Origin of the sequence: Kosmotoga sp. DU53 (assembly GCF_001639905.1) — a bacterium.
GTDB lineage: Bacteria > Thermotogota > Thermotogae > Petrotogales > Kosmotogaceae > Kosmotoga > Kosmotoga olearia.
In genome coordinates this window covers 1-51,599 of sequence record NZ_JGCK01000024.1, presented here as the reverse complement: position 1 = coordinate 51,599, position 51,599 = coordinate 1, and the positions used below count along the sequence as shown (strand labels likewise).

Here is a 51,599-nt window from a genome sequence, read left to right as displayed (position 1 = left end):
ACCCCTCATTTAAGGCTCTGTCCAACGCTTTCAACCATTCTTCCGTCCTACACCTGAGACTTATTTCCGATCCAAGGATTTCTCTTGTGTACCAATCTATCACTGCTATGTAATATGCCCAACCAGCATCTCTTGTGAATACTTTTGTCATGTCGATCCCAAGCACCTCTCTGGGCCTGGTTGGCTTTATCTTTTTTTGAATGGTTCTACAAGCTTTTTTGTGCTCAACTTTGAACAGCAATCCATTCTCTTTCATTATCCGGTATACTCTCTTTCGGTTGAGCTTGTTGCCCTTTTTCCTCAACATCGCCCAGATTCGACGATATCCCCAGTAAGGGTGTTCTCGTTTGAGTTCTTCTATTTCTTTGAGTATTTCTTCATCATTCGTTCTTCGACTGTATTCCCTGGGCTTGTAGTAATACGTGCTCCGGCTGATTTTCAAATACCTCAGAGCTTCTGAAACGCTAAATCCCTCTTCAAGGAGCAATGTCACTATTTCCCGTTGCCTGGATGTACTACTGTTTTTTTTAAGGTCTCAATGACGATGGTCTGTTTCCCAATTACCTTCTGGAGTTCTTCGATTTTTTCTTCGAGCTGCTTTACCCTGGATTTCTTCCCATTTTCCAAGCCTTCTTTGGCTCCTTCGAGAAACCTGTCACGCCATTTGTAATACTGAGCTTGTGAAATTCCATGTTCTCTGCAGATTTGAGAAACGCTCTTTTCTCGACGAAGCCCTTCCAGAATTATTGCCATCTTTTCTTCTGTCGAAAGTTTCTTTGCCATTAACTGCACCCCCTTGCCTTTATTTTATCTCTCTACTTTTTACCTGTCCAATTCTTCAAGGGAGCAGTATACTCCCCCCTACAGATGACCTAAAAACCGGTAGAGTGTCAATAGTAGTGGTATCACGGTGTACGCTTCTAGCCCTTATAGGTAACCTAAAAACAAACCTGATCGACAACAAGATTATTGCCATTTTTAGTTTCAATTCCTCATAGGTATTCTATAAACCGTCGATATTGATGGTGCCTGGGAATGGATAGGGAAATTTCAATTCCTCATAGGTATTCTATAAACATCCCCTTCGCTCCACATCTCGTTGGCTTTTTGCTGTTTCAATTCCTCATAGGTATTCTATAAACCCAATACTTCCAGCTCCTATAACGCCTTATAGGAGTCTTGTTTCAATTCCTCATAGGTATTCTATAAACAGTCTCTCGCAAGCGCTTTATATGACCTCATTCTGGTTTCAATTCCTCATAGGTATTCTATAAACTTAATTTTTCCGGTAGGTCATTTTAGTGGTTGGTAGTTTCAATTCCTCATAGGTATTCTATAAACTCGAACTCGATGGAGCTACATCTGAATATATTAGTTTCAATTCCTCATAGGTAATCTATAAACGCTCCGGAAAGAGATTGTATCTAAATCTACAGGGAATCATTCAGATTTCTCCATCTTCCATTCATAGTATTTATTCAAGTCACCTTTCCAGTTTTTAAATTTGTATTCAGGGAGTTCTTTCACTCTGCATCTGGGCTTGGCGATTATTTCTTTAACCTCAAAGTTCTTAAAGAAGTTCATACTATACGCCGTTTTTACAACCAGCGCCGTATCCAAACCTTTGTATGTACCTGCACAGGATATGATTTCTTCGCCTTCATCCACTTCTCCAGCATCTGTGGCCATAAGAGCCACTTCAATAGCTATTTTTGTACCTGCGCCGAAAATTTCAAGGATCTTATCTATAATACCTTCAGGTGTTGGATATTCCCAGTTAATATGTCTGGATGGAGGGGAAAAAGGTCTTGTGCCCTGGATAATTTTGACACCTTTTTCTAGCAATTTCTCCCGTATTTTAGAGTATTCTTTTCTCATAAGTCCGATAGGGATGTCACCTTTCGGTCCCCATGTACTCGCAGGGTAGTGAGTAACAACAATCATTTCTATATTCATCCCATGAAAGATTTCGAGAGCTTTGAGTGCGCTTCTACCCGTTTCTGAGGCAACAACCACTTTCTTAATTCCTAGTTTTCCGCATCTCTCTCTAGCAAGGGACAAAACTTTTTCGGTGTTTATTTCACCACAATATTCAAAGTAGGTTATTTCTCTTGTTATGTCACCCATTCTTCATTCACCTCCAGAGATATAGGAGCCCGCAATTTCGGACAACGGTGCGGGTTTCAATTCCTCATAGGTATTCTATAAACTGAATTTACCAGAATACACAGCTATTGTGTACGAAAGTTTCAATTCCTCATAGGTATTCTATAAACCGTGCGTGTGAGCTTTTGAATGGTAACCCTGTGCCTGTTTCAATTCCTCATAGGTATTCTATAAACGAAAGGTAACGGTGCTGCCGCCGGTTTTGTACTCGTATCCAGGTTTCAATTCCTCATAGGTATTCTATAAACTCACCGGCCGCCACTATCAGGCCACCGATTGCACGTTTCAATTCCTCATAGGTATTCTATAAACTTTTCCGTTTAATGCTCTTAATGCAGCTATTTATGTTTCAATTCCTCATAGGTATTCTATAAACGGAGACTTGATAGTCGACTGGGCGCTGAAGTACAAGTTTCAATTCCTCATAGGTATTCTATAAACAAAAACTACGCGGAAATCCTTCACAACTCGAAGTAGTTTCAATTCCTCATAGGTATTCTATAAACTTTTCCGTTTAATGCTCTTAATGCAGCTATTTATGTTTCAATTCCTCATAGGTATTCTATAAACTTAGCCTTGATCGTGAAGGTTCTATACTTGAATACTGTTTCAATTCCTCATAGGTATTCTATAAACCCGCAGGCGAGCAACCTTTTGGACGTTCTGAAAGGAGTTTCAATTCCTCATAGGTATTCTATAAACGATTTTCTAATGCTCTGGCTAATCTCTCTCCTGAAAGGTTTCAATTCCTCATAGGTATTCTATAAACGAAAATGTTGGTCAGTTTATCGGCTTAGAAGCGTTTCAATTCCTCATAGGTATTCTATAAACATTAGACGTTCAGAAGGGAGGAGAGAGAATGAAACTGTTTCAATTCCTCATAGGTATTCTATAAACTAGAAGCGTTAGTGCTGGTGGTTACCGATGGCGAGTTTCAATTCCTCATAGGTATTCTATAAACGCTTCAGAAGATAAAAGAAAGAACTGAAAAAGCTAGTTTCAATTCCTCATAGGTATTCTATAAACGATTATGATTTTCATACTCCCTCCTCCTATTCTCTTGTTTCAATTCCTCATAGGTATTCTATAAACTCTATTTCCGGTGCCAGTGTTGTTATGTCCATATGTTTCAATTCCTCATAGGTATTCTATAAACTGGCTAGCACTTATTCGAATTATATTGAAGAAGTACAGTTTCAATTCCTCATAGGTATTCTATAAACTGAAAAGGAGTGCGAATATTGGCAAGAAGAAAACGTTTCAATTCCTCATAGGTATTCTATAAACTCGGGCGGTAGTGAAGATGTTTGGCTGGTATGGAAGTTTCAATTCCTCATAGGTATTCTATAAACCGGAAACAAAAAGGAAGTCAAGGAAAAATTCACTGTTTCAATTCCTCATAGGTATTCTATAAACATCGACTTCGATTTTTTTATTAAGAAGCTTACTGAAGTTTCAATTCCTCATAGGTATTCTATAAACTAGGTTGAGTTTTTCTCATAATATCGACTGTTAGCCGTGTTTCAATTCCTCATAGGTATTCTATAAACGGTAACGACTTTCACGATAGCCATAGATAGAAACTAGTTTCAATTCCTCATAGGTATTCTATAAACAGGAACACTTGAAGAATTAAAAGGCTGGGACATGTTTCAATTCCTCATAGGTATTCTATAAACGGTCATAGGTTCGAGTTTCACAAATTGGGATGAGTTGTTTCAATTCCTCATAGGTATTCTATAAACTATTCTTTTCTCGGCTCTTAGCGTCAAATTTTTCAAGTTTCAATTCCTCATAGGTATTCTATAAACGAAAAATTCCCTGAGAGGAAGCACCACAAAGGCGGTGTTTCAATTCCTCATAGGTATTCTATAAACTCAGAAGTCACGGATAGTTAATGTTGCAGAGAAATAGTTTCAATTCCTCATAGGTATTCTATAAACGAAATCTATGACGATTACAGGGAGTAAACGATTGGGTTTCAATTCCTCATAGGTATTCTATAAACACGAAGGATACAGAGGACTGCACGCAGTGCCCGAAGTTTCAATTCCTCATAGGTATTCTATAAACACGACCGTTACGAATAGCAACGGTCAAGACAGCGAAGTTTCAATTCCTCATAGGTATTCTATAAACCATATAGGATATAAGGCATTACAAAACTCTTTTCTCGTTTCAATTCCTCATAGGTATTCTATAAACTAAAGATATAGAAAGATATGAAGAAAAAATAAAAGTTTCAATTCCTCATAGGTATTCTATAAACTATCCGCATGTATGGCTGACATACGCGAGTTTTTGCCCGGGTTTCAATTCCTCATAGGTATTCTATAAACACGCCTCCTCTTCTTCATAAAGAAGTTTATAATGTCGTTTCAATTCCTCATAGGTATTCTATAAACTGATTCGGCGTTGCACTACCGTTTAGCCACGTTGCGTTTCAATTCCTCATAGGTATTCTATAAACTTCAAGTTCCAGCACTCCTCCAGGAAGAAAATTAAGTTTCAATTCCTCATAGGTATTCTATAAACACGAGAGAATCTGGGTTGTCTGCTGATTTTCCGAGTTTCAATTCCTCATAGGTATTCTATAAACTTAACGCTCGTTGCTAAAGACGGAGAACTCGTGGAAATGTTTCAATTCCTCATAGGTATTCTATAAACTCAGACAGCTTGGAAAAGCGCTTGGGATCCATTGGAGTTTCAATTCCTCATAGGTATTCTATAAACGAGAACAGGACATAACGTTGATAGAAAACTTACTGTTTCAATTCCTCATAGGTATTCTATAAACTTGTGGGCACCATGAAAGGGAACACGTATGTAAGGGTTTCAATTCCTCATAGGTATTCTATAAACTATAACGTTCATAAAAGAGAAGTGGAGCGAATACGCTTGTTTCAATTCCTCATAGGTATTCTATAAACTTTTAAGTTTATTTGTTAAAACGCTTGACAAAAACGTTTCAATTCCTCATAGGTATTCTATAAACAAAAATGCTTGAAACACTTCAAGATATTTATACTGGGTTTCAATTCCTCATAGGTATTCTATAAACTTGAAGAGTAACCACGCTCTTTGATTTGATTAAAGTTTCAATTCCTCATAGGTATTCTATAAACGTTCTGGCTATGTCGCAAACCCACGGTTGGCCGTCCCAGTTTCAATTCCTCATAGGTATTCTATAAACATTCGGGCAGGAAGCTGGTTCAGCTATCGGAATTTTGATTAAGTTTCAATTCCTCATAGGTATTCTATAAACTTTGCGGTCGCCGCAGCGTGCCACCGAAGCAACGAGTTTCAATTCCTCATAGGTATTCTATAAACACAAAGTTGCTGCAACTAATTTAAAACCAGGTTCAAGTTTCAATTCCTCATAGGTATTCTATAAACGCTTGGACAAAATCAAAAGTTTTTGGCAATTCCTCGTTTCAATTCCTCATAGGTATTCTATAAACCACGCCAATGAACAGCCTGAAGGAATTCTCAACGGCAGTTTCAATTCCTCATAGGTATTCTATAAACTCGGAGGTAATGTCCCGTGTCTTCGTCTTTTGCTAGGTTTCAATTCCTCATAGGTATTCTATAAACTTAAATTTACCGTCATGGTTTGCTTTGATCTATAAGTTTCAATTCCTCATAGGTATTCTATAAACCAATTACTATATAGATTATATAACCTTTTGTGGTTTTTTCAAAAAAATCAATTTTGAAGGAATTTTTCACCCTTTATTTTAGCTTTTCACCCAATAATGACGCTTGCGCTAGTTCACAAGTTTCTGTCGATCTCCTAGGAATTTCTGCTTATTAGACATCGACATGTTCTTATATGTGGCAGCAGATTGAAAAAAATAACATAATGCTAAATATTTGCATTCAACACAATTAATATGTTAGTATTTAATTGAGTTACTTCATAAAATAAGCATACTTGCGTAAAGAAATGCCCTTGTAAAAACTTAAGGTGTGTTTTTGGTTTCTGTGTCTTGACGGTAAAAATAGGAGGAAATAAGTGAAAATCGTTTTGGCTTTTGAGAGTAATAAAAGTATTGATCTTCCTATAAGTTATAATCATATGCTTCAGTCATTAATTTTCAAAATTGTCTCGAAGAAACTTCCGGATTTTCATGAAAGCGGTCCCCTCTATAACAGCAGGCAATTTCGCCCTTTTGTTTTTTCGAGAATAAAAGGTAAGCACACTTTATATAATGGCAGAATAAGTTTTCAATCCCCAATTTCATTTAGTATTGCTTCTCCGTTTGATGAAATCATACAAGCTATCGGTAATCAATTTTTAAAGAGTGAAGAATTGGATATTATTGGTCAAAAATTAAAGCTTGTTCAATTAGATGTTTCTGATCAAAAAGTTAAAGAGTCTCCTATAAAGGTGATAACTTTATCACCAATTACGGTTCGTTCTACTTTGGTAACTCCAGAAGGCAAAAAGAAAAGCTATTACTATAACCCGTTTGAGAAGGATTTTGGAATCCAAATCAGAGAAAACTTATTAAGAAAAGCAAAAGCGATAGGATTAGAACTTTCAAATGATGAATTTTCAATAAAACCAATAAGTAAAATGAAGCAAAGGATTATAAAGTACAAAGGATTCACAATAATAGCCTGGGATGGGAAGTTCGAACTATCTGGCAATACTGAATTAATTAAACTGGCTTTTAACTGGGGTCTTGGCTCTAGAAACGCGCAGGGATTTGGAATGGTTGAATTGATGCGAAAGAGGTGATGACTTTTGATTAAAGCGTTATATGAAATCGGTAAAATACACGAAAAGAACTATGATGAAACTCAACAACTTACAGAAGATCTGGGAACGAAATATACAGCAACAATTACAATAAACGTGGAAACAAAAAATGGTTCTTTAATCTATACTGGCTGTTCTATGGAGAAAAAAAAGGATGTAAACTATCTTTACAGAAAAACTCCATCTGCAAGGTTTGACCCTTATTCTCTTACACTTAAACCAGCCAAACATGGACCTGAAAGAATAATAGATAGATTTATTAAATACTGTGAGGTTCATAAAGGAAAATTGATCTCTGATATAGAGAAAGTTTTAAAAGAAAATAGAGAAGTCATAATTAGGGATATTGAAGTTGCAGCTAAAAATTGTGACAAAAATGAACGCTATTTTGTTACTGTGGTAATAAGTGGACGTTATGTGGGTGAGATAGAAGAATTTCGAAAGATTTTCTTGGGAGAAGTTCAGAAATTACCAAAGTCGAGAGCAGGAACGTGTTTTATCTGTGGAAAGGAAACCGAAGTAGGTGCCAAAGTTAGTGATATCCTAAAATTCGCTACCATAGATCAACCAGGTTTTGCATATAGAATGAACAAAAAAAGTCACGATATCACAATGCCACTTTGTTCAGAATGTTTTGCAAAATTAGCTCTTGGTAAAAAGATAGCTGATGAAAAACTAACACTAAACTTTTATGGTTCTTGTGATTCTTATGATTCACGGGTTTATGTCTTACCTAGATTTTTTGGAGAAAGGATAGAAAAACATCACAGGTTTGCTCAAAATACTTTAGCTGCTTTTGACAGCCTGACAAATACTTTTAAGGGAGAAAATGGGAGATACGAAAAGTTTGAAAGAAAGATAGTTGCAAAGCTTGGAAAAGAAGAAACCTATTCAACGCTAAATTTTGTTTTTTTCATGAAAGCTAGGAAAAAGGACGAAGTTAAGTTATACCTGAACATTCAAGACGTTCCCCCTTCTCGTTTGAAAATGATCAATTTTGCTGCAACCAGTATTGAAAATGAACTTAAATCACTGGGATCTCCGTATATAAAGTTTGAAACTCTTTGGAAGGTTTTCAAAGGTTATTCTCAGCTCCAGAAAAAAGCAACGGACAAAAATCCAGTTCCTCCTTCTGATTTCTTAAAGTGTATGCAGGCAATGTTTAAAGGTTTTAGGATAAATCTTGATCCATACAAAAAGGCAGCGTTGAGATATATACATTCATTTAAAATGAATGCTGATGAAAAAGAAAGAAAAAATCTCTTTTTTGAAAGAGGCAACATAGTGGCAATGGGATACTTTTTGAACAGACTGAACAATCTTCATGAAGGGGGGAGATTAGATTTGAGTAAATCGAAGTCTGAGATTTTAAAAGATTTTTTTGAGTTATACCCGGATTTCTTCAAGAATGACGAATTAAAACTTACCTTTATTATTGGGATGATTCATTCAATATTCGTGGATATCCAAGAATCACAGGGTTATACTGGAACAGCGGATCAAAGAATAAAGGGCTACAGGATGAAGCCAGATGATTTTAAGGAGCATCTATCTTATATGAAAAGTAAGTTCAAGTATTACTTGACAAAAATCAAAGATGCCTCTCATGTGGAATTTATGAAGAGACTTTTTGAAATTGCGGGAGAATATCAATTAAAAGCTGGAATGAAATGGAAATCTTCTATTACTGACTTAAATTATGCTTTTCTCTGTGGAGAAGCTTCGAAAAGGTTGTTGATGAGTTCAAATGAGAATAAAAAAGAAATTGAGGATAGGGAGGTATAGATATGGAATTTATAAAAAACAGACATGAGATTGTGTTCGTTTATGATGTGAAAGATGGAAATCCAAATGGAGATCCATTGGATGAAAACAAGCCAAGGATGGATGAAGTAACGGGGGTAAATATAGTTTCCGATGTAAGACTAAAAAAGACATGTCGCGAATACATGATTTCAGCTAATAAAGAAAAAGATGAGTACGAATTTGAAGTTTTTATAAATGGTGACCCCATCACCTCAGAACAGAGGGCAAAACAATTGATACCCGACATAACCAGCAAAGAATATGACAGAAAAACTGCTGCAGAGGCACTCCTTAAAAAATGTATAGATTTAAGACTCTTTGGGGGAACAGTTCCGATTTCTAAGTTAAATATGTCTATGATTGGACCTGTTCAGTTTAGATTTGGACGTTCTCTACACAAAGTAGATCCAGTTTTTATTCAAGGGACAGCTGCATTTGCTTCTAAGGAAGATAGAGAAGGAAGAAGTTTCAGTGAAAAATGGCAACTCCCTTATTCTTGCATAGCATTTTATGGTGTAATAAATCAAAATACAGCTAAGGAAACTCTTCTTCGTGAAGTCGACATCGATTTCTTCTTCGAAGCCTTGTGGAATGGAACCAGGGACCTTATAACTCGTTCGAAGATGGAACAGCTTCCCAGGTTGCTTATAGATGTTGTATATAACGATAATGAAAATTTCCATATAGGAGAGCTCGATAAAGCAATTAAGCTGGTATCCGATCTTCTGGATGAGAAAATAAGAGGGATTTCCGATTTTGTTTTAGAGGTTTCAGAGCTGAAAGGACTACTTGAAAGATATAACGATAAGATCAAAGAAATTAGATATAGGATAGATCCAAGACTCAAGCTAACCTTAAATGGTGAACCTTTCAAAATTGAGAATTTGATTGATGGTAAGATGAAACCGCTGGCAAAGTGAGGTGAGGGCTTATGAAAGTCCTCGTCTTAGATATCTCTAGTGATTATGCTCATTTCAGAAAACCATATACAACTACTTCTGCTCTAACGTACTCCATCCCGCCACGTACAGCAGTTCTTGGAATAATTGGTAGTATTCTTGGGATTTCAAGTGGAGGATTTGGAAAAAGTGAACATTCTAAGTTTTTTGAAACCAACAATGTAAAAACAGGGGTGCGATTGTTAACCTCCATAAAAAAGACGACTTTCAATCTTAAATATCTACACACAAAAAATGGTGGTAGCATCTTGGTTCCTGTTGAATGTGTCGTTTCCCCGATTTACAGGATTTATGTATCTGGAAACGAAGATTTTTTAGCAAAGCTAGAAAGTGTGGTTAAAAACAAAGAATGTTATTACACTCCATATCTTGGAATTTCGGAGTTCTTAGCCTCAGTGAGCTATGTTGGTTTTTTTGAAGGAAAACATGTTGATGAAATCCCGACGCTTGTGGATTCGGTAATTTATCTCTTTGATAAAGGTGAAATCAAATTCGAGAGTGGTTTGAATCTTTTCCATGAAACCCATGCTGTGAGGATGGATTGTGAGAGAAAAGTTCAGGAATACTCGGAAATAGTATATGAAGAGAATGGTAAAAAGATACAACTGTTGAGAAAATCAGAGAAAACAAGTGTTATTTCTCTTGTCATCGGTGAGCAAAAAGAGGTGATAATGCTTGTCTGAGGTTTATTCACACCCTCCAATGGGAAATGAACCTGGAAGATTATTGATCGATCATCTCAAAGGCGTATATTACCTGATGAAGTCTGAAATAGAAACTGCTAAGAAATACATGAATTTTGAAAGGTTTCTTGGAGTTGAGTATTCAACCTTGAAACTTCTCGTAGAAGCGATAGCATATTTGCATGATCTGGGTAAAGCAACACCGGAGTTTCAGAAAAAGATCCGGAAGTTAAAATATGATAAAGAAAAATCTCTGCATGCTGTTCTGGGAGCATTTGCTGTTGGGAAATATTTGAAAGCAAATCTACCTGAAGAGAAACATTATTTGATTCCTCTTATAGTAACTCTCGTAAGAAGACATCACGGAAAAGCAGAATATCCTGAATTTGGTTGTGATCTAAATGATGAAGTCGATTTGTTGGAATGGCAGGTAGCCAATCTCGATTCTAAGTTTCTAAATGAACTTGCTTATAAAATCCAGATACCTAAGTTGGATCCTTTGGAACTTGAAGATAATGTAGATGAATGGCAGGATGAATTCCAGGATCATTTCTACGAAGTTAATGACATTCAGTCTTTCATTCTTTACATGTATCTTTCATCCCTGCTTGATTGGGCAGACAAAACAGATGCAGCGTTCAGGGATAGACCACTACCAAAAAGGGATCCAATTCCCAAAGACCTTGTTGAAGAGTATAGAAAAGTCTTGGGTTTTGACAATCCTGGAAGAGATCCGATGAACCAGCTTAGAAACAAATTCTATCATGAAGCTACTAATGATACCGACTTCTCCATAGGAATATTAAAAGGGAGAACAGGTATAGGTAAAACTTTGACTTTGTTTTCACTTGGGCTAAAACTCAGAGAAAAACTTACGAATAGTGATTATGTACCAAGAATAATCTATTGCCTTCCCTTTCTGAGCATAATAGATCAAACATATGAAGTAGCCGTAGAACTTTTCGAAAAAACTGGTAGATCATTTCCAACTGAGAATCAGGTTTTACAGCAACATCACCTATCTGATATAGAATACTCCACTAAAGAAGGCGAAGGCTATGAGAAATATCTCGCCGATCTTCTTATAAATTCCTGGAATAGTGAGATAATTATAACTACTTTTGTCAGTTTCTTTCATTCTATTTTCACAAATAAACGAAACATGAAATTTTTTAGGATACCTGGGTCAATAGTCTTGTTAGATGAAATTCAAGCTATACCTCCGAAGTATTGGGAACTGACAGGAAAAATAATGAAGCTTCTTGCTGATTATGGTGGAACTAAATTCGTGTTCTCGACTGCTACTATGCCAAAGTGTTTTGGTATTTCTGGAAAACATCTCTATACTGGGGAAATTCCTCTGGATAGATTTGATCTTCATTATATTGGAGAAGTAACTTTCGAAAAATTCAAAGAAATATTTCTTAGAGAGGTCGTAGAAAAAGCCAGAGATGAGAGCAAAGGACTTATGGTGGTTTTAAATACAATTAGCTGTGCGAAAGCTGTACTGGAAGAAATATCGGAATTCGTAGATAAAAAATATCTATATTATCTATCTAGCGAAGTTCCCCCGATAGTAAGAAAAAACCGAATTGAGAAGTTAAAAAATCTTAAAGATTTTCGTGTATTAGTCACGACTCAACTTGTAGAAGCTGGTGTGGATCTGGATTTTGATTATTGTATTCGTGATATTGGTCCTCTTGATAGTGTTGTTCAGGTTGCAGGAAGGGTGAACAGATCGAACAGGAAAAAGAAAGGACAGGTAATTCTTGTAGATATAAAAGAATTCATGGGTAAAAGAGATCCAAGTAAAATATACGATTCGGTTTTGTTGTTTGCTTCTAGAAAAGTACTTTCTAATAATGATAACTACAGTGAATCCATGCTTTATAACCTTGTTGAAAATTATCTTGCAGAAATCGAAACCAAGGGATTCGAAGAAGAATCGCGAATGATACTCAAAAACATTTATAAGCTGGAATTTTCAAAAATTAATGAATTTAAGCTCATAGAAGAAAGACCAACGAACCCTGTTTTTATAGAACTCGACGAAAATGCAAAAAATGCCTGGAAAAATTATCAGGAAATACTTTCAAAAGACATAAGCACACAGGACAAATTTGAGCTTCTAGCTGAAAAAAGGGATGCTATTAGGAAACTTGCTCCTTACATAGTTAATTACCGATTGAAATGGAATGAGTCAGAAAATGCTTTGCCACCTGTTGTTAATGGTTTCCACTATGTTTCTAACGACGAAAGGGAACTTCAAAGATACTATGACAGCGTAACTGGTTTTCATTCTGCAGGAAGTGATATTTATTGATAGACGTAAACGGTTATCTTATACTTTCATATTCAAACTGCCATCGCGAAGCATGGCTTGTAGCTCACAGAATTTTCCCTGAAAATGATAATACTAATCTTGCCCTTGGAAGACTTCTTCACGAAACTTCGTACGAAAACAAAGGGGAAAAGGATGTTGTCATAGATAACATAAAACTGGATCTTGTTCAAGAAAAAAAGGGCAAAACAATTGTAGGCGAGATTAAGAAATCGAAGTATTCCCTTGATGGAGCACGCGATCAATTGCTCTTTTATTTAATAAGGCTCAAAGAAATGGGAGTTGAAGCTGAAGGTTTGCTTCTTGTTCCAAAGGAAAGAAAACGGATACCTGTTATTCTTACCGCGGAAGAAGAAAAACGTATCCGAGAAATGAGCGACGAGATCCAAAAATTGGTTGATGGTCCAATTCCTCCAATAGAAAGATCACAAAATCGTTGTAAGAATTGCGCTTATTACACTTATTGTTGGGTGTGATGTATGTATGAAGAGAGTGTTATATCTATTCACTTCGGGGAAATTACTGAGAATGAATAATACGCTTGTTTTTGAAAAAGAAGATGGGAAGAAGGTTCATCTACCCGTGGAGCAAACAGATTCTATATGTGTCTTTGGAGAGCTTGAGCTGAACAAAAGGGTACTTGATTTTCTTACAAAACAGCAGATTCCAATTCACTTTTTCAATCGTTATGATTACTACTCTGGAACGTATTATCCACGCGAACACTTGAATTCTGGCTTTCTGGTCTTAGAACAGGCAAATTTCTATAATGATGGGGCTAAGCGAATTAATTTGGCAAGAATCTTTGTGAAAGGTTCAATGGGTAATATGATAAGTGTTCTGGCTTATTACAACAGACGTGGGAAGGATTTGGAAGAGGATATAGAAAAGCTTAAAAAACTTATGAACCGTCTTGAAGAAATGGCATCAGTAGATGAAATAATGGCGATTGAGGGTAATTTCAGAGATCTTTACTATAAATGCTTCGATAAAATTATTGACAATAAAAGCTTTGAATTTGTGAATAGATCAAGGCAACCTCCGTTGAACAGAATCAATGCGCTTATCAGTTTTGGTAATACAATGCTTTATACAACGGTTCTTGGAGAAATATACAGAACGCACCTTGATCCCCGTATAGGATTCCTTCATACAACTAACTTTAGAAGTTTCTCATTAAATCTTGACGTTGCGGAGATATTCAAGCCCATTATTGTAGATAGGCTCATATTTTCTCTCATAAACAAAAAACAGATACAGGCAAAACACTTTGCAAAACATCTTGAGGGGATATATATGAATGATAAAGGTAAGGAGATTTTTGTAAGAGCCTACGATGAAAAGCTAAAATCCACATTTAAACACCCACAGTTAAAAAGAAATGTCTCATACAGATATCTCATAAGGCTTGAGCTCTATAAAATTGAAAAGCACATCACCGGTGAAAGAGTATACGCTCCCTGGAAAGGATAAGAAATTATATTCTGATTGTTTATGATGTTAAGGAAAAACGTGTAAACAAGATATTGAAGATTTGCAGGCAATTTCTTGATTGGGTTCAAAATTCAGTGCATGCAGGAGAATTAACAAAAGCTGTTTTCGAAAAACTCAAAGTGAAACTTACCAAGGTTACTAACAAGGAGGAAGATTCAATCAGAATCTCCAAAATTCGAACGGGAAAAATGTTGAGGCTTGAGATATTAGGAATACACAAAAAACAAGTGTTAGACAATGGAATAATATAAAAAACCAGAGGTGATCGAGAGTGAGGAATGAGCCAATCACATTCAAAATCAAAACATTGACCCCGTTATGGACAGGCGGAGCAGATGAAAAGATGGACAGAATACACGAAACAGGAATCATAGGAAGCATCCGGTGGTGGTATGAAGCCATTGTAAGGGGACTTGGATATTATGTTTGTGATCCTACAGATTTGAATATAAGGTGTCCAGGTGAAGTTAACAAGAAGCAAAGGAAAGAATATTGTTTAGCGTGTCTTCTATTCGGATCAACAGGTTTCAAGAGAAGATTCAGGGTTTCATTATATCATCCTGAGTTTGAGTCTGATAAATCCGCTAGTTTCAAAGTATTATCAGGTAGAGAACATAAGGGGAAAAAAGGCGGATGGTTCATTAACTCCGGATATTCAAATGATTATATTCTTAGTGTTACGCCACTAGATGAGGACTTTAATAGCATTTTAATTCAACTTCCGCTAAAACTGGCTGCAAATTGTGGAGCTTTAGGAGCAAAACCGCAACTCGGATATGGGGTTTTTAATTTTGAGGAGAAAACAGAACTTTCAACTGCCCGTTTCATAGAATCTATTTCCAAAATATCTTCAGATGAGAAATTGAAGAAATCGGATATACGCTTGCGCAATAAAACGATTGATTCATTCAACTATCCAAACATAAAGGAAATGTTCTTTGCGAAGATTCGTTTTAGAACTACTGAAAAGGGATGGTGGAAAGGAATAAATGGTCTTAAACAGTTCAGTAGTTTGGCGCTTAAGAACTGGATTGATAATTGTTCAGCACCCATTTCTCCAACAATCAAGAATTGGCTTAGATATAATAATGGATCGGCCTTTTGGAAGTTGCAAAAGTGCAAGACTGGAGAATTAGCAAAGTGGCTATTTGGGGTTATTAGCAAAGATGGAAATATCGCTTCAAAGATAAACATATCTGGTGCTTATAAACCAATAAAAGATGAAAAAGACCTGTGGGAATTTCGAATCTGGGGATGGGTTCCACCGCAGTATGAAAAGTGTAGTAATTTCAATCGTGAAGAAGTTCTCAATGGACTAAAGGAGCTTTTATTAAATGCAGAAGTTAAAGACTGGCAAAATTTATTTGGAAAGTCTACAAGGTCATTCAAGCTCAATTCTTGGAGAGAATTCAATTCTGATAGAGACACTAAAAGCCGCTTAAGCAATATAAATGATTACATTAATAGTCTTGTTAGAGATGGTTCAAAGGGGGTAAAGAAATGAGCCTGGAGTTCTTTGCAGATATGAAAGACGTTAAAGAGAAAATTAGTGAATTATTAAAAGTTAAAAGAACCAAAGAAGCTAAAGAAAAGGTTCAGCAATTCGCTAAATTCTTAAAGGATAATTACTATGAAGAAAAAGCATCGGTCGATGATCTAATCATTTTCTCATATATGTATTTGAAAAACCTGAATCCAAATACACCTTGCCTGGAAGAACTCAAAAACGAACACAAAAAAAACAGAAATTATAGCAAAAATAGAAGTCTTATAAATTCCTTATGCTTTAGTTACGATACTAAATGTTTAAACCTAATGCCATTATACTCATTCATTATTGAATTTGAGTTCAGCCTCGTAAAGCCATACATCTCTAAAGACGATGAGAATTTCACAATTATCGAAAACTCAATTAGGCGGGAAAAGGTACTTGGTTGTCCTTACATTCCCGGATCTACCTGGAAGGGTTGCTTCCGTTCAGCTTTGTGGCAGGAAGGAAAGAAAGAAAACGATGAGCAGATTAATCGCATGTTTGGAAATGAAAGGCAGGAAAAAAAGCAGGACAAATTTCGTCAGGGTAGACTTCACTTTTTCCCAACTTTCTTTAGCAAATCCAGTTTTGAAGTAATCAATCCTCATGATAGGAAAACCCGTGCCGGAACGAAACCAATCTTCATTGAATGCATTCCCGCCGGTGAAAAAGGAAAGTTTTCACTTCTGTATGTTCCTTTCGATCTTATTGGAAAAGAACAAGATGAAATGAAGAAACAGATGCTTGAAGATCTGAGATTGATAATCGAAGGCCTTGAAGCAATGTTTACAAAATATGGATTCGGTGCAAAAACATCAAGCGGGTATGGAATTGCAAAAATAAACGAGGGGTTAATTAAAGTCAATGCACAACAAGATAAAGAACAAATCAAAAAATCACTTCCAAAGTCTTTCAAGTTTCACGAGACTAAAGGTTTAAAAGAAAAAGTTGCAAATCTCATGAATGAGAATGATGAAAGCAGCTTAATGGAACAGCACTTTGATAGTTTTGAATCATTAAAAAAAGCATCGATAAAATTATTGAGGTGATAACATGAGCAAAGACCTAAAAATACTTAAGGATAATAAAGATAACCTACTGAAAATAGAGCTTGCTGGTTGGCTTCATGACATGTACAAATGTAGTGATGAATTCGTTGATAAACAATCATCCTCACCAACGCTTTCCATAGATGCTGATAAAGATTTTTTCTTTAATTCTATCAAGAATTTTGATATTTGCTTTCAAGGTGCTTTTAAAGAGAAAACGAATCTTTTTGAATTGATAGAGGAAGGTAGACCTGGAAACATTGCTAAAAATGAAAACTTTCCTTTGCTCGTTAAATATTTGGGAAGATCGCATGGTGCAGCACATATAGAAAAAGAAGAATCTAGGACTTCTACTGAGCTTACTGAGTTAAAAAGAAAGCAAAAGAGTCTTCATAACCAACGAGACCGTGTGCAAAATAATTTGAATAATTACCAGAAAAATGCAAGAAAGGCTTTAGAAAAAAAAGGCTTTATTCCTCCAAAATTGGAATCACTGTTAAATAGAAATGAGACAGAAATCAAACAAATAAATAAAGAGCTATCAGATATTCAAGAAAGAATTAATTCGCTGCTTGAAGAGCAAAAATACCAAGTAAAACAAAATAGTAGTTCAACTTTTATAAGCTCAGTTTTTGGGTATGAGTATAACAAGACCAGTAATCTCACAGCAAAGGTCGAAAAATTTCTTAAGAAAAAGCAAGTTTTTGAATCTGAAGATATAAATATTATACGTAGCCTTTTTTCCAAAGCTCTTGGCGATACACGTCGCCCTATTAATGAAATTACTCTTGAAGATTGGTCCTTTCTTGTTGCGACCTTGTTCAAATCAGCAGTCGCGGGAGCAATTCTTAGGGCTGAAAATGGAGATGAACCAGTTACAGCAAATAATCTAAAATGGAGATTTTTGTCGATCAGAATAGATAGCGAACAAGTTTTTAGTAACTCAGTTTCTATTTCAGATTTGCTAGCAAGGAAAAAATGGATCACTGAAGGATTGGATAGAATCAAGAAATTAATAGAAGAAGAATATCCAATGGGTAACGAAGTTTATCGAGACGACGATGGCAGCATTTTTGTAGTACCAGATATTAATGACATTTTGAAGTACAAAATATCAGATGTAAAGTCAGCATTTGGGCCCAATTCTGGGGTTACTTTTGAAGACGTCATTAGAGCAAACATTGGTTATGAAGGAGAGATAACTCCTGAAATCAAACTTTCCGAAAGCTGGTTTGGACAAAAACCTCCTGGTGAATCAGATCTAAAAGATGAGCTTCCACCAATAGGCAAAATAATAGGTAAAAAGCCAGTTTCCCCAGCAGATCCTATAAAGATTGCTTACTATTGGTCGAAAAATCAAAATAAACAAGTATGTAGAATATCATGGCTTAGGCCAGAGGATGATAGTATCAGGCATGTTTCAAAATTCTGGACAGATAAAATAAAAGGTAGAGCAAGAACATGGTTAAAAGAAAAGAACACAACCATATGGATAGATGAAATTGCTGATGCCACATCAAAAGTTGCTCTAATTTCTGCAAAGTTTGATATTGCAAACTGGATAAGTGAAACAGAGGATAAATTGAGTTTCATAAGAACTCTAAATTATGAAACTCCACCAACTTCAAAACACTACCAAGAATGCGCCAAAAACCCTTCATTTGCCCGGATACGGAGAGTTTGGGAGACAACAAGTAAGTTCTGGGATGAGACACTTGCTGAGATAAAAGAAGTCGTTGGGACGATAGATGCAAGGCTTATTGTCAAAGGCAAATTAAATAATCTTAATCATCTTAATGAAAATTCCGCTTATGAAGCCGAAGTTGATGGCACTAAGTTCACTGTATTCTTAACAAAGACTGTCCAAAGCGAAATCGAAGTTGCAAAACTCATAGTTATTGAGAATCTTAAGTTGCTTGCGCAAAAGATGCAATTAGGCGAAAAGCAAAACAATTATGATTTGATGGATAAAGTCTGGGGAAAAATCCATGATAAATGTATTAAACTTTATGATGCCGATGATCCTTTAAAAATATTAGCTAAGTTAAAAATCTGTGATCATGAAATTGATTCTTGTTCTTTTTCACCAGTGATAGAGATATCAAAAGCTCCAGAAAGATTCATGGTGCTTGTTCCGGCAAATAAGGCGCTGGAAGTTGCCAAAATGATAAAGAAAAAATACGAGAAAGAAATGGGCAAAGTTAGAAATCGGCTACCTATGAATCTTGGGATAGTGTATGCAAGATATCATACAGCACTTCCAGCAATTATAGATGCCGGACGCCGATTTATGCGATTAAATAATAAACAGGAAACTTGGAGGTTAGCAAAGCAACCGGATGAATTTCCTGATCATTTCAAATTGTCATTTGAAAATGGGCAGATTTGGAAAATCCCTTCAAAGATGGGGGATGGTTCAAAAGATATATGGTATCCGTATTTTTATGTTGTAAATAATGAAAAAGCTGAACTTGAAAATAGGTCTCTTTCTTTCAAAGGGCCATCTGGAGAGTGGTTGATTCATGTGTCAGAACTCATGATGGGTGATGAAATTCTCGTCATACCATCATATTTTGATTTTGAATACCTTTCTTCGGCTTCCCAGAGGTTTGAGATAAGCTATAACGATAAAAACAACAAAGTCCAAAGGCGTTCGGATAACAGAAAGCAGCGGCCATATTATCTCGACGATCTGGACGATATCGAAATGGTATGGGCAACACTTTCAACAAAACTCTCAAACAGCCAGATAAAGAAATTGAACAGCCTTGTAGAAAAAAAGCGAAGGGATTGGGCTAGCTCTTTGGAGGATAATGATGAAGTCTTCAAAGCTTATGTTGAGTATGTTGTTGACAATCTTAAATGGAAACCATCGCTCAGCAACGATGAAAGAAAGAAAATCATTGATTTCTGCGTGAATGGGAAGCTCTCTGATGTGCTGGAAATTCACATGAGCATATTAAAGGATAAAACGGGGGTGATAGAATGAACAATGAACTTTATAAAAAGAAGAAATTCATTTTCATGACACTTGACCCGATACATATAGGAACAGGTGGAACAAATTTGGGGATAGTTGATAACACAATAGTGAGAGAAGCTGGTTCAAATTTACCAATAATCCCAGGAACAAGCCTTTCAGGGGCTGCAAAAATGTACGCTGCGATGCTTATTGGCAACCTAGATGTTGCTGGACAAGCAGTAAAGAATAGCAATCCAAATAATCCAGTATCATATACCTTTGGTTATATAAATGGCTCCGGTTCTGAGCAATCGGGTAGAGCGGGTATGGTTAGCTTATCAGATGCAAGAATAATTCTGTTCCCAGTTTATTCACCGGAAGGAACAGTGTGGGTGACCACCAAGAATCTATTATGTGAAATTGGAATTGATGTCAAACCTTGTTTTGATGAAGAAAAGGCTTATCTCTTGAATGGCAATGCTGCAAAGGGAAAAATCAAAATTGGCTGGTTATACATCGATGTTGAAGGCATAAATGCTGAAGAGCCCAGTTTTGATGGGTTGAAAGAAAGCAATGACTGGAAACTTGTCAAAGATAGGATTTATATAGTCTCTGATAAGTTATTTACACGGATAGTCAATGATAATCTTGAAACAAGAACTTCTGTTGCGATAAATCCAGAAACAGGTGCTGCGGAGGATCGTGCTCTCTTCACTTATGAAGCTATTCCAAGAGCCACATGGTTGTACTCCACAGTTATTCAAGATGATTATTCTCCCGGGAAGTTTAAAAAGGTAATGATGGAATTTAAGAAAAATGGGAAGACAAATGAGATTATAAATAACTGGAAGTCACCCATGGATGTTGTTGAGGATGGGTTCAAAGTTATCGAATATCTTGGTATAGGTGGAATGGTCACAAGGGGCTTCGGTAGAATGAAACTGGTCTCTTCGGACGGTGATGATTAATGAAAAACCTTGATTACATTGCCGCGAAATCAGGAAATGAAATTCTCAACAAATTGAATGCGATAGATGCAAAAGAACTTGAAAAGCTCATTAATGATACTCTTTTAGTTCTTCATGGAGAAGGCGTCTACGCCAGTATTCTTTATCTATATGCACGGGATAAGAAAAAAGACCAAACAGCAGATAAAATTGTTAAAGAGCTACTTAGTACAGCAGGTAAAGCTTTGCAAATCGACCTTGGAAATTTGGACAAGGAAATACAATCGCCGGAAGATGCACTAAATCTAGTTAATGAAAAGATATGTAATAATACTGATTTTCTTTTCCTTGTGAAAGATCTCTGGGAGAGAACTCTTATCTATGCTCGATATGGAGCCAAAGCGAGGGTGAAAGAATAATGAGATGGAAAATGTATGAAGTTGTCTTTGAACTTCTTTCACCTCTGCATATAGGTAAGAGGAAGATCGGAAATCTTCAACAAACTAGATATTATGTTCCAGGCAGAACTCTTTGGGGGGCGTTGACAGCCAGAATGGCAAGAGATGATGGAAACTTTGATTATGAGAAAACCGGCAGAGATGTTGACGAGTTTCTTAGGTTCACTTACTTTTATCCTACAGATGATGACAAAAAAATAACCCTTTTTCCTTGGGGAGATCCTGATGAATTTGAATGGAAATATATACAAAGCTACGTTACCACTGCGCTGGATCCAAAAGTAAGGAAAGCTGATTATGGCAGCTTGCATGAAGCAGAATATATCGCTCCGAAAACGAGAAGAAATGAAAAGGTATATCTTCTTGGTTATATCTTTGAGAGGGATGATTGCAATCTTAATTGGAAAGAGGCACTACCAAAGCTTCTACTGGGCGGTGAAAGAACCTACGGCTGGGGAAGAGTAAGAGTATCGCAAAAAAGTTGCAAAAACACCAGCCAATTAGATTATTTTATGTGTAAGAAAGCTTCTTCAACAGGAAGCAATGGGTCAAACAATAAATATATATATGAGGTTGAACTTAATGATAAAGCACCTGTGATAAGAGTTCATGAATCTTGCCCGGTAATATCTCATGTACTTGCTGATGATCAGATAAATGATTATGTCGAATGTGGGAATATAGAACCTTTAGTTGGGCTTGAAACAAATACAAAAGATGGGAATTTCGGATCAAAAATCTCAGCAGCAAGAATATGTTGGACACCCGGAACCAAATTCAAAAAAGCATTTAACTTTTTGATATGTCAAAAAGGCATATGGAAGTTCGAATCATAATTTATTCAGTCGCAGTACCTGATTAGTAAAAATCATCAAGGGATCGACAGGAGTCTAGAAAATAGTAGTAGAGGAGTTCTGAAACACTTAGCTCTTTAATTCAAACTATACACTTAGAAGAAAGAATAAAGAAAATTACCGAAAAGGCATAGAAATCTGGTAAACTAGTTATGGAGTTAAACACAACAAACAGATACCAATAATTACAATTAATATTCATCAACTTTTTAAGTTCTATGTGCAAAGAAATTTTTTCTAAGGCCTTAATACAAAGTACCACTACTCAATTATTATACAAATCTTGCCGCATCTCATTTCAAAAATTACAGTTCCATCTGTAATATGTTTGTTTTCGTAACACTCTACCGAAAAATACGTTGAAACAGCATTTCTCCATTTGTCCCGATGATAGCGGGGTACCATATGAATGTCAGAAACCGAATTGAATTCAAGGAATTTATTTAACAACACGTAAGATAGCATACTTTGCCGTGTTTACCTTATTTGTCCTTGATCATAAAGTGTTCTTTAGTTTCCTTACTGGGTTCATCTAGCTAAGTGCATAGTTTGGAGAGCCGTATTATCGTTGATTTCCATGAGCCTTGTATCCCACCTATATGTAGTTTGTATGTGCTAATAAGGATAGGTATAGTAGGTTTCTACAGCAAAGGTGAAAAGCTAAAATCCACATTTAAACACCCACAGTTAAAAAGAAATGTCTCATACAGATATCTCATAAGGCTTGAGCTCTATAAGATAGAAAAACATATTACAGGGGAAAAAGAATATATCCCGTGGAGAGGTTAAAGTGTACGTTTTGATTGTGTACGACATAGGAGAGAAGCGGGTAAACAGAGTCTTGAAAGTTTGCCGCCGTTATCTAGATTGGGTACAAAACTCTGTACTTGAAGGCGAAATAACCAAAGCAAATCTTGAAACGTTGAAATCACAGCTAAAACGCATAATAAAAGTTGAAGAAGATTCTGTTCGAATATACAAGCTTCGGACTGAGAATGATGTTAATCTCGAAATACTCGGAATAGATAAAAAACAAGTATTTGATGATGGAATTATTTAAGGTACCACCAAAAACACGGATTCAATTCCTGTCATTTGAATTCTCCCGAATTCCTACGTGCCTATCTTCTCCGTTATTACATTTTAATCTTTTATCACGGTACATATTCATATCGGCATGTTTCAGAAGCTGGTCGATATTTTCACCATCGTCTGGAAATACGGCAACACCTATACTTCCACTGATTTTCACACTTTTGCCTCTGATGTTTATTGGTTTTTCTATAGCTTCAATTATGCGTTTAGCTACCTTTGCCGCATTTTCAGCATCTGTGTCCGGCAGTGCGAATACAAACTCGTCTCCTCCAAGGCGGGCGACAAGATCACTCTCTCTCAAACAGGATTTGAATCTTTTGGTAATTTTTTTGAGAACCAAATCGCCAACATCATGTCCGAATGTATCGTTTACTTCTTTGAAGTGATTCAAATCAAGATATAGAATACTTAAAGGTGACTTTCTCCGTTTTGCAAGAGCAATGTACTGTTTGACTCTTTCGGCGAATAAGCGACGGTTTGGCAGATCAGTTAAAGGATCGTGTTCAGACAGGAATTTCAATTGTTTCTTTTGTCTTCTAAGCTCCTCCTCTAGTTTTATTCTCTTCAAAAGAACGGCAACCTGCTGGCTGAATATCTTTGCCATTTCTATGGAATCTTCATCGAAAGCATTTGAGCTACTAAAACTGTCGAGGCAGAAATAAGCTACGGGTTCACCATTTATTTTGACCGGAATGGAAAGCATGGTTTTGATTTCATCAATGCGCCCGTACTTTTTCAGGATTTCCAATCTTTCAGGATCGAGATTTTGGTTTATACTAACGAGATCAGATACAATCAATACATTATCTGTATTTCCCTGCGCCAGTTCTTTCGGGCCGAAAAAGATTTTTTTCAGCTTTTTGAGATTGTATCCTACAGCAGCGCTGAGACGATAGACCCCCGTTTCATCTTTCACCAGAAGACTTCCAGCTTCAGCACCTGGAACTGCCTTAACCGCGTGTTCCACAAACCTTTGATATGGATTTTTGTCTAGTTCCATCTGGAGTATCTCGTTAACCATTTCTGTGAGAGTACGATGAAAAAAGGCAAAACGCTCCAGCCTCAGTTGATTCTTTTTTTGTTCAGTGATATCTCTTACCAGCATCAAAACTTCTTTTTCATTCAATGCCACTATTCTGGCTTCAAAATAACCGAGGCCTGCAGGGGTTTTCAATGAATATTCAACTGTTTGTACTTTATTGGTATCCAGTGCTTTTTCAATTCCTTTAAATAACTGCTCAAGGTGGTTTCTGTCAAATCCGGCATCCCTTATATTCTTACCTATCAGTTTTTCAGGGGATATTGCCAGTAAGTCTTCTCTGTCAGCTTTAAAATCCAGATAGGTACCGTCTCTTGAGATAACAAAGATCATATCAGGGATGGCGTTTAAGAGAGCCTGGTTTTTTCTCAGACTTTCCAGCAGCTTTTCCTGTGATTTTTTTAATTCCGTTATATCTCTATAAATACCAACTACCCCGACAACTTTTTTGCCATCATAGATAGGTGCACCAAGAACCGACACAGGAAAACGTGTTCCGTCTTTTCTTTGCCTTATGGTTTCGTTGCTTATGTTTTTTCCAGAGAGAGTGATTTTTGTTATTTGTTCAGCTTCCGCTCTTAATTCCGGATCCTTAGCAACTACATCATCCACTAAACGTCCAATAATTTCATCGCACTGATAACCAAACATTTCACAGAACTTCTGGTTTGCTCGAAGGATGCGATTTTTCCCATCGCAAATTACAATCCCTTCAGGGCTGCTTTCAAAGAGTTTCTCGAAATATCGGCGCTCCATTGGAAGTTTGTTCATTAAAATTTCCCCCCGCTTTTGTTTTAGAGCGAAACGATGAGTTATTTTCGCAAAGTCGTGCCAGATGGAACTTCTATTGTTTTTGATCCGAATTTTAAATACTAAAGAGAAAGAAAAAAAGTTTTCACGCTTGTGATATAAACTTTTATTTAAATTATACTACTTGATCCCCATAAAATTACTCTTACTGAAAAAAAAGAACGGTTTTGTGAACAGAAAACGTTGGACTATTCAAGTAAAGACTAGATGTTTTGCGCCAGATATACGAAGGGAAGTTCAACGCAATTACAGCTGCTGCGAAAGCCAATTATCTGGAGAAAGCGCCTCTGGACTGGAGATTTTCGAATAATAAAAAGATTACTCCTGATACTATTGCCCGATTCAATTATCTTGGTATGCACTTTTTCAACAGAAATAATCCTGAAAAGGTTTTGTTGGATGAAGAACATTCAAGGGTTGTTCATGGTGGACATGCTATAGGTTTGTACTATGCCACGGGGTTCAGAAGTGCCTGGTACATGTTGAAAAAGGGTGAGAGTTTGAATCAGGAGGGCGATACTAATCCATTTCATCAAGCGATGATTTTTATTGAGGGCAAAGGTTTTGCTAAGATTGGGGATAAGACTGTCGAGGTAAAAAAAGGCGAGTCGTATTACATTCCACCAAATACGAGTCACGTAGTCTGGACAGAAAGTGATGAACCATTGGTATTGATCTGGCTCGCCTGAGGAAAAGGTGCCTGATAAGCCATTATTTTCATAAGTTTTTAGGAAGTAAAAACGCCCTTCAGCAATTTATTTGCATGAAGGGCGTTTTGATCAAATTATCAAAGGGTAAAAGGGCTATCGTTGATCTGATTGTCGGAGGTGCTGTTTTCAAAAGGTTAGAATGCTTTCTTCCCTTGAAGGTAGCCCAGGACTATTTCTTTGAAGTTAGCGTATCTTCCGATGTTTTTATCGGTTTTTACGAGAATTTCGTCGTTTACCAGACCGATCAGTTCTCCATCATCTATGTTCTCGTTTCTTGAAACCATCCTGTGGATTTCTTTTGCTCTATCAATGGAATCAGTATAAAGGACATGACCTTCGAAGATTATCGCAAAAGATGAAGCGACTTCTTCCAGGTCGTATATTTCATGGGATGAAATAATCACGGTTTTTCCTTTCTGGACACTGTAATCTCTCAGTATATTGGTTACTTCTTCTCGTATTACGGGATCCAGATTTTGGGTGGGTTCATCGAGTATAAGCAAATCAGCATTGCTCGATACCACCAGCGCTAAGTTAAAAAGCGTTCTCATCCCCATGGAATAGGTTTCCACGGGTTGGTCCATGTTGAATCTGTAATGTACGGAGAAACTGTTGAATGTTTTATCCTGCCAATTCGGGTACAGCATTTTCCACATTTTTATATAATCTTCGCCTTTGAATCGCCTGAAAGTCAAACGGTCTTCAGTCATCACAGCTATTCCGGTTTTGAGCGGAGTGCAGAGTTCTTTTCCAAAGACATTTATTGAACCGCTTTCGGGTTTTAACTCTCCATAAAGGCATCTAAGCGTTGTGGTTTTTCCGGCACCATTTGGTCCGACCAGAGCAAATATCTCTCCTTCTTTTACAGAAAAACTTATGTCATTGAGTACAGGCTTTGTACCGAATTTTTTATTTATTCCTTTAATTTCTACGATCATTTTTGACCCCCCTTCTTTGTAAATATGAGATAGGAGATCAGCAATGTAGCTATTGCTACACCTGTAACTGCTAGCGATTTTCCCTGGTAAACCGGGCTAATATAGAAATAAGGATTTTCATAAGTTGAGCCAAGACCTCCCATAATAATGTCAAGAATAAATATGAGAAAAGGGATTCCAAAGTTGTCCAGGCCAGCGATTACACTGAGCATGGAAACCGCATAATAAAATCCAATAAAATTCAATGATCTCCACAAATTTATCCCTGTATAAATAAATCCGCGTCCAAAAAGTGCAGCTCCCAGAAACTCTGTTGAGGTGGTTATTCCAACAAGGAAAAGGAGTGAAATCCAGAAAAGCTCACCATGAGAATATGGTAAGGCCAGAAGGTTTGAAATCCTTTTGTTGTGTATGTCTGCAGGCAAAACGGTGGTAACCAGTAAAAATAAGAACAACATCCTGAATCCGTAGTTGGGAATGAGTAATCCTAAGGAGAAAACGGCTATTCTACCAGCTTTTTCGCTCATTTCTTTCATAAAATAGGCTTCTATTTTTTTAAGCATTTTTCCAAACCTCCTCCAGAAGTACTTTTGCCATCTCGAGATCTATACCTTTTTCTTTCAGTTCTGCTACCATTCTTTCTATGATCTCAATAGCTTCTTTTCCAACTTCATTTGTAACTTTCACAAAATATCCAACCCCATGTTCCGCTTCAAGCAAACCTTCAAATTGTAAGCGTTCCAGTGAGTGAAGCACTGTATTTGTATTTACTCCAAAAATATCAGCCATTTTTCTTACCGGGGGAAGACGATCACCGTCTTTCAATCGTCCCAATAGTATCTCTTTTTTGATGTCATTCATGATTTGAATATATGCCGGGACGCCGGAATGTTTGTCAACCTTTCGTAGCATGTCACCACGCTTCTTTCAATAATAGGATTTTGAAACATTTATAATTCCACTTGTGTTTATATCCAGGTTCCCGTTGTTATTGCGCGGGATATACAGCTTGAGATTACCTGCAAGACTATCGGCATTGATAAATCGCTTGCCTTTCCAGGTGTCCATGTAGGTTATTTTTGCGTTCATGCTTGTGGAGTTGATAATAATTTTTGAGGTTCCACGTAGGCTCGTTTTGATATTTACAGCCTGGCTGTTGTTGATGGTCAAATACTCAACTTCCATCTTGTTTTTGATCGATACGGCTACCATGCCGCTTAATATAATTGTCTTGCTTTTTATATCCCCTGTGATGCTACATGCTACTCCTTGCAGTATAATGTTTTCGGCGTTTATATAACCATCGATTTTTATAGCCTCACCTTCAATTTGCAGGGTGTCAGCTTGAAGTCCATCCGGGATTTCTACCGCAACCGCGTTTATTTTGATTGAAGAGTGGAAGTTTTTGGTGCCTAACACGATTCTTGCCGTTTTGTTTTTCCAGCTTTTTGGCATGTTTATGTGAAGTACATTGTTGTTGTCGTAATAGTATTCCAAGTCGTCAGGTATTAGAATTTTGTCACTTCGTGGATCGGCTTCTATTATGACTCCCACACTACTAATAACTAAATCAGAAGCATCATCAATGAAGATTTCTGGTTCCAATATTTCATTATATTTGGTTGAGTTTTTCAGATCAGGGTTGTAATCGTAGTCATAATTTTCAAAACGGGACAGGTTTTTTAAAAAACCCTGACTGTATAAGTTGTTGAGAAAAGAAAAATTTAGGTTCGTAAGCCCTTTGATTCCTGCAATTACGACTAAAGGTATCACAATCAGGATAATCGTGAGGGTAATAAAAAGTGTTTTGAATTTTTTCAGGCTTATTGCAAAGATTATGATACCAACTGTTGCGAGAAGTAGTTTAAATGTGAATACCGGTACAACTATTGCTAGCAATCCCAGAGCTGCTGCCAATGCTATTTTTAGAATCGTAGAGTAACGTTCGTTCATTGGAAGTACCTCCTCCAAGTGTTGTAGTGTTCTACTTTATTAGAACACTAATCAACTAGTTTGTCAAGAATTACCAAATAAAAAGCGGGAGCATTAGCTCCCGCTTTGACTGCTGAGAATTATTGAGTTACTTATTTACGGCAGTTTTTGGGACCAAATTCGTTCTGGACATTTTCAGGTGTTCCGAATCCATTGTCAGAACCTAACTTTCCAAAATAACTTCTCGTTCTTACCGTATTTCTGCTCTGAACGTTGGCCTGTGCGGTTCCAATGTTTTCCATGGGGGCGTTACCTGCCATTCGTTTCTGTGCCCAGACAACGGTTCCGTCTTCATCCCTGAGAACTACTTCGGTTCCACCAACATTTATGCTGTTCAATACTACGTAGCTTTCTGAATCGCCAACAACAAGTTTTCCTTCGATGCTGACGGTTACTCCAATTTCTAACTCGACACCGTCATATGACCAGATTGGACCGGTGTGAACCACATAGATACTTCCGTCCTCCGCTTCAACGGTTATTTCTACGGAAGCGTCAAAGTTGATTTCAACGATAGTTCCATCGATGGTTATTTCCTCACTGTTGGTACAAGTACAATCTGTGTCACTGTACTGATGGAGAGGCTGGAAATCACCCTGAGAAGAATCAGCTTGATGTCCTCCGAGTCCTCCAAACGCAAAGATACTTGCACTTACAATGAGAATAGCCACCAACGTTGTGATAAGAAAGCTCTTTTTCATATCTTTCACCTCCATAATGATGTTATTGATGCTAACCTTCGACTCTATGATAGGAGGTAAATCTTAAAAAGAAATTAGACAATTCCTCAGAATTTTTTGATCGGTGGAATTGCACAAATAAAAAACGGGAGCTAATGCTCCCGTTTTCGTTATTCGGATTTAAAATTATCTCCAGCAGTATCCAGGGCCAAAGTTGTTCTGGGTGTCCATGTTCATTCTGAAACCGCCGCGGGGTGCTGCCTTTCCAAAGGAACCTCTTGCTCTGCCTGGAGCTGTTCGGGCTGTTCCAAATCTTCCCATGGGGGCATTGTCATTCATTCTGCCTCGTGCCCAGTTAATGAATCCGTCTTCGTCTCTAATGACTACTTTGTTTCCATCTACGTCTATAACATTCACTACGACATAACTTCCAGAATCAGTCGTAACCAGTCTTCCTTCGATACTGACAGTTGCTCCTACTTTGAGTTCGATACCGTCGTATAACCAGATGGGACCGGTGTGAACTTCGTAGGTGCCTCCGTCTTCGGTTTCGACGATGATCTTCATTGTGGAATCAAATGTGGTGTCAACGATGGTTCCTTCGATAGTAATCTCTTCACCGTCCAAACAGGTTCCGTCGCAGTACTGGTGTAGGGGCTGAAAATCATCCTGTGTGGTTCTGTACATGTAGCCACCTCTTGGGGAAGCTGCTGTTTGATCTGTTTGACTCCATCTGCCACCGAATGCAAAGATACTTGCACTTACAATAAGAACCGCCACCAACGTTGTAATAAGAATTCCTTTCTTCATACCTTTCACCTCCAGATTTAGGATTACCAAGCTTCGATTCTATGATAGGAGGTGAAACTTAAAGCAATCTTAGACAATGCTTAGAGTTTGCTTAGAGTTTTTTGCCCGCAGAAACCGCGTCAGTGGTACTTAAGTTCTGTCTCGAAGGATTGCAGGGTAACATCACCGTCTTTGATGGTTTTCAATCGTAAGATCACCTTATAATATCCGGGGGCTATCCCGGAAAGTTTTATGATTTGCGTCGGGTAGGTTAGCACCTGCGTTGTGAAAGCCCCTTTTGGCGGCGCTTTGAGGGTGGCGGTAACCACTATTTTATTTTCGTATCGTTCTACACTTTCTATTTTGAGAGAGTAACCACCTGTGGGCATTTCACCGGCGGAAACAACCAGGTAAACGTCTTCATCCTTTTTGATTTCATTGGTAAGAGAGAGCTCATTTTCTAAAAAGTGTGCTGGAAATATCCCGGGCTCACGAATATTCTGGACAGAAAGTTTCACTGTTTTAAAGGGTAGCTTAACTTTCACAACATCAAAGATTTCTACTTCAATACCAAGAACTTCGATTTTCTCCGCTGTTTTGGGTAGAATCAACAGTTGTGGTTCTAGAGATAGATAGAAAGTGCTTTTAACAAGGGGTAAAGTTTTTTTCACAAAGAATCCCGGCCCCTGAATCTTGATTTCAGTATATTTGGTTTTAACGTCTGAGATTCCGATAAACCACCAGCCTTCTATTATGAACACATAAGAATTCGACTCGGGAACGGTTAGGTTCAATATCTGAACATTGGTGGTTCTCGTACCGAAAGGTTTGAAAGGAATGTTATCAAAAACGTTCTTAACAGGCATAAGGGTTATATTGGATATATCCGTTTGAGCAAAAAGCATTCCAACAAGCAGAATAAAAATCGAAATAACACATACTTTCTTCATTTGGGCACCTCCCCGGATGACTTTACTAGGGTACAGCATGCTGTACCCTAACGGAAATACTACTAATGATGGATTCAAAGCTTAGACATCTTTTGGAACCTTAAAGTTCCTGGTTTTACCACAAGTGGTTCTTCCTCTTCACTCAGTAATAGTTTAACAACCGAAGTTGTCTTTGTGTAAACCGGGTTCATGGCAGTCGTCCAGTTTCCTAGTGAGTAGAAAACGATGCCTTTTCTGCCATCAGCTGTTGTGTAGCACTCAAAGTCCTGCAGTACATGGGGATTATGGCCGATAATCACATTCGCTCCTTCATCCAGAATCTTCATGGATCAGATAGTCTTGTCACTCGTTTTCTCGGACTCTCGGCTCTCGTTTTATTATCTCATTTGATACTCTCGTCATCAATTGGTTCTTCCACTTTTGTGGATTCGAGCAAGCGCATTCTCTTTTTGGCTTCTTTAATCCCCATTTTCTTTAAAACGAATTTTCCCAGGGCATATTCAAAAGGAAGCCAGGAAACATGTCCCATTGGAACGATATATCTTTTGGGTTTGCCGAGCAACTTCCAGAGGAGCTTCCGGCTTTGTTTAGGCAGAGTTCTGTCGAAAAAGGCCTCGATCATGGTGACTTTGTCTGCGGGGATAAAGGGAGCGTAGGCCAGTGGATCAACTTTGAACAAAGGGTGAACATCTGAGTTCAGGAGATCATGAACACTCGAGAAGCTTTTTAACCTTTTTATATCATCATTGAAAGTTCTTATGAGTCTCTCTCTGTCGTTCAAAAAACCCGTTTTTCCCTCTCCGCTTTTAAATTTGCGCCTGGCAAATATCAGGGTTGGTGATTCCCACAGAATTCTTGCCATGTTGCCACCAACAGTCATGAGGATTGCCTGTTTTATCCTGTCTTGCTCAAGGGCATTGACAATAATTGAAACCATTCCACCAAGACAATAACCAAGCACACAATTATTATCGAGCCAGACACCTTCCTGTTCGAGCAGGTCGAGAGTAGTTCTTGTATCCACAACGGCGTGTTCCCAGAAGGAAATGAGCCGGTTTAAGTCTGTAGAGAAAAAGTCTTTTCCACTCACTGAATGATCTGCCGTTCTGGTGTAATTGCCGGGCAGGATCATGACAGAAGACTGAAGGCCTGCACTCGCTAAATGGCTTCCCATCCAGAACAGGAATGGGATGTTTCTTGATCCTAACCCATGAAGAATGAGAATAGAACCCGCAGGTTTTTCCTTTGGCGTAAAGTGGTAGATTTCTACCATTTCGGTCCCTTTAGCGGCATGCTCGTAGAAAGAGGGATATTTGATTATGGAACACCTGTAGTGCTTACCTTTGAATATATAGCCGCTGGAAAAATCTATTTTTCTTTTCTCGTAATCAAAGGTGGGGTTCATGCTATCCTCCCCTTTTTAGAACGCTAAACGTGTGAACGTATAAATTCAACCGTTTCTTCTATAAAACGTATTGTTTTAGGTGTTTTAAGCTCAAACTCAAAGGCATGGTCCGCTCCATTATAAATCTTCAAGACTGATGGAACGTTAAACTCCATTAGTCTTTTAAAGAGTTTGATGGACGACTTAACCGGAACAACTTTATCAGCACTGCCGTGAACGAGGAAAGTGGGGACCATCCTTTCTGAAACCCAGTTTATGGGAGAGTAATTGATGTAGTTTTCCTTGCTCTTTGTTGGTAACCCCTTTAGAGTAGCGGCAACGGCAAAACGGGCAAAGAGTGATTCCACGTCGTCGTCCCATAGATCCATCAAGTCTGAGGGTGCGTACCATGCTACCACACATTTAATACCTTCCATATTTTCATCTTTTTTCCAGTAGGAATTGTAGGCAGCATGAAATAAAGAGAGGTGACCGCCAGCGGAAAGCCCCATCAACGCTATTCTAGAAGAATCAAGCTTGAATTCTTCTGCCTGTTTTCTGACAAAGTTCAAAGCGTCCGCGTAATCTCTGAGAATATCGTCTATTTGGGAGAGATAACCAAAACGATAGTCAATGTTTACAACCGCAAAGCCTTTTGATGCCAGGTACCTGCACCACGAGATATTGTTAGCCTGTCGCCTGGAGCCACTTATCCAGCCTCCACCGTGAGCGAAAAAGACAACAGGGTAATTTTCCGACACCGTAAGCCCTTCTTTTGGATAGAAGATATCGAGTTTTAGGTTTGCATTACCTTCGCGTTTGTAAATGTGGCTTTCAGGGCCAAAGAATGACTCATCCGGAACGTCCAGGGGCAGTTTCCCCAGCAGGGCACGATATAAAGTTTTTATATTCAGAACGAGAAGGGCAAAGAAAACAACTGCCCAGTTCCATGCAAAGCCTATCATTACCAGAGAAAAAGCAACGATCACTTTAATTATCCTTTTGATTTTTGCCATGTTGATTTGTTTTATCATATGAACCACAACTTTAATCGTTCAAAGTTCCTTCCATTTTGAAATAAGTTCCTGACATTCCTTTTCTGGTAACCTTGCTCCTTTGAATTTCATTTTGAAAATTGCTTTAATAGCGTGATTGGAGTCTATTATTTTCAGATTGACAAGTTTATCCAATATCCATAACACACCATGAACACCGATTTTATTTCTTTTGAGACAGAGTGATTTTAATCTTTTATCTCCTGTTAAAAGAATGCCATCTATTTTCTCGGCCAGTATAAGTGCAGATATATCTGGTATCGATAATCTATTGTGATTTTGCCTGATTTCAAATATCTCAGCTATTTCAACTCCTGAGAGATTTATCACTTCTATTCCAAAAGAATCTACGGCTATTGTTGAAGGATTCAATTCTTCGAAAACGAAGTCTGTTGTTATGACTCGTCATTCGGTTCTTAGCAAGGCATCGACTAAATTTGCATTTTTTAGATCTATTAATATATTGGCATCTGTTATAACTACTATTGTTTCAGCAGAGTTCTTTTGTTTCATTGAACAGCTCCTTTTGTAGCTGTTGCAGCGATACTCCAAGTAACTCGGCTGCTTTCATTTGGGATATCAGTTCTTCGCTTAATGCTTTTAAAACAAGTTGTTCAAAGCGCGACGAGGTTTCCATTATCTTAGTATCTCCGGGTTCGTTCTTGCTTATTCTCATAGTTCTAAATTGAATAAAGATCTGCTTATAAGTGTTTTGACTAATAACATTCAAGTCTCTTGCGCGTTTTACAATTGATTGCATGCTGATTCCATATTTTTGTTTTAATATTCTCAATTCTTCTATACCAATTCGTTTTCTTTTTGGTCCGATTTCCGAAATAAAAATATCTTTAGGAATCAGAAATGCCCCGGCAAATCTGTGAGCTACTTTTTCTTCGTCCAGGTTTTCATTAATCTTCAATAATAAGTGTCCTAGTTCATGTGCAAGGTTGAAACGTTGTCTTTCTTTCGAGATGTTGCTTTTTATTACTATCACGGGAATATCTTTGTTTACCCAGAAGGTACAGGCGTCAAATCCGTCAACGGTGTCGAGTATAAGTATTTTTATATTTTTGTCCTCTAACGTTAAAGTTATGTTGTCAATGGGATCCATACCAAGTTCCCAGTTATTTCTCAGGTCAAGTGCTATTTTTTCAATATCTGAGTATTCATTAACCACGAGGTCTATTTTCGGTATTTTGAAAACACAAGGGGATCCATATACAATGGTTTCAATTTCAATATATCTTTCAAGCCATTCTTTAATAGATTCTTTGATTGCATTCAGTATTTTTTTACCCAATTTGGAATGTTTTCTATAAGATACTTGTGAGAGTGACTCTATTGGAAATAGGTCTGGTCTGAAAAAATACTCAACCTTGACATTGAGGGCTTTTGATAATCTTATGAGCACTTTTGAACTTGGTACATCTTCATCTCTTTCATATTTCGAAATGGCCATTGCAGAAACACCGACTTTTTCTGATAGTTTTCTTAGACTCATATTATTTCTTATCCGAGCTTGTTTGATTCTGCTTCCGATACTCATGTTTTCCTCCGCCTCCTTGGTTTACATTATACCATGTAGCATTTAATTTTGTAAACCACCGGAGAAGATTACAACAGCTGTTAAAGTGTATTTGACGGCATTTTGTATCTCCATATAGATAGTAAATATCTGTTTTAGAACCAATTGGCGCCGTTTATGAGTTTCTTTTCACCCTCTGTTTTTGTCGTGATGGTTTTGAATTCAAGGTCGTGGTAAGCAATGATTCTTCTGATTGTTCTGGTGCTGGATCTCATCACTATTGAATCTGTGACAGCCTGGTTCTGGTGAAAGCGAACCCCTTTCAAGAATGAGCCATCGGTAACGCCGGTTGCGGAAAAGATAACCTCGGAACCGTTTATCAGGTCTCTGGTTCTGTATGTTTTGTTGATATCAAAACCTGCCTTCTCGACTTTTTTGATTTCTTCATCATTTCTTGCCCAGCATTTGACCTGGATTTCTCCCCCAAGACACTGTAGTGCCGCTGCTGCTAAAACACCTTCGGGGGAACCACCGACGCCCATGTAAATATCTATTCCACTTTCAGGAAGCGCTGTGGAAATTGCTCCTGCTATATCGCCATCATCAATCAGTTTAATTCTCGCACCGACACTCCTAATAGCTTCGATGAGTTCAGCGTTTCTTTCCCTATCAAGCACAGCAACCGTAAGTTCAGAAACCTTGACTCCGAGTATTGCCGCAGCGATCCTGAGGTTTTCTCTGGGAGTTGCTTCAATATCGAGATGCCCTGCAAGTTCTTTGCCAACCGCAAGTTTATCCACATAATGGGTTGGAAGAGGAGCAATTTCACCATTTTCCGTTGCCGCAATGACGCTTATTGCATTTGGTCGACCGCCTGCAACCAGCCTGGTACCGTCGATTGGATCAACCGCTATAAGAACTTCCGGGTCGTCATCACCCCATTTACCAACTTTTTCGCCAGGATAAAGCATTGGAGCGTTGTCTTTTTCGCCTTCACCAATAACAACAGTCCCCCGCATGTCGATAAGATCGAGGATACCTCTCATCGCATCAACCGCATACTGATCCACCATTTCTTTGTTGCCCCGGCCAAGGTACAAACTGGCCATCAGAGCGGCAGCTTCAGTAACCCTGACCATATCAAGTGTTATTTCAGGTATCAAATTCCCCACCCCCGTTGTAATGTATATTCACGGTTTTTCAAAGGCTAAATTATAAAAAATCAATAGTTTTTGATGAAATGATGCATATTTGGAAATGTAAATATGTGAAGCTAAATAAATTGCATGTTGTAAGGACAGGATTTTTCATACCTTTGTCTAAACAAATTACCGATTGCCTCTTAATTCATAGAATACGGACAACCATATAATCTCATATTTCATCATTTTTCAAAAATTCCTTTTAAAATTCTTCCAGCTTATTACGAACGATTAGAAGTTTTTGTAACATCTTTTGTTGCGTAAGCTTTAATTTACTGGTTTCACCCGTTCGCAAACTACTTGATAACCCTTATTTGGATTCACTTTCATACCATTCAACCGATGGACAAATGATAAACTTGAGTAAATTGGGAATTTTCAAAACTTGGGAGAGTGATGGAAATGTTGTTACTCAAGGATTTGCCAGTGTATTCTTCTCAATATATAGGAATCAAAGATATTTTGATATGTGGGACCAGAGTAGAAGCGATAGCAGACAAAATTTCAATTGACGGCATCGACAAACTTAAGACACTTTATTTTGATTCAAAGAGGCATTTTGCTGTGCCTGGTTTTGTGGATGGTCATGTTCATCTCATTGGTGGAGGTGGAGAAGGAGGGTTCAGCACCCGGACACGAGAGGGAACTCCTGAGGAATTTGCCTGCTGTGGCACTACGGCAGTTGTTGGAATGTTAGGTACTGATAGCATAACCAGAGATCACATTTCGCTTCTTGCCAAAGCGAGGGCTTTCAGAGAATGGGGACTTGGTGCATGGGTGCTCACAGGTTCATATAGATACCCAATCAAGACCATTACTGGTGACCTTGCTAAAGACATCGTACTAATACCCGAAGTCATAGGTGTGGGTGAAGTAGCGGTTTCTGATCACAGGGGAAGCAATATCTCTGGAGCGGAACTCCAGCGCTTGGCGATGGATACGAGAGTGGCTGCAATGCTTGCTGGTAAAAAAGGAATAGTCGTTTGCCATATGGGAAACGCGCCCGAAGTGATGAAACCACTGTTCAAGGCGGTCGAAAACGGTTCACTACCTCCAAAACACTTCATACCAACTCACATTTCAAGAAACGATAAACTCCTTGAAGAAGGAATCAAATGGGTCAAGGAAAATGACGGATTCATAGATCTGACAGCTGGAAAAAATACGTCAAGCATTATCATGAATTTAAGGGCAGAGCTTGGAAATCTCAATCGGATAAGTGTTTCTTCCGATGGTCTCGGAAGCCTTCCCAAATTTGACGAAGATGGCAAACTTATTGAAATCACCGCAGCACCGGTTGATGGACTTTTAAGAGTATTCAAAGAGCTGCTGCAAAAGGGTCTCAGCGTTGAAGAAGCTATCAAACCCGTGTGTTCCGTTCCAGCTACTGTGCTTGGGTTGAACCGTTTTGGTTATGGAAAGATCGAGAAAGGTTATTCGGCTTCTTTGCTTGTTTTTAACGCTGAAAATCTAAACCTGGAGCTCGTGATAGCCAACGGTAAGATAGTAGTGCAGAAAGGCACTCTTGCCGATCAAAGATGAAGATGAAAGCGGATGGCTTGAGCGATAGTGTATCTTTAGGGAAAATTTAAACTCGAAAAGAAAGATACTTCAGAGTTCAGCTTAGGGGGTGTCAGTCACTGGATTCAGTTCCATTCCAGCCAAATTCGCTAAAATTGATTTTGCCCTTTTCATTGAATTTAACTCCTTCAGCTTCAAGCATCTGCCTCTGGATAATTCTCCATTCAGAGTCTCTGAGGCTGATTTTCCCCTTGCTGTTGACAACCCTATGCCAGGGAACGTTGCCAGACTTCAGAGAAGCAAGCGCAAAACCAACCATTCTGGGTGAGCAACCCACGATTACAGCTATTTGCCCATATGAAGCTACTTTTCCGAAGGGAATTTTTCTTACAACATTATATATCTTCTCATAAAGTGATTCTTTTTGCCTTTTCATACACTCAGCCAGGAATCAGAAGACGGTTTAACAACCATGTTTTTACCTTCAAACTATCAAATCTGCCTTTTTATAAAATGTATCCAGTTCATCACTATTTCCTCAATTTACTGATGATTGATTATATCATTAAAGCCTTCTTCATGATTGTACGCTTGACATTCATTACCAATTTTAGTAAACTATGTTCAAATACTGAACAATGTTCAATTAACAGCCATGAGGAGGCTTTTTATGAAAATCTTAATACTTTACAGTAGCAAGACCGGTACCACCGAGAAGTGCGCCAGGCTTCTTTCGAAATATTTAAACTCAGAAAATTCTGTGGTTGATCTTGCAAGAGCGGGTGAAGTGAATCCAAACGAATTCGATGGCATAATTCTTGGAAGTTGTATACGCGTGGGTAGAATACCGGGAAATGTGAAAAAATTTGTCGAGAAAAATTTGGAATTATTGAAAAAGAAAAGACTGGGCGTATTCCTCTGTATGGGAGAGACGCCTGACAGGTTTGAAGAGTATCTTTCGAATAATTTCAGTAAAGAATTTCTCGATAGTTGTGTTGCAAAGGGATACTTCGGTGGAGAATTCAACTTTGATAAAATGGGATTTATTGTAAGAAAAGTTATAAAGAAGATGTCAGAAGGACGGGAGTATCCTTCCATAAAAGTGGAAAACATAAGAAAATTCGCAGAAGATTTCGAAAGGGGAAGCTGATGATATGTCGGAGAAAGAAAAACGCATAAAGAAAAGGCGAGAATATTTCATAAAAGCGGCAAGGGAAATCATCGACAAACACGGCGTAAAGGCCCTCAATGTCAGAAAAGTCGCTGAACTAGCAGGCTATGCTCCGGCTACTATCTACAACTACTTTGGTAGCATGAACGGTTTACTAAACGCTGTTATTGATAGCTACGCGGCTGAAATAATGGAATGGCTGCAGGAGAAACTTTCGTTGGATTTACCGGCAGCTAGAAAGATCAAAGCCCTATATATCGAGTTCGCAAGATTCTTTCTTGAAAAGCCCGACCTGTTCAAAATCATCTTCATGAACGAGAGTCTTGAAGTGATAGATGATGCTAACTTTATCCCAAATTTCAAAGAAATACAAAAGCTCAGGATAGGGCTTTTTCAAAAACTATCCTCAGAATACGGATACAAATCTGAAACGGTTGTTAGACTTGAAGAAATTATCACTTCGATGCTTTTTGGGATGTTATACACGCATTATTACGGTATTTCAAATGACACAAAAGAAAAACTGCTCGCGAAGCTAAAAATGAATATTGAGCACCTGATACCAGAAGCGAGGGCGTGAACATGAAAAGATGCACGAAATATCTTGTTCTTGCACTGATTGTGGTGATTTTTATTATTGTAGTGGGAATCGGATCCAAACTGTTCCTGATATATATGGATATGAAGGAAAAGGTATCAGATATTGAATTTTCTGAACTTGAACTCTCCGAACTTGAAGATGGAGAATATTACGGAAGCTATTCGTTGGGGATTGTTAGTGCAAAGGTCTGTGTGAGCGTTAGTGACGGAAAAATAGATGACATCGAGATTGTAGAGCACATAACGGGAAGAGGCAAGAAAGCGGAGGATATTGTGGAAGCTGTTATCGATGAACAGAGCGTTATGGTTGATATAATAAGCGGTGCAACATACAGCAGCAAAACTATATTGAAGGCCATCGAGAATGCTGTAAATTATCAGTAACAAGCGATACAGCTTAGTTTGGTTTTTGGAAAGATTCTGTGTATAATGAAAAAAGCAAGATATCGTTTCAGGGAGGTGATGTCGGATGATGAAGAGAATAGAAGCCAGATTTTTCAACAAGTTCATAACTTCAATCCGACACAGTGTAGTCCTCCCGGTGAGTACTGGCTAAATATTTCTTAATCTGACAAATGGAAGGCCACGCTGTGTTGAAGCTGTGGCCTTTTTTGTTTGTAAAAAACGAGCAACCACGGCTAAGACCGTGGTGCTTTTTTAGGAGGTAGAGAAAATTGAGAGGAATTGTAATAAATGTTCAGAAAGGACTGTACAAAGTAAGACCGGTAAACGATGGCGAAGACATTAACTGTACCCTTAGGGGCAGGCTTTTCAAACAAAGCCAGACAACCAAATCGATGGTCGTGGTAGGTGACTACGTAGAATTTCAACCTGTTCTGGGAGGCAGGGGAGTGATAACCGCAATAGAAGAACGGAAAAGTAAATTGGTCAGAAAGGGGGCCGGTAAAAAAGGTTCTCACCTGGAGCAGGTTGTGGCTGCAAATGTCGATCAGGCAATACTTGTATTTGCGGTGAAAAATCCGAAATACAGAAAAAATCTTATAGAGAGGTACATCGTATCGGCAAAGTACGGCGGAATAGAACCAGTCATTTGCTTCAACAAAATAGATCTAATAAATCTATCGGAAGTGCAGGAAGATATCAAAGAATACAGAAAGCTTGGTTATACGGTACTGCTCACCAGTACCATAACGGGAGAAGGGATAAAGAAGCTAAAATCTCTCCTGAAAGATAAAATTTCTGTCTTTGCTGGAAGCTCCGGAGTCGGGAAATCCTCGTTGGTGAACGCCATCTTTAATGAAAAAAAGACAAAGACGAATGAAGTTAGCACCAGTCATTACAAGGGCAAGCACACCACAACATCGTCACAGGTTTACGAGCTTCCTTTCGGGGGGCGGATAATAGACGTTCCCGGAATGAGGGAGTTTGGAGTGATTGATAACGGAACAGGGATCAGAGACGCTTTTCCGGATATCATAGAACTTGCTAAACAATGTAAATTCAGAAACTGTAGTCACATAAATGAACCAGGGTGTGCAGTGAAAGAAGCGATTGAGTCGGGCCTCCTGGAAGAGCGAAGATACAGGAATTATCTTAAGTTAAAGAAATCAGGCTGAAGAATCTGATTAATATCAATTCCTACCTATCCTGTATTTAGTGATGCTTCCTTACCTCTGTTATAATAACCTGTAACTATCTTGAGGTAGGCATACGAAAGCATCGTCTATTTCCAGAAGAACAACACGGTGAAATTGACGGTGGGATTTACCGGTAAGGGAAAAATAAGACCTTTGTTGGGTTATTAGAGAATAGACAGGAGGAATGTGGATGATTAGAAGCTGGATATTGGGAATATTTCTGATAGTTGTTGGTGCGCTTTTTTTGTTTGTCCCGCAATTTGGTTCGAGTTTCTGGCTTGTCTTCGTCTGGTTGCCCGGAATACTGATGGAGGAAAAAGGCTTGCGGAAACATATACCGGGATTGCTTGTTCCCGCGGGGGTATTGCTTACTGTCTCAGCTGTCTTAACTGTGGAAACATTGTTTCCGGGATTCATAGAAGCTGGAGGCTGGGCTTTCTTTGTCTTTGCACCGGCATTTGGATTGCTTCAGATGTATCTGGCAGGTGGGAGAAGGATTAAAGGACTTCTCGTTCCTGTGGGTATCCTTGGCGGGCTTACGATAATATTCTTGCTCATGAATTTCACTGAACTCAGCACAGGAATAATCATCGGAGCGGCTTTGATACTCTTTGGTGTTTATACACTCTTTAAAGAAAAGATAAGAAGGTAAGGAAAAAGCAACCTCATATTCGATAATTTACCGCGTAAGGTATAGCAGTGTTATGCGGATCAATATCGATTTAAACATTTTGTAGGGGTAGAACATGTTCTAAAACAGTATTTCCTATCGTAGGGGCACAGCATGCTGTGCCCTATTATTATGATCATTTATAGATTTCTGTACCGTAGGGGCACAACATGTTGTGCCCTATTATTTCCAGAACGAGTAAAAATTCTCCCCCATCATGAGTCATGCTCCATCGAGCCGCTGCTTCTATTTCTTCATCTGTTGGATTCGGTTTTAGAAAATTGTCTATACGATAATCTCATATATTAGTATGCTATATACTAAACATTAGTATATGACATACTAAGTCTAAATCAAGATCAACGCCATAGCATAAGTTTGTGCTTTTGTTGTTGAATTAATAGAGAGAGAAAAACGAAAGTCTGATTTCTCGTGCAATGGAAACCCGTTTGTTTTCAAAGCCTGATCAAGCATTCCGCTGCAAGCCAGAATATTTTCTCTTTATGGGAAGAAGCCTCGGGAGGGATTCTCGGATCCCATTCAGTACCGCTGACATCGTCGCTGGATGAGAGTATCTGGCCAAACTCTACCCCCCTGAATTCTGAAACTGCCATCAAGGCTGATGCTTCCATTTCGACTGTTACACAACCTTCAGCTAACCTCTTCTTCACACGATTTTGGGTTTCTCTGTAAAAAGCATCGGTTGTCCATGTCTTGCCTTTAATATAAGGCACACCCAAGTCTTTTAAAGTTTCCTCGATAATCTTTATCACTTTTTCATTTGCCTTGATTTCCGTGGAAGGTGGCAGATAATGATAAGACGTGCCTTCATCTCTCACCGCAGAATCTACTATTACAATACTACCTCTCTTCAACTTTGGGTTTATAACCCCTGCGGAACCACAGGCTATGGTCTTTTTCGCTCCCAGAGCTACCAATTCTTCATAAAAACCAGCCGCGCAGGGTGCACCTAGCCCGGTGTTAAATACCGCTATTTGCTGTTCCTTATATTCCAGCAGGTAAATCGGAAACTCTCCAACCTCGCTTCTTCTTATATTCAGGAGGCGAAGTTTACCAGCATCACGCAAGAAATCGATTACTTCCTGATAGAATACCAGTATGACTTTTTCAGGCATTTGGGGAAGAGGTTTTATTATTTTACCCGGCTCGATTACCGCGGGAGTAGTACCATCAAATTCGAGTATTGGGGGAATGTTGTCTTTCATGATTCACCTCCAGCATGTTTTGTGGATTATATTGTAGCATCAGAGTTGGGGCTTTAAAGCACATATATAATTAGGGTTTCCAGTTATTGTTTACTGTCAATCTTTCACTTTATCGGTTAGAACCTTCATCTTTTCTTTAAAAGCTCTCTTGAAAGGTTTCTGAAGCTTGAATTATCACAGCAAATCTAATATGAAAATTTCGGAATCATTATAACCCCTTTGCCACTTAAAATCGTTAAGGTTGTTTCTGTTGCACCATCTGGAAACGGTCGCTTTGAAAGATCGTATGATTACAGGTACTGAATTTGCCGTAGCCTTTTGAAAATCCCGTTTTATTTTACGTAGGGCACAACATGTTGTGCCTTATAATTGTTTCCAGCATGCAATAGAATTTTCCTATCTTCCAGTTGCTTTCTTCGTAAGGCAGATCCAGTAATCGACAACACTCGAATAAAACCCTTGAGCGCTTTCTTGCTTTAACGAAACGTTACACTCCATTGCTTTATTGAGCATGGAAACTAGGGTCTTTCTGAAATCATTGAAAGCCGAAAAGATAAGATATTCATCGTCCAGATAATCTTCTCTCAAACACCTTTCAACCATGAAGGTAGCTGAAAGAAGTACCCAGGGTACCGAACCAAGAAAAATAGGCTGGGGTAACACATTAGCGAAATCCGGTGAAATGCTGAATATTCGTTCTCTACCCGCTCTTTTTTCGATGAGAAATCCAGTTTTTGCGAGTTTGTCTAACTCTACAAGAACGGCCTTCTGGTTCAAAAACCTTTCTTTCGCGATCTGGTTTGAATTGGAATTTCCCATGGTGAGTAAGTGAAAAATAACTTCTGCTTTGGTTGAGCAACCGAAGAGAAGCCTTAATCTTGGCAACAGGTTTTCGGGTAAAAGAGCATCCAGCTTTCTCATAAACTTAGATTTGTCGATATCTTCTGTTCTTGATTTTATTGGAATAGTGATTCCATATTTATTGGAAAGCTCCTTTAACATTCGTTTCAGACGCACCGTATTTAGATGTTCTTTATTTGCAGAAATCCATTCTTCTGAGATTTTCTGAATACGCTTTTCATATCTTGAGAAATACCATGAAAAAACTATGGCAGCTTCTGGATCAGAATAGAATTTGAGTCTTTCCTCCGGGCTAATCCAGGCTCCTAATTTCTCCCACTGATCCCATAATATTGATATTGTAGTTTCAATCAAATGTTTTTTAAATTCTTTCGGCGACAACATCATAACCTAACCTCTTCAACAGATCATTTAGAACCATTCTGTATCCTTCAGATACATCATGAGTCATGCTCCATCGAGCTGCGGCTTCTATTTCTTCATCTGTTGGATTCAACTTCAAGAGATCATCTATATGGTAACCACCTCTATCCACCGAAGCGTAGAGTTTGAAGTGTATCTGATCGAATCTTGAAATATAATATACTGTCAGATTATTCCCGTAATTCTTTTCTATAAGTCGATTCTCCAACCCCTCAGGTAAACCAAGATCAACCATTGAAGTTGGACCAGGATTCATCCAGTTTGGTGGAAGATCGAAATCTCTAGCAACTTTTTCGATTGCTTTTTTAAGCCAGACAGGAAAATCTGCTCTAACTATCTTGAAATGACCATTGGTTTTTTCAACAATTGCCAGAACATCTATATCCTTCGTAACCCTTTTCACCAGTCCTATAATGGAAAGGGCTGAACCACCGCAGACGATGATCTCTATTCTTTTGCCAATTCTTTTTAGTTGTGAACTCAATGCTTTCAAAACTTTTTCAATTAATCCAGATAGTCCATGATTCACCTCATATGTTAGTATACTATATACTAAACCTTAGTATATCATATACTAATACATCATAGGAAATGGTGCTATCAAATTCGAGTAATGTTTATTTTCGTTTTTTCTTTTGAACGGTTTGTCCCTGTATAATCGTTTTGGTAATAAACCAGATAGGGAGGTTTTTCTTTGAAGTACGAACGCAGAAAGGTTGAGAGGACGTTTGATTCTATCAGTGAGGCTTCGCCAATTGCAAAAAGGAGCGCGGAGTGTGATGATATCATTTGCAGGATCGGGAAAAAGGCTGTTGAACTTCTCGAATTAAGCAAAGATGATGTTTTGCTGGATATTGGCACGGGCAGGGGACGCTGGGCTCTATATGCGGCTCCGTTTTGCAAAGAGGTTATAGGGATAGACATCAGCTCGAATTTGCTCAAAGATGCCCGAGAGGAGGTGGAAAAGAGAAATATAACTAACGTGTTTTTTTACCGCGGTTCTTTTGAGAATCCCTATGAAGAGGTTGATTTGAAAGAGTCTGGAATAAACAAGGTTATCAGTGTGTACGCAATGCACCATCTAACAGATGATCTAAAGAAAAAGGCAATTGAAACCATGATGGAATTCACAAAAAGGCCAACTAGAATAGTGATCGCGGATATAATGTGGTTTGAAGATCCCGGCAAATACAAAGAAATCTGGGATGAAGTATATTACGACGAAGGTGATACCGATTTTCCGACAAATGCTTACAGTTTGAAGAAGATGTTCGAAGAACATGCGAAAAAAGTGAATCTGATAAAGGTACACCCGCTGGTTGGGATAATCGTTGCGGATCTCTGAATTAATCTGGAGTGAATCAGGTAACATATGTTACTGAATTCACAGGATTGCTACGGTACGATGGAGTTGTAGGCTATTACTGTATTCCAAAAAGGAGGTCCGTAATTATGAAAAAGGTACAGATAATGAAACTGCCTTCGATTTTCAAAAAAGAGGGAATCGAAGCAAGAAAGATATATGACAAAGAATCTGCTCTGGCTAACGTAATAACAATCCAACCTGGGTTTGAGCTGCCGGCGCATGTAACTCCTGTGGATGTTTTTATGCTGGTTCTTGAAGGAAAGGGAGTTTTTACGGTAGGTGATGAAAGCCTGGAACTTGAAAAATATGAACTCATTGAAGGGCCAAAGAATGTACCTCACGGCATCAAGAATACTGGCGACGAACCTTTAATGGTATTGGTTCTTAAAGCACCGCGCCCCTGAAGATAAACGTAACTATAACCGGAAGGTAGTGTGAAGTATATAAAATGTCCTTTTTGTAACCCGGATAATAGTGAAATTATCTTAAAAAACGATCTCTGTTATGCGAGGTTTGACAAATACCCTGTTAGCACTGGGCACGTTCTTGTGATCCCATTCAGGCATTTCAGCAATTATTTTGAAGCAACAATGGAAGAAAAGATTGCAATGGTGAGGTTAATAGACGAAGTAAAAGAATTTCTGGATAGGAAGTTTAAACCTGATGGGTACAATGTTGGCGTAAATGTTGGGAAACCTGCCGGCCAAACTGTGATGCACGTTCATATCCATGTGATACCAAGATACAAAGGTGATATTGAAAATCCAACAGGTGGAGTTAGAGGTGTTATTCCAGCCAGAAGAATATATGGTGATACTCCGAACGAATAGCGTTTGAATTAAAAGACAGAAGCGAATTTATATTTTATAGTATTCAACAAGAAGACGGGAGATCGTGCTCCCGTTTTTTGCTTGTGTGGATTCACCGATCGAAAAAACTCTAAGCAGATTCTAAGCTATGTCTAAGATTGCTTTAAGTTTCACCTCCTAAGATAGAGTCGAAGCTTGGTAATCCTAAATCTGGAGGTGAAAGGTATGAAGAAAGGAATTCTTATCACAACGTTGGTAGCGGTTCTTATCGTAAGTGCGAGTATCTTCGCGTTTGGAGGGTTCAGATGGTATCAAGACGACCAAACGGTTCCAGTTTCTCCCAGAGGCGGCTACATGTACAACACTCAGGATGATTTCCAACCTCTTCATCGATATTGCGACGGAACCTGTTTAGACGGTGAAGAGATTGCTATCGAAGGAACCATCGTTGACATCACATTTGATTCCACAATGAAGATCATCGTCGAAACTGAGGACGGAAACACCTACGAAGTTCACACTGGCCCCATCTGGTTATACGACGGTATCGAACTCAAAGTAGGAGCAACTGTAAGTATCGACGGGAACCTGGTAACAACTGATTCTGGAAGCTATGTCGTAGTGAGTGCCATAGACGTAGATGGGAACAAAGTAGTTCTTAGAGATGATGATGGATTCATTAACTGGGCACGAGGCAGAATGAATGACAATGCCCCCATGGGAAGATTTGGAACAGTCCGAACAGCTCCTGGCAGAGCAAGAGGTTCCTTTGGAAAGGCAGCACCCCGCGGTGGTTTTAGAATGAACATGGACACCCAGAACAACTTTGGCCCTGGATACTGCTGGAGATAACTTTAAATACGAACAACAAAGCCCTGTATCCATCAGGATACAGGGCTTTTTAGTATCTGTAATCCTCAATAGTCACAAAAAACTTCAGGCATAATCAGCACATTTTTTCTTTCGTTTAACCTTAGAATTTATTCTAATCATTGTAAAAGCGCTCATTCAGAGTGTTTCTTAATAAAATCATTTTATGATAAATTGTAACCCTTGAACCTTTTTACCTGAACTATGAAAGCTTCGATTTTGCTCTCTATGATTGGGGGAAAAGGATTGCCGTCAGACTCTATGTAGATTATTGGAGCATTTCCGGGATCCTCGAATGTTTTTTTCAAAATCCCTTTTTTGATGATAGCTTCAGCGATTCGACTTGGCATGCATCCAAAGGGACCTATTGAAATTATGCCATCGTATTTTTCACCAATTTCGGAAAGAGCTGTTCCCACCGTGAGAATCGTCTCACCCGTTAATTCGGGATGAAGGTGCTTTCTTGCAGCTCCAATTGTTTTTTCTACATCCATCATGCACACTTCATAGAAGCCTGTTTTTTTGAAAATTTTCTTCACCTTCATTTCTATATCCCTTTTGAAGAGAATTTCGATTCTCTTCATCAGTCTGTCAATATGGGTTGAGTTTGGCGAAGTCTGCTTTTTCAGAAACAGATAATCCGTGTAGTATATCCACTCATGCACCGGTGATATGTGGGTTATTATTCCGTTTTCAGCAAATACATCTTCCAATCTTTTTCGGGAAAACTCATCCCTTCTCGCATATATTTCACCCGTTATCAGTACCTTTGGTGTTTCGGTGTAATTCCTGCTCTTTTCTATGGATGCGATAAGATTAGCCGCTCTTTTGAGTTTTCTGAAAAAAGTATACAGGGAATCATTAGCAAAACTGTCCAGTATTTTTTCTTTTACTCTTTTCAGCAATATTTTTGCTTCATGTTTATCTTTTGCCAGAACTTTCACCGTATTTTCAATATCTGTCAGAACATCGGAAACGATGACCGCAATCCAGGCACGTAATTTAAACTGGAGTCCTAACCCTGCATAGGCGTTTTCAGAATTCAGGCTGAACAATGCGACGTTATCAACGTGGTTGTTTTCCAGCCAGAGGTCTATGAAAACCTTATACTGTCCAAAACGGCATGGTCCCATTGTTTCCGGCATGAAATAAAGAATAATTTCGTCATCACTGCTGTTTCCATTAAGGTATTTTATAAGACTACCGAGAGTGAGCTGGAGTGGCAGGCACTCTTTGGAAAGAGAATTACCTCTCCCCAGCCTGAATTCTTCGATGTCTGGTTCGGGACACACGTCGGTTTTAACGTTGTGATAACTGAACGAGGCAGCTAGACATTTTGTGCTGAATTCTCCCATTGTTGGAAAAACCAGTCGGACCTTTTCATGGCTTATGGGAAACTTGTTGCCGTCTGGTGTTATAACTTTCAGCTCTCCATTTTCCAGCTTTGTGATGGGTCTGGAGACCTTCTTCTTTTCTTTTGACACAGGAGCTTTGAGGTAGCTTTTGGCTACGTCAATGAACGCCTCTATCCTTGTTTCTATGCCTGCATCGGCCGTGTGGCTGTCCAGTTCCAGAATCAATGAGGGTTTATCACCCATGATATCTCTAAAATACGAGATTATGAAAGAATCGGGCCCACAGCTGAAGTTAGTTATATACACACCAAATAGCTTAGGATGTTTTTTTACGTATCTAGCGGTTTTTGTTATCATTTCTCCCCAGGTCCAGTACATGTTGCTGTAGCCTTCATCGCTTTCGTATGGCAAGGCATCGAGATTTACTATCAATACCCCTCTGGATGCAAACTTTTCAGGGATTCCCATGTTGGCATGCGAGGAGAAAGCGTTGTAAGATCTTCCAAAGAGCACAATACCGAATTCTTCCTTTTCCAGATCTCTTAAGAAATTTTCTCCGGTTTTCTTTATCTTTCTTTTCAGTTCTTTGAAGTCTTTCAAGGCCTTGAAATAAGCATTTTTTCCTTCTTCTCTTTTACTTCCAAGTTTTTCAGCAATCTCCTCAAACTTTTCAATTTCGCTTTCGTATCCATTTGAAAAGTCGAGGTTCATTTCCAGAACATTTCGAGATTCAAGACCTGGAAACGCGGACTTGAGGTAATCCGGCTCACTCTGCACAAACGGACAGAAAACGTTGTAGTTTCTGGAGTTTTCCACTTTCACTCCTCTTATTCTTGGGAGGAATATATAATCTGGATCTCTGGTGAGAAGATCATACATGTAACCGTGTGCCATCTCCGCAGGGAAGCAGAACTCCGCGTTTTTTAGATCCCAGCCTCTCTTATCTGAAACTTCCGGAATTATTACCCTGAACCTGAGATACCTGAAGAAACGATAAAATAGAGGAAATAATGAAGTCATAGCCAGTGACCTGCTGATTCCGATGGTCTTCTCTCCGGAGTTTCCTTCCATATTGAAGATCATCTCTTCTCTCTTTTTAACGTGGTTGTACTCTTCAGTATCTGTTACTACATGTCTGACTATGTTCTCATAACGATTGCAGGCTCCGCCAAAGGGAAATCTCTTGCCGTTTATCTCGATAATCCTTATCTTGCATTTTCTTATCACAGCTCTTTTTCCCTCCTGGACAGATAAAGGTTCCTTTGTATTGCACCTCTCTATTTGCAAGTTCGCGGAGGTCAAAATTCGATGGTTTCAGAAATCCCTGCTTTATGTTTTCTTTCACTATCAATGCGACACCGTATGCCCCCATCAGTCCGGGATGAGGTGGTATCACAATTCTTTTGCCAGTCAATGCAGCCATTGCAGCAGGTACTGCACGGTTGTAGCACACTCCCCCTTGCATGATGATCTTCTTTCCCACCGGTCTGTTACCTTTCACCCTGTTCAGGTAGTTCATACAGATGGAATAGACCAATCCGGCGCATATGTCTTCCCTGGATAAACCTTCGTGAATGGCGGTTTTAACATCACTGCTTATGAAAGCTGCGCATTGATCGCTGAAGTTAGGAGGGTTTTCACTTCCAAGTGCCAGATCTCCTATATCCAGGTAATGTACCTCCAGCGATTCTTTGGTGGCCTCTTCCAGAAATGATCCCGTTCCGGCAGAGCAGGCTTCGTTCATGCTGTAATCTGTCGGGACACGATTCACAAGATAAGTATATTTGGCGTCCTGACCTCCAATTTCGAATATCGTGTCCACCTCAGGATCAAAGTAAGCCGCAGCTCTGGCATGAGCTGTTATTTCGTTATACACCGCGTTGGTTTGTGAATACAAACCCACTACCTTACGTCCAGAACCGGTGATACCCACACCGATGATTCTGAGATTGATTCCCTTCAGTTGCTTTATCAGTTCGTTGTAGCAATTCTTTACCGCATTTATTGGGTCTCCCAAGGTTCTTAAATATGAACTGGTGAGTATTGCGTTGTCTCTCAACCTGACCAGAACAGCTTTGGTGGTTGTTGAACCTACATCTACACCGAGGATGCAATCATTGCCATTTTGCGCTTTTTCAAAGTTCATTTTTTTGAATTCCACCATGTCAAGGAACTTCTTCAAAGGTGCATGCCTGGAAAAGCTTGACGGGCTTTCCACGAATATCGTGCCTTGAGCTTTGAAAGCAAATGCGCTGTTTCTCTTTCCCCACACGTGCGCACCAAAGGCTTCGAAAAAGAGAGCTTCATCCGGGATCACCAAATCGATTCGCTTTAGGAGATGCTTAACCATTACTTTGTTTCTTGCAGTTCCCCCAACAAGCATGATTTTCTTCACACCACTTTTATGAACAAGTTCCATTATTTTTTCTGCCATGACCTTTCCAAGACCGTTCAAAATCAGTTCTTTGGGCACGCACTTGTTGAGAGCATGCGTGCAATCACTTTTGCAAAAAACAGTGCATCTAGATGAAAGTTCGTAGCATTCATCAACCTCGATGGAATTGGCGAAATCCAGGGATACATCCATTCTCTTCAACTGTTGCAAAAAGAATTCACCCGTACCAGACGCACACTTACTGCCAGTATATATTCCGATTATCGAACCCTTTTCGTTGAGCTTGTAGAGTATGAAGTTCTCTCCACCGGCGCTAACAATACGGCTATGTCAAGAAAGTGCTGTAAAAATATCCCTGTATCCTAAAACAGGCTAAGATCCCATGTTTAGATATCTCCTTCCAAGCAGCCATTCTTCGTTAATGTCAAGTAAGATTGCGACAGCCAACCTCAAAAGTGCCGCATCATTTGGAAAAGCTCCTACCACTCTAGTACGCCTTTTTAGTTCTTTGTTTATCCGTTCCAGCATATTCGTTCGTTTTTATCCTTTT

Annotated in this window: 47 protein-coding genes, 3 pseudogenes and 2 CRISPR repeat arrays; of the genes and pseudogenes, 27 read left to right on the top strand and 23 right to left on the bottom strand. The window is 38.6% G+C overall.

Annotated elements, in window-relative coordinates; genetic code table 11:
• A pseudogene (locus DU53_RS11870) lies at window positions 1-783 on the bottom strand (IS3-like element ISKol7 family transposase); the annotation flags it as partial.
• A gap of 67 nt (window positions 784-850) precedes the next feature.
• Window positions 851-1,404: direct repeats of the CRISPR family, unit length 30 nt; unit sequence GTTTCAATTCCTCATAGGTATTCTATAAAC.
• Between the two features lie 36 nt (window positions 1,405-1,440).
• The gene (locus DU53_RS03545; RefSeq protein WP_063727539.1) at window positions 1,441-2,127 is read right to left on the bottom strand and encodes a pyruvate kinase alpha/beta domain-containing protein; all 687 of its coding nucleotides are present in this window, start codon (window positions 2,125-2,127) and stop codon (window positions 1,441-1,443) included.
• Between the two features lie 53 nt (window positions 2,128-2,180).
• Window positions 2,181-5,825: a CRISPR direct-repeat array (repeat unit 30 nt; unit sequence GTTTCAATTCCTCATAGGTATTCTATAAAC).
• Between the two features lie 356 nt (window positions 5,826-6,181).
• Here DU53_RS03545 and cas6 point away from each other — a divergent pair.
• From cas6 to cas2 (DU53_RS03470), 16 genes and pseudogenes are all read left to right on the top strand, one after another.
• Window positions 6,182-6,910, top strand: a complete 729-nt coding sequence (gene cas6 / locus DU53_RS03540) for a CRISPR-associated endoribonuclease Cas6 (protein ID WP_063727537.1) — start codon at window positions 6,182-6,184, stop codon at window positions 6,908-6,910.
• A gap of 6 nt (window positions 6,911-6,916) precedes the next feature.
• Window positions 6,917-8,716 carry a TM1802 family CRISPR-associated protein gene (locus DU53_RS03535; protein WP_063727536.1) on the top strand — a complete coding sequence of 600 codons (1,800 nt, stop codon included), beginning with the start codon at window positions 6,917-6,919 and terminating at the stop codon, window positions 8,714-8,716.
• Window positions 8,717-8,718: 2 nt separating this feature from the next.
• On the top strand, window positions 8,719-9,657 hold the full coding sequence (gene cas7b, locus DU53_RS03530; protein ID WP_063727534.1) for a type I-B CRISPR-associated protein Cas7/Csh2: 939 nt from the start codon (window positions 8,719-8,721) through the stop codon (window positions 9,655-9,657).
• 11 nt (window positions 9,658-9,668) lie between these two features.
• Complete coding sequence (cas5b, locus tag DU53_RS03525; RefSeq protein ID WP_063727532.1) at window positions 9,669-10,379, top strand: type I-B CRISPR-associated protein Cas5b; 711 nt, start codon at window positions 9,669-9,671, stop codon at window positions 10,377-10,379.
• A 19-nt stretch (window positions 10,380-10,398) separates the two neighbouring features.
• Window positions 10,399-12,702: a CRISPR-associated helicase Cas3' gene (cas3, locus tag DU53_RS03520; protein ID WP_161484742.1), complete on the top strand. Its 2,304-nt coding sequence runs from the start codon at window positions 10,399-10,401 to the stop codon at window positions 12,700-12,702.
• Window positions 12,699-13,196: a CRISPR-associated protein Cas4 gene (cas4, locus tag DU53_RS03515; protein WP_082853790.1), complete on the top strand. Its 498-nt coding sequence runs from the start codon at window positions 12,699-12,701 to the stop codon at window positions 13,194-13,196. Before cas3 ends, cas4 begins: the two co-directional genes overlap by 4 nt.
• Before the next feature lie 7 nt (window positions 13,197-13,203).
• Entirely contained in the window at window positions 13,204-14,193 is a 990-nt protein-coding gene (gene cas1b, locus DU53_RS03510) for a type I-B CRISPR-associated endonuclease Cas1b (protein WP_015868051.1), read from the top strand.
• Complete coding sequence (gene cas2 / locus DU53_RS03505; protein WP_369816069.1) at window positions 14,172-14,465, top strand: CRISPR-associated endonuclease Cas2; 294 nt, start codon at window positions 14,172-14,174, stop codon at window positions 14,463-14,465. The genes cas1b and cas2 (DU53_RS03505) overlap by 22 nt, the downstream gene beginning before the upstream one ends.
• A 20-nt stretch (window positions 14,466-14,485) precedes the next feature.
• Window positions 14,486-15,718, top strand: coding sequence for a type III-B CRISPR module RAMP protein Cmr1 (gene cmr1, locus DU53_RS03500; RefSeq protein ID WP_063727526.1), 1,233 nt, complete (start codon window positions 14,486-14,488; stop codon window positions 15,716-15,718).
• Window positions 15,715-16,794 carry an RAMP superfamily CRISPR-associated protein gene (locus DU53_RS03495; RefSeq protein WP_063727524.1) on the top strand — a complete coding sequence of 360 codons (1,080 nt, stop codon included), beginning with the start codon at window positions 15,715-15,717 and terminating at the stop codon, window positions 16,792-16,794. Before cmr1 ends, DU53_RS03495 begins: the two co-directional genes overlap by 4 nt.
• A gap of 4 nt (window positions 16,795-16,798) precedes the next feature.
• Window positions 16,799-19,783 (top strand): hypothetical protein, encoded by a 2,985-nt coding sequence (locus tag DU53_RS03490; protein ID WP_063727522.1) that lies wholly within the window; start codon window positions 16,799-16,801, stop codon window positions 19,781-19,783.
• Window positions 19,780-20,724: a type III-B CRISPR module RAMP protein Cmr4 gene (gene cmr4 / locus DU53_RS03485; RefSeq protein WP_063727521.1), complete on the top strand. Its 945-nt coding sequence runs from the start codon at window positions 19,780-19,782 to the stop codon at window positions 20,722-20,724. Before DU53_RS03490 ends, cmr4 begins: the two co-directional genes overlap by 4 nt.
• A complete protein-coding gene (locus tag DU53_RS03480) occupies window positions 20,724-21,122 on the top strand; it encodes a hypothetical protein (RefSeq protein ID WP_063727518.1) in 399 nt (132 codons plus the stop codon). Before cmr4 ends, DU53_RS03480 begins: the two co-directional genes overlap by 1 nt.
• Window positions 21,122-21,997: an RAMP superfamily CRISPR-associated protein gene (locus DU53_RS03475; RefSeq protein ID WP_063727516.1), complete on the top strand. Its 876-nt coding sequence runs from the start codon at window positions 21,122-21,124 to the stop codon at window positions 21,995-21,997. Before DU53_RS03480 ends, DU53_RS03475 begins: the two co-directional genes overlap by 1 nt.
• A gap of 672 nt (window positions 21,998-22,669) precedes the next feature.
• Window positions 22,670-22,804: pseudogene (locus tag DU53_RS12115) on the top strand (subtype I-B CRISPR-associated endonuclease Cas1); the annotation flags it as partial.
• 1 nt (window position 22,805) lies between these two features.
• Entirely contained in the window at window positions 22,806-23,075 is a 270-nt protein-coding gene (gene cas2, locus DU53_RS03470) for a CRISPR-associated endonuclease Cas2 (RefSeq protein ID WP_063727514.1), read from the top strand.
• 21 nt (window positions 23,076-23,096) lie between these two features.
• Here cas2 (DU53_RS03470) and DU53_RS03465 read toward each other — a convergent pair whose 3' ends face one another.
• Window positions 23,097-24,920 (bottom strand): diguanylate cyclase domain-containing protein, encoded by a 1,824-nt coding sequence (locus DU53_RS03465; protein WP_063727512.1) that lies wholly within the window; start codon window positions 24,918-24,920, stop codon window positions 23,097-23,099.
• A gap of 251 nt (window positions 24,921-25,171) precedes the next feature.
• On the opposite strand from DU53_RS03465, the gene DU53_RS03460 reads away from it, so the two are divergent.
• On the top strand, window positions 25,172-25,648 hold the full coding sequence (locus DU53_RS03460; RefSeq protein WP_063727510.1) for a cupin domain-containing protein: 477 nt from the start codon (window positions 25,172-25,174) through the stop codon (window positions 25,646-25,648).
• A gap of 155 nt (window positions 25,649-25,803) precedes the next feature.
• Here the strand turns inward: DU53_RS03460 and DU53_RS03455 are convergent, their stop codons facing one another.
• The 13 genes from DU53_RS03455 to glpX all read right to left on the bottom strand — a co-directional run bounded on the left by DU53_RS03455 (window position 25,804) and on the right by glpX (window position 36,145).
• On the bottom strand, window positions 25,804-26,607 hold the full coding sequence (locus DU53_RS03455) for an ABC transporter ATP-binding protein (RefSeq protein WP_063727508.1): 804 nt from the start codon (window positions 26,605-26,607) through the stop codon (window positions 25,804-25,806).
• Window positions 26,604-27,170, bottom strand: coding sequence for a hypothetical protein (locus DU53_RS03450; RefSeq protein WP_063727506.1), 567 nt, complete (start codon window positions 27,168-27,170; stop codon window positions 26,604-26,606). The genes DU53_RS03455 and DU53_RS03450 overlap by 4 nt, the downstream gene beginning before the upstream one ends.
• On the bottom strand, window positions 27,163-27,519 hold the full coding sequence (locus DU53_RS03445; protein WP_012745154.1) for a GntR family transcriptional regulator: 357 nt from the start codon (window positions 27,517-27,519) through the stop codon (window positions 27,163-27,165). Before DU53_RS03445 ends, DU53_RS03450 begins: the two co-directional genes overlap by 8 nt.
• Before the next feature lie 15 nt (window positions 27,520-27,534).
• Entirely contained in the window at window positions 27,535-28,560 is a 1,026-nt protein-coding gene (locus DU53_RS03440) for a hypothetical protein (RefSeq protein ID WP_063727504.1), read from the bottom strand.
• A 131-nt stretch (window positions 28,561-28,691) separates the two neighbouring features.
• A complete protein-coding gene (locus DU53_RS03435; RefSeq protein WP_063727502.1) occupies window positions 28,692-29,300 on the bottom strand; it encodes a hypothetical protein in 609 nt (202 codons plus the stop codon).
• A gap of 165 nt (window positions 29,301-29,465) precedes the next feature.
• Window positions 29,466-30,089 (bottom strand): hypothetical protein, encoded by a 624-nt coding sequence (locus DU53_RS03430; RefSeq protein ID WP_063727500.1) that lies wholly within the window; start codon window positions 30,087-30,089, stop codon window positions 29,466-29,468.
• Window positions 30,090-30,208: 119 nt separating this feature from the next.
• A complete protein-coding gene (locus DU53_RS03425) occupies window positions 30,209-31,018 on the bottom strand; it encodes a protease complex subunit PrcB family protein (protein WP_012745150.1) in 810 nt (269 codons plus the stop codon).
• A gap of 74 nt (window positions 31,019-31,092) precedes the next feature.
• Complete coding sequence (locus tag DU53_RS03420; protein ID WP_063727498.1) at window positions 31,093-31,344, bottom strand: CapA family protein; 252 nt, start codon at window positions 31,342-31,344, stop codon at window positions 31,093-31,095.
• Window positions 31,345-31,400: 56 nt separating this feature from the next.
• A complete protein-coding gene (locus tag DU53_RS03415) occupies window positions 31,401-32,423 on the bottom strand; it encodes an alpha/beta hydrolase (RefSeq protein ID WP_012745149.1) in 1,023 nt (340 codons plus the stop codon).
• Between the two features lie 23 nt (window positions 32,424-32,446).
• On the bottom strand, window positions 32,447-33,436 hold the full coding sequence (locus tag DU53_RS03410; RefSeq protein WP_082853788.1) for an alpha/beta hydrolase: 990 nt from the start codon (window positions 33,434-33,436) through the stop codon (window positions 32,447-32,449).
• 21 nt (window positions 33,437-33,457) lie between these two features.
• A complete protein-coding gene (locus DU53_RS03405) occupies window positions 33,458-33,829 on the bottom strand; it encodes a DUF3368 domain-containing protein (RefSeq protein WP_063727495.1) in 372 nt (123 codons plus the stop codon).
• 118 nt (window positions 33,830-33,947) lie between these two features.
• Window positions 33,948-35,003: an ImmA/IrrE family metallo-endopeptidase gene (locus tag DU53_RS03400; RefSeq protein WP_063727493.1), complete on the bottom strand. Its 1,056-nt coding sequence runs from the start codon at window positions 35,001-35,003 to the stop codon at window positions 33,948-33,950.
• 134 nt (window positions 35,004-35,137) lie between these two features.
• Window positions 35,138-36,145: a class II fructose-bisphosphatase gene (gene glpX / locus DU53_RS03395; RefSeq protein ID WP_012745145.1), complete on the bottom strand. Its 1,008-nt coding sequence runs from the start codon at window positions 36,143-36,145 to the stop codon at window positions 35,138-35,140.
• 441 nt (window positions 36,146-36,586) lie between these two features.
• Here glpX and iadA point away from each other — a divergent pair, with 441 nt between their 5' ends.
• Window positions 36,587-37,726 (top strand): beta-aspartyl-peptidase, encoded by a 1,140-nt coding sequence (gene iadA / locus DU53_RS03390; RefSeq protein WP_063727491.1) that lies wholly within the window; start codon window positions 36,587-36,589, stop codon window positions 37,724-37,726.
• Window positions 37,727-37,817: 91 nt separating this feature from the next.
• On the opposite strand, the gene DU53_RS03385 is transcribed toward iadA, so the two are convergent.
• Window positions 37,818-38,141 carry an MGMT family protein gene (locus tag DU53_RS03385; RefSeq protein ID WP_063727488.1) on the bottom strand — a complete coding sequence of 108 codons (324 nt, stop codon included), beginning with the start codon at window positions 38,139-38,141 and terminating at the stop codon, window positions 37,818-37,820.
• A 234-nt stretch (window positions 38,142-38,375) separates the two neighbouring features.
• Here DU53_RS03385 and DU53_RS03380 point away from each other — a divergent pair, with 234 nt between their 5' ends.
• The 5 genes from DU53_RS03380 (at window position 38,376) to DU53_RS03360 (ending at window position 41,726) form a co-directional block, all read left to right on the top strand.
• Entirely contained in the window at window positions 38,376-38,855 is a 480-nt protein-coding gene (locus DU53_RS03380; RefSeq protein ID WP_063727486.1) for a flavodoxin domain-containing protein, read from the top strand.
• A gap of 4 nt (window positions 38,856-38,859) precedes the next feature.
• On the top strand, window positions 38,860-39,456 hold the full coding sequence (locus tag DU53_RS03375) for a TetR/AcrR family transcriptional regulator (RefSeq protein WP_063727484.1): 597 nt from the start codon (window positions 38,860-38,862) through the stop codon (window positions 39,454-39,456).
• Between the two features lie 2 nt (window positions 39,457-39,458).
• On the top strand, window positions 39,459-39,860 hold the full coding sequence (locus DU53_RS03370; RefSeq protein WP_063727482.1) for an FMN-binding protein: 402 nt from the start codon (window positions 39,459-39,461) through the stop codon (window positions 39,858-39,860).
• A 290-nt stretch (window positions 39,861-40,150) separates the two neighbouring features.
• Complete coding sequence (gene rsgA, locus DU53_RS03365) at window positions 40,151-41,053, top strand: ribosome small subunit-dependent GTPase A (protein WP_063727481.1); 903 nt, start codon at window positions 40,151-40,153, stop codon at window positions 41,051-41,053.
• Window positions 41,054-41,264: 211 nt separating this feature from the next.
• Window positions 41,265-41,726, top strand: a complete 462-nt coding sequence (locus DU53_RS03360; RefSeq protein ID WP_063727479.1) for a hypothetical protein — start codon at window positions 41,265-41,267, stop codon at window positions 41,724-41,726.
• Window positions 41,727-42,199: 473 nt separating this feature from the next.
• On the opposite strand, the gene DU53_RS03355 is transcribed toward DU53_RS03360, so the two are convergent.
• From DU53_RS03355 to DU53_RS03345, 3 genes are all read right to left on the bottom strand, one after another.
• On the bottom strand, window positions 42,200-42,970 hold the full coding sequence (locus DU53_RS03355) for a nucleoside phosphorylase (protein ID WP_063727477.1): 771 nt from the start codon (window positions 42,968-42,970) through the stop codon (window positions 42,200-42,202).
• A gap of 396 nt (window positions 42,971-43,366) precedes the next feature.
• Window positions 43,367-44,218 carry a hypothetical protein gene (locus DU53_RS03350; protein ID WP_063727476.1) on the bottom strand — a complete coding sequence of 284 codons (852 nt, stop codon included), beginning with the start codon at window positions 44,216-44,218 and terminating at the stop codon, window positions 43,367-43,369.
• A complete protein-coding gene (locus tag DU53_RS03345; RefSeq protein ID WP_235599685.1) occupies window positions 44,193-44,783 on the bottom strand; it encodes a DUF6036 family nucleotidyltransferase in 591 nt (196 codons plus the stop codon). Before DU53_RS03345 ends, DU53_RS03350 begins: the two co-directional genes overlap by 26 nt.
• A 165-nt stretch (window positions 44,784-44,948) precedes the next feature.
• On the opposite strand from DU53_RS03345, the gene DU53_RS03340 reads away from it, so the two are divergent.
• The 4 genes from DU53_RS03340 (at window position 44,949) to DU53_RS03325 (ending at window position 47,281) form a co-directional block, all read left to right on the top strand.
• A complete protein-coding gene (locus tag DU53_RS03340; RefSeq protein ID WP_063727474.1) occupies window positions 44,949-45,599 on the top strand; it encodes a class I SAM-dependent methyltransferase in 651 nt (216 codons plus the stop codon).
• A 107-nt stretch (window positions 45,600-45,706) separates the two neighbouring features.
• The gene (locus DU53_RS03335) at window positions 45,707-46,024 is read left to right on the top strand and encodes a cupin domain-containing protein (protein WP_063727473.1); all 318 of its coding nucleotides are present in this window, start codon (window positions 45,707-45,709) and stop codon (window positions 46,022-46,024) included.
• 30 nt (window positions 46,025-46,054) lie between these two features.
• Window positions 46,055-46,450 (top strand): HIT family protein, encoded by a 396-nt coding sequence (locus DU53_RS03330; RefSeq protein WP_082853786.1) that lies wholly within the window; start codon window positions 46,055-46,057, stop codon window positions 46,448-46,450.
• Window positions 46,451-46,654: 204 nt separating this feature from the next.
• Window positions 46,655-47,281, top strand: coding sequence for a hypothetical protein (locus DU53_RS03325; protein ID WP_063727471.1), 627 nt, complete (start codon window positions 46,655-46,657; stop codon window positions 47,279-47,281).
• A 182-nt stretch (window positions 47,282-47,463) separates the two neighbouring features.
• Here DU53_RS03325 and DU53_RS12430 read toward each other — a convergent pair whose 3' ends face one another.
• From DU53_RS12430 to DU53_RS11860, 3 genes and pseudogenes are all read right to left on the bottom strand, one after another.
• Window positions 47,464-49,881, bottom strand: a complete 2,418-nt coding sequence (locus DU53_RS12430) for an acyl-CoA dehydratase activase-related protein (RefSeq protein WP_063727470.1) — start codon at window positions 49,879-49,881, stop codon at window positions 47,464-47,466.
• On the bottom strand, window positions 49,802-51,310 hold the full coding sequence (locus tag DU53_RS12425; RefSeq protein ID WP_235599688.1) for an acyl-CoA dehydratase activase: 1,509 nt from the start codon (window positions 51,308-51,310) through the stop codon (window positions 49,802-49,804). The genes DU53_RS12430 and DU53_RS12425 overlap by 80 nt, the downstream gene beginning before the upstream one ends.
• A 111-nt stretch (window positions 51,311-51,421) precedes the next feature.
• Window positions 51,422-51,589: pseudogene (locus tag DU53_RS11860) on the bottom strand (transposase); the annotation flags it as partial.
• Between the last annotated feature and the right edge of the window lie 10 nt (window positions 51,590-51,599).

Bases quoted from the DNA above. Each gene is read 5' to 3' on its own strand.
- DU53_RS03475 (WP_063727516.1), top strand. From the start codon at position 21,122: ATGAGATGGAAAATGTATGAAGTTGTCTTTGAACTTCTTTCACCTCTG.
- DU53_RS03400 (WP_063727493.1), bottom strand. From the start codon at position 35,003: ATGAGTATCGGAAGCAGAATCAAACAAGCTCGGATAAGAAATAATATG.
- DU53_RS03450 (WP_063727506.1), bottom strand. From the start codon at position 27,170: ATGCTTAAAAAAATAGAAGCCTATTTTATGAAAGAAATGAGCGAAAAA.
- DU53_RS03355 (WP_063727477.1), bottom strand. From the start codon at position 42,970: ATGAAAGACAACATTCCCCCAATACTCGAATTTGATGGTACTACTCCC.
- DU53_RS03480 (WP_063727518.1), top strand. From the start codon at position 20,724: ATGAAAAACCTTGATTACATTGCCGCGAAATCAGGAAATGAAATTCTC.
- DU53_RS03490 (WP_063727522.1), top strand. From the start codon at position 16,799: ATGAGCAAAGACCTAAAAATACTTAAGGATAATAAAGATAACCTACTG.
- DU53_RS03370 (WP_063727482.1), top strand. From the start codon at position 39,459: ATGAAAAGATGCACGAAATATCTTGTTCTTGCACTGATTGTGGTGATT.
- DU53_RS03465 (WP_063727512.1), bottom strand. From the start codon at position 24,920: ATGAACAAACTTCCAATGGAGCGCCGATATTTCGAGAAACTCTTTGAA.
- DU53_RS03360 (WP_063727479.1), top strand. From the start codon at position 41,265: ATGATTAGAAGCTGGATATTGGGAATATTTCTGATAGTTGTTGGTGCG.
- DU53_RS03495 (WP_063727524.1), top strand. From the start codon at position 15,715: ATGAGCCTGGAGTTCTTTGCAGATATGAAAGACGTTAAAGAGAAAATT.
- DU53_RS03455 (WP_063727508.1), bottom strand. From the start codon at position 26,607: ATGATCGTAGAAATTAAAGGAATAAATAAAAAATTCGGTACAAAGCCT.
- cmr4 (WP_063727521.1), top strand. From the start codon at position 19,780: ATGAACAATGAACTTTATAAAAAGAAGAAATTCATTTTCATGACACTT.
- cas5b (WP_063727532.1), top strand. From the start codon at position 9,669: ATGAAAGTCCTCGTCTTAGATATCTCTAGTGATTATGCTCATTTCAGA.
- cas3 (WP_161484742.1), top strand. From the start codon at position 10,399: ATGGGAAATGAACCTGGAAGATTATTGATCGATCATCTCAAAGGCGTA.
- DU53_RS03430 (WP_063727500.1), bottom strand. From the start codon at position 30,089: ATGAAGAAAGGAATTCTTATTACAACGTTGGTGGCGGTTCTTATTGTA.
- DU53_RS03385 (WP_063727488.1), bottom strand. From the start codon at position 38,141: ATGAAAAGGCAAAAAGAATCACTTTATGAGAAGATATATAATGTTGTA.
- DU53_RS03375 (WP_063727484.1), top strand. From the start codon at position 38,860: ATGTCGGAGAAAGAAAAACGCATAAAGAAAAGGCGAGAATATTTCATA.
- DU53_RS03420 (WP_063727498.1), bottom strand. From the start codon at position 31,344: ATGAAGATTCTGGATGAAGGAGCGAATGTGATTATCGGCCATAATCCC.
- cas1b (WP_015868051.1), top strand. From the start codon at position 13,204: ATGAAGAGAGTGTTATATCTATTCACTTCGGGGAAATTACTGAGAATG.
- DU53_RS03435 (WP_063727502.1), bottom strand. From the start codon at position 29,300: ATGAAAAAGAGCTTTCTTATCACAACGTTGGTGGCTATTCTCATTGTA.
- DU53_RS03545 (WP_063727539.1), bottom strand. From the start codon at position 2,127: ATGGGTGACATAACAAGAGAAATAACCTACTTTGAATATTGTGGTGAA.
- cas7b (WP_063727534.1), top strand. From the start codon at position 8,719: ATGGAATTTATAAAAAACAGACATGAGATTGTGTTCGTTTATGATGTG.
- DU53_RS03415 (WP_012745149.1), bottom strand. From the start codon at position 32,423: ATGAACCCCACCTTTGATTACGAGAAAAGAAAAATAGATTTTTCCAGC.
- DU53_RS03425 (WP_012745150.1), bottom strand. From the start codon at position 31,018: ATGAAGAAAGTATGTGTTATTTCGATTTTTATTCTGCTTGTTGGAATG.
- DU53_RS03440 (WP_063727504.1), bottom strand. From the start codon at position 28,560: ATGAACGAACGTTACTCTACGATTCTAAAAATAGCATTGGCAGCAGCT.
- iadA (WP_063727491.1), top strand. From the start codon at position 36,587: ATGTTGTTACTCAAGGATTTGCCAGTGTATTCTTCTCAATATATAGGA.
- DU53_RS03380 (WP_063727486.1), top strand. From the start codon at position 38,376: ATGAAAATCTTAATACTTTACAGTAGCAAGACCGGTACCACCGAGAAG.
- DU53_RS03410 (WP_082853788.1), bottom strand. From the start codon at position 33,436: ATGATAAAACAAATCAACATGGCAAAAATCAAAAGGATAATTAAAGTG.
- DU53_RS03325 (WP_063727471.1), top strand. From the start codon at position 46,655: ATGAAGAAAGGAATTCTTATCACAACGTTGGTAGCGGTTCTTATCGTA.
- DU53_RS03350 (WP_063727476.1), bottom strand. From the start codon at position 44,218: ATGATGTTGTCGCCGAAAGAATTTAAAAAACATTTGATTGAAACTACA.
- DU53_RS03445 (WP_012745154.1), bottom strand. From the start codon at position 27,519: ATGCTACGAAAGGTTGACAAACATTCCGGCGTCCCGGCATATATTCAA.
- DU53_RS03335 (WP_063727473.1), top strand. From the start codon at position 45,707: ATGAAAAAGGTACAGATAATGAAACTGCCTTCGATTTTCAAAAAAGAG.